We start from the raw sequence: 45,222 nt of genomic DNA, 5'->3' as shown, positions 1-45,222 counted from the left end.
GGCCCGCCCCGTACCCCGCCGCCGCGCTCCCGGCCGGTCCCGCGGGGCCGGGCGGTCCAGGCCAGGGGCCGATGGTGTCGTTGCCGCTGCCGCCCGCACCGGCCCCGGCGCCCGACCCCGCCGCGAGCCGCCGGACCCTGCTGACCATCGCGGCGGCGGCCGTCGGCGGGCTGATCGTGGGCGGCGGTTCGGTCGCCGCGCTCGGGTCCGGCGACACCGCCCGGGCGACGGACGACAAGCCCGCGCCCGAGCCCCGCCGTACGCTCCCCGGCCAGGCACCCGAACCGCGCTGGATCTACGCGCACCCGGCCTCCGAGTCGTCCCCGCTCACCACCGCGCTCTGGCAGGACAAGCTGCTCGTGGTGACCAGCGAGAGCCAGGCCAGCGCCGTGGACCTGCGCACCGGCAAGCGACTGTGGCAGCGTGCGGACGGGGCGAAGGGGCAGGCCGCGCTGGCGGCGGGCGCCGATCTGGTCTTCGTGGCGAGCCCGACGGAGTTCCTGTGGCTGTCGCCGAAGAACGGCAAGGTCGTGCACCGCGTGCGCTACACCGAGGCCTTCGACGACCTGCCGGGCCTCACCGTCGGGCGGCTGGCCGGGAGTTCCGGGCCGGTCATCTGGTTCACCGGGTCGCACACGGTCACCGTGAAGGCCCCGAAGCCGAAGAAGGGCAAGAAGAAGGGCAAGGACAAGGAAGTCGTCGAGGCCTACTTCTTCGCGTACGACATCGTGCAGCGCAAGGAGCTGTGGCGCACCCCCGTGCCCGCGGGCCGAGCCCCCGGCACCCCCGCCTACCGGGTGGTCGCGGAGCGCTCCGCCGACGTCCTCGTACGGCAGGACGCGGCCAGTCTGACGGCGGCCGAGGTCAAGAAGGCCAAGGGGAAGGGGTCGGTCCGCTCGTTCGACCAGAAGACCGGCAAGCTGCTGTGGACCAGGCAGTACGGCGCGGCCTCCCTGGAGGCCGCCACCTCCGGCGACGAGGACGGAACGCTGTACGCGGCGGTCGGCCAGGACCTCCAGGCCTTCGAGGCGGACACGACGAAGCCGCTGTGGCGCGTCGAGGGCAGTGCCGGTTCGTGGTTCGGCACCCCGCTGATCGCCGGGCCCCTGATCCATACCACCGAACGCAGTCGGCTGGTCGGCGCGGTGGAGCGGGAGAGCGGCCGGCTCGTGTGGCGCCGCTCCACCGAGGTGCCGGGCACCGGCCCCGCCCCCTCGCTCACGCTGAGCGGCAGCGAGAAGACCCTGATCGCCTCCGACGCCGTCCAGGTCACGGCGTTCTCGGCGGCCGACGGCGAGCGGCTGTGGAAGTTCCAGGACATCGGGTCGGCCGACCCGAAGGGCGAGACCGTCCGCGCCTCGTATCGGACGCTCGCCTTCGGCAAGACCGTCGTCGTCCAGCGGGACCGGTCCTTCTACGCCTTCCCGGTGGCCTGAGGCAGACCGACACCCTTACGTCATCACCGCCGCCGTCCGGGGGATGCCCCGTGCGGCGCGCCGCACGGTGCTTGCATCACCCGTCATCGAGTGACCGGATTAATAGGATTCGCTCACTTATGGACGGGCCCGTTGCCGGGCCGCGTCTCCGTCACGGAGGTGATGTCGTGTCAGGCAGGCTCCTGCGCGCGGTCTGCGCGACCGTGCTGACGACGGCGCTCACGGTCTCGCCGGCCACCGTCGCATCGGCCGAGCCCGGCCCCGTACCGTCCGAGGAAGCCGACGCGACGGACACCACGGACACGGACACGACGGACGAGAACGCGGCCGAGGTCGACGCCGAGACCGCCCTCGCCGCCCCCGAGGCACCCAGAAGCGTCGCCGCCCTGCTGCGCGAGCTCCAGACCCGCTACCGGGCGGCGGAGGAGGCGAGCGAGACCTACAACGCCACCGCCGAGAAGCTGAAGCAGCGCACCGCCCGGCTGAAGAAGGTGAACGCGGACCTGGCGAAGGCGCGGGCCGCACTGGAGATGAGCCGCGGGGACGCCGGGCGGCTGGCCCGGGAGCAGTACCAGGGGCGTACGGAGTTCTCCGCGTACCTCCGGCTGCTCCTGGCGCACGACCCCCAGCGGGCCCTGGACCAGAGCCACGTCGTGGGGCGGCTGGCGGCGAACCGTGCGGCGACGGTGGACCGGCTCACCGACTCCGCCCGGCGCGCCGACCGGTTGGCCGCCGCCTCCCGCAAGGCGCTGGACCAGCAGAAGAAGCTCGCCGCGCGACAGAAGAAGCAGCGCGACGCCGTGAACGGCAAACTCAGGGAGGTCGAGGGGCTGCTCGCCACGCTCTCCGAGGAACAGATCACCCAGCTCGCCGGTCTCGAACAGCAGGGCGTGGACAAGGCTCAGCGCGAGCTGGTGGCCTCCGGGGCGCTCAGCTCCACCCGGCCGCCCACCCGGCAGGGCGGCGACGCGGTGGCGTACGCGGTCCGGCAGATCGGCAAGCCGTACGTGTGGGGCGCCGAGGGACCCGACTCCTTCGACTGCTCCGGGCTCACGTCCCGGGCCTGGTCGGCGGCGGGGCGGACGATCCCGCGCACCTCGCAGGAGCAGTGGAAGCAGCTCCCGAGGGTGCCGGTGTCCGCGCTGCGCCCCGGGGACCTGGTGATCTACTTCCCGAAGGCGACCCATGTGGCGCTGTACATCGGCGACGGCCTGGTGGTGCAGGCGCCCCGCCCCGGGGCGAAGGTCAAGGTCTCACCGCTGGCGTCGAACCCGCTGCTGGGGGCCGTACGCCCCGACCCCGGCGGCGCCCCGCTGTCCACGTACACCCGCCCGGAGCTGCCCGAGGGCGCGCGCGACGGTTCGGACACGGGGTACGGCACGGACGCGGCGCCGAACAGCCCTTAGGACGGACCTCGGCGGCCGGACCGGCGGTGCGGGTCCGGCCGCCGAAGCGGGTGTGTTTCTCAAGCCCCGGTGACCGAGGCCAGGTACGCGTTCGTCTTCTCGGGCTCGAAGAAGAAGTTGTCGAAGTCCGCCGGGTCGTTGAACCCGTTGGCGAAGCGGTCCGCGACCGGCTGGAGCTGACCGGCGGCGCCGATCAGGTTCAGCACGTGCTCCGGCGGGACGCCCAGCATCGCGTTGGTCCACTTGGTGACGTGCTGCGCGGTCTCCCAGTAACGGTCGAACGTGGACTGCATCCACGCCGCGTCGAACTCCTTCTCGCCGTGCTCGATGATCGAGTCCAGGTAGGCGTTCGCGCACTTGGACGCCGAGTTGGAGCCCTGGCCGGTGATCGGGTCGTTGGCCACGACGACGTCCGCGACGCCGAGGACCAGGCCGCCGCCGGGCAGCCGCCCGATCGGCTTGCGGACCGTGGGGGCGTAGCGGCCGGCGAGGGTGCCGTTGGCGTCGGTCAGCTCGACCTTGGTGGCGCGGGCGTACTCCCACGGCGTGAACTTCTCCATCAGCTCCAGGGTCTTCGCCAGGTGCTCGGAGGGGTCCTTGATGCCCTGGAAGGCGTCGAGCGGCCCGCCCGGGATGCCCTCCCAGAACAGAATGTCGGCGCGGCCGGAGGTGGTGAGCGTCGGCATGACGAACAGCTCGCCGACGCCCGGCACCAGGTTGCAGCGGACCGCGTCGAACTCCGGGTGCTCCGGGCGCGGGCCCATGCCGTGGACGTAGGCGACGGCCAGCGCGCGCTGCGGGGCGTCGAACGGCGAACGGGCCGCGTCCCGGCCGAACATGGAGACCAGCTCGCCCTTGCCCGCCGAGACCATGACCAGGTCGTAGGTGCGGGAGAAGTAGTCCAGGTCGGAGACGGCCGCCCCGTGGATGACGAGCTGTCCGCCGCGCTGGGCGAAGGTCTCCATCCAGCCGGCCATCTTCACGCGCTGGTCGACGGACTGGGCGTACCCGTCCAGCTTGCCGACCCAGTCGATGGCGCGGGAGGAGTCGGGGGCGGCGACGGAGACGCCGAGTCCCTCGATCTTCGGGGCCTGGGACTCCCAGAAGTTCAGCTGGTAGTCCCGCTCGTGCTGGAGCGCGATCTCGTCGGCGGTCCGGTTGGACATCAGGGTGACTTCGTAGCCTCTGGACTGCAACCCCAGGGCCAGCTGGAGCCCGGACTGGCCGGCTCCGACTATGAGTATCTTCCGCATCGCGGCTCTCCGTGCTCCGTCGTTTCTGATTCGAGGCGTCAGGCGGGTGTGACGTCGAGAGCATGGCCCACGAGGGCCAGCAGTGACTCGACGACGGTGATCCTGTTACGCGCGTCCATGATCACTATCGGCACCTGCGGCGGTACGGTCAGGGCCTCCCTGACGTCCTCCGCCTCGTAACCGGGGGTCCCCTCGAAGTGGTTGACCGCCACGATGTAGGGCAGGCCGCAGCTCTCGAAGTAGTCGAGCGCCGGGAAGCAGTCCTCCAGACGCCGGGTGTCGGCGAGGACGACCGCGCCGATCGCCCCGCGCACCAGGTCGTCCCACATGAACCAGAAGCGCTGCTGGCCCGGGGTGCCGAAGACGTACAGGACGAGGTCGTCGTCGAGGGTGAGACGGCCGAAGTCCATGGCCACCGTCGTGGTGGTCTTCTCCGGCGTCGCGGAGAGGTCGTCGGTCTCCTCGCTGGCCTGGGTCATCAGCGCTTCGGTCTGGAGCGGGGTGATCTCGGAGACCGAGCCGACGAACGTCGTCTTGCCGACGCCGAATCCGCCCGCCACCACGATCTTGGTGGCAGTGGGGGCGCGGGTGTGGTCGAGCTGCCAGGCCTGGAGGGCTTCCTCCGGCTGGTCCTGGGGCCGGGCCGGCCGGTCGTCCCGGGAGTCCGGCTGACGCGGGGCGAAGAGCGGCGCCTCAGAGACGGCGGAGTCCATTGAGCACCCTTTCGAGCAGTGCGCGGTCGGGCTGGCCGGTGCCGTGACCGGTTCCGTACACGCGGATCTTTCCTTGGTCGGCCAGGTCGCTGAGCAGCACCCGGACGACTCCGAGCGGCATCTTCAACAGGGCCGAGATCTCCGCGACCGTACGCATGCGGCGGCAGAGTTCGACGATGGCCTGGAGCTCCGGCATGACCCGCGAGGCGAGGTTGCCGTTGGTGAGTTCGCGGCGCTCCTCGGGTGCTTCGAGGGCGGCGACGAACGTCTCGACCAGCAGGACGTGCCCGAACCGGGTGCGGCCGCCGGTGAGGGAGTACGGGCGGACCCGGGCGGGGCGCTTGTCGGCCCCGCGGACGGGGAGCCGGGGGGCGGGTTCCGCTGCGGCGGTGGTCACAGGGCGCTCTCCATCGATTTGCGCAGCTCACTGCGGAGTTCGGGGGTGAGGACGTGTCCGGCCCGGCCGACGAAGAGGGCCATGTGGTACGCGACGACGCTCATGTCGCAGTCCGGGGTGGCGTGGACGCCGAGGAGGGAGCCGTCGCTGATCGACATGACGAAGACGCTGCCCTCGTCCATGGCGACCATCGTCTGTTTCACGCCGCCGCCGTCCATCAGCTTCGCGGCTCCGACGGTCAGCGAACCGATGCCGGAGACGATCGTGGCCAGGTCGGCGCTGGATCCCTTGGGGCCGTCCGACGGTCCGGCGGCCTTCGCCTCGTGATGGCCGGGGTCGGAGGAGAGCAGCATCAGGCCGTCGGACGAGACGACGGTGACCGAGTGGACCCCTGGCACCTCCTCCACGAGATTGCTCAGCAACCAGTGAAGGTTCCGGGCCTCGGTACTCAGCCCGAATGTGCTGGGCGCAGTCAACTGCGTGCCTCCTCGACTGTGTCCCCCGTCTCTTCGTTCCGTGTGTCCTGTGCGGCGCCCGTGGTGTGCGCGGTGGTGCTCTCGTGCCCCGTGCGCCCCGTGGGTACGCCCCCGGGCTCGGCGGCGGCGATGCCGCCGGTCTCGGCGATCTCGGCCTCGACGTCGCGCCGGCCTTCCTTCGCCGCCTGGTGGAAGCTGCCGAGCCGGCGGCGCAGGGCGTCCCGGTCGAGGCTGCCGGTGCGGCCGGGGACGGGGGTCGCGTCGGGCCTGGTCACCTTGGGGGTGCGCTTCGGCAGCCCCTTGTCGGTGACACGGCCGGCCTCCGGGCGGCGGGGACCGGGGACGGTCTCGGCGGGGGCGTCGGCCCTTCCGGTCACCTCGGCTGCTCCGGCCGCCTCGGCCGCCTCGGCGCGGGGCGCGGGGCGGGACGCGGGCCCGTCCGGGTCCTGGTCGCCGGGGCCGGTCTCGGCCGGGCGCTCGTGGCGGTCGGGGCCGATGGCGTAGGGGTCGGCCGGCGCGGGGGCTGCCGGGGCGGCCGGGTCCGCGGGCGGCTTCGGCAACCGGACCTGCAGCGTGATCTCGGACTCCGACTCGGCGCCGGTGTCCGTGTCGGCGGCCGCGTCGGTCTCGGCTTCCGCGACCGGCTGCTGGGCGTCCTGTGCCTGGTCCGGCAGCGGTACGGCGGTGGCTTCCGGGCTCTCGTCGGCGTTCTCGGCCGGAGCGCTCCCGGCGTCGGCGCTCGCGGAGGCGTCGGCGTTCTCGCGGATCGTCCGCTCGGCGGCGGCGATCATCGGGTCGGCGTCGGCCGGGCCGGGCTCGACGGCCGTCTCGGGGGCGTTCCGTGCGTCGGCGACCGGCTCGGGCAGCGCGGCCGGCTGCGGTGAACGGCTGGGCAGGGCGTTGGAGTTGGCCTCCGCCACCGAGCCCGGGAGGTTGAGCGTGGGTGCGTCGCCGGGCAGTTGCACGGCGGGCGGGTTGGCGGCGGGCAGCGTCTTGGGCAGCAGGGCCTGCGGCAGGACGACGACGGCCGTCACTCCACTCCCCTTCTGCTCGCGCAGCTGGACCCGCACCCCGTGCCGGGCGGCCAGCAGCGACGTCACCTGGAGACCGAGTCCGGCGCCGTCGGCATTCTGCTCACCGACCTCGAACGAGGCCGGGTCGGCCAGCCTGGCATTGAGCTCTTCCATCCGGACCGTCGACATGCCGATGCCCTCGTCCGACACGGAGAGCATCACCTCGCCGCTCTCCAGCAGCCAGCCGGACAGCTCGACATGGGAGTCCGGCGGGGAGAAGGAGGTGGCGTTCTCCAGGAGTTCGGCCAGCAGATGGCTGAGGTCGTCGGCGGCGAACCCGGCGATCTGGGCGTGCGGCGGCAGGGACTGGATGGTGACCCGCTCGTACCGCTCGATCTCGCTGACGGCGGCGCGCGCCACGTCGACCAGCGGGATCGGCCCGGCGTGGCTGTGGCCGTGCTCGGCGCCCGCTAGGACGAGCATGTTCTCGCTGTGGCGGCGCATGACCGTGGCCATGTGGTCGAGCTTGAAGAGGGTGGCCAGGCGCTCCGGGTCCTGCTCGCGCTCCTCCAGGCCCTCGATGACGCCGAGCTGCCGCTCGACGAGGCCGAGGGTGCGCAGCGAGAGGTTGACGAAGGTGTGGTGAACCGTGTTCTTGAGCTGTCCGAGCTGGGTGGTCAGCTCGGCTGTCCGCTCCTGGAGTTCGGTCCGCTGCTGCGCCAGGGATTCGCGGCTCTTGATCAGGCCGGAGCGTTCGGCGGTGAGGCTCTCGACGCGTCCGCCGAGGTCCTGGTGGAGGTCGGTGAGCTTGCCGTGGAGGGCGTTCATCGACCGGACGACCTGGGCGAACTCGTCGTTGCGGCCGGTGTAGCGGACCGGTTCGGCGTTCTCGGGGTCCTCGACCAGGCGCGCGGCGCCGATGCGCAGGACGGCGAGCGGCTGGGTGAGGGTGCGGGCGACGGCGGTGGAGACGCCGACGGCGAGGAGGAAACAGCCGCCGAGCAGGGCGATGGCCAGTTCGAGGGCGGTGACGTCGTCGTCGCGCAGCCCCTCCAGGTCCTGGACCTGGCCGGTGGTCAGGGCGGACTCGACGCTGCGCATCCGGTCGACGCGGGCGGAGAGCGCGGCCTCCAGCTTCCGGGGGCTGACCTTGCGGTCCCCTTCCGACAGCTCGGGGCGGTCGGTGAGGCGGGTGAGGTACTTCTCGGCGTCGTTGACCTCGGAGCCGGTGACGGTGGCGGAGAGCTTGTCGCGGGCCTCCGGGTCCGCCGCCTGGTCGAAGTCGGCGAGCGCGGCCAGCTCCCGCACCCGGGCCTGCTGGGCGGCGGAGCTCAGCTCGTCGCGTTCCCGGTCGGCCCGGGTGGCGCCCTCGTCCTGGGTCTGCACGGGCAGCCCGGTGAAGGGGTCGGTCTGCGGGCCCGTCGGCTCGGGGCTCGGCACGGCGAGCGCGGCGAGGAGGAGGCCGCGGGTGGCGGAGGCCTGTTCGGAGGCGCCGCCGAGGGTGAGCGGGGCCCGGGTGGCGTCGGCGGCGCGCGGCGGGGTCTTCTCCGCGAGTTCGGCGGCGATGCCGTGCAGCTTGGCGATGAGGTCGGAGTACGCCTGGTGCGCCTCCAGGGCCGAGCCCTTGCCGGTCAGGGCGGAGCGGCGCAGGGAGGGGACCGTCGAGAGGTCACGGCGCAGGGCCGCGGAGGCCGCTTCGTGGATCTCGTCGATCTGCTGGTCGACACGGGTGGTGCGGGCGGTGCGGTTCTTCGCGCTGACGCCGTCGTCGCCTTCCTCGGCCCGGCCGGCGGCGATGTACGCGGTGACGGCGTCACGCTCGTCGGCGAGGGAGTGCCCGAGGGTGACCGCCTGCTGGTTCAGCTCGGCGAGGGTGACCAGCCGCTGGGACTCGGTGAGATCGGCGGAGGCTCCGAGCACGGCGGGGGTGCCCGCCGCGACGACGATGACGCCGACGACCGCGACCCCGGCGACCAGTCGGCTGCGCACCCGCACGGTCCGCTTGTCCGCACCGGGTGCCGGAGGCATCGCCCCTGAACCGTCGCGCGTCGTGCCCTTGCTCCGCGGCCGCTTCTTCTGCACCGGTGCTCGCAATCTTGACTCGTCCACCCTTGAAGCAGAGGTGACGCACGGTCACATGGAAGGGCGCCCCGCTCCTGGTACGGCTTCCGACCATTCCAGCGCTTATGAGAGGGGGGCGCGCATCAACCGCTCCGCCACTCGAAGGAGTGAACATCACTCTGGAGTTGACGAACAAGTCTCCCCCGCCGGACCCCTGACCATGCGTGGACCACGGGGTGGAAGTTCCGCTCCGCCTTTGGCAGGATGCCCGCCCGCACGCTCCCCGGAGCCCTTCCCTCCGCCTCGTGCGCCCGCGTTGACCTGCTGGTACAGGCCATCTTCGGCCGCGTGCGGGGATGGTGAAGGGCTCGTGCAGACTGGCGGTATGCGCATCGAACTCGCCACCGCTCCCGGCAGTCCCGAACGCCCCAACGAGGACTGGGTCTCCGGGACTCTTCCCGCGTCCGGCCAGGGTGGTGTGCTGGTGCTGCTCGACGGGGTGACCCCGCCGCGTGGGGACGACGGTTGTGTGCACTCGGTCCCGTGGTTCACCGCGCGACTGGGCGGCGCGCTGGTGGAACTGTCCGGTTCCCGCCCTGATCTGACCCTGACCGAGATCCTGGCCGCGGCCATCTCCCGTACAGCCGAAGCCCATCGGGCCACCTGTGACCTTTCTCACGTACGTACGCCTCAGGCGACTGTGGCCCTGGCGCGGTGGGGCGAACGCGCGATCGAGTACCTGGTGCTGTCCGACTCGGTCCTGCTCCTGGAGTCGCCCGACGGTGCGGTCCGGGCGATTCTGGACGACCGGCTGACGCGGCTGCCGCCGGGTTCGCTCGCCTCGAACGAGATCGCCGACGCCACGGTGCGGAACAAGGAGAGCGGCTTCTTCACGGCGGCCGCCGATCCGGCGGTCGCCTCGCGCGCGGTGACGGGCAGCGTCCCGGCGGCGGACGTCCGGGCGCTGGCCGCACTCACGGACGGCGCGGCCCGCTGGACGGAGGTGTTCGGCGAGGGCGACTGGGCGGACACGCTGGGGCTGCTGCGGAAGGAGGGGCCGCAGGGGCTGATCGACCGGGTGCGGGAGCTGGAGGAGGCCGACGCGGCGGCCGGGCGCGTACGGCTGCGGCGCGGCAAGACGCACGACGACGCGACCGCGCTCCTGGTGGAGCCGGCCTGACCCGACACGCCCGGGACGGAGCTGGTCCGACCTGACGCCCCCTTGGCGGAGTTGAGCCCGACCGATGGCCGGCAGCCTGCGCGGTAGGCCGGTCAGCTCTCCGCGCGGGCGTTCAGCTGGTGCAGGAGCCGGGCGAGCTCGGCGACTTCGGCCCGGTCCCAGTCGGCCAGTTTGCGCACGTAGCGCCCGCGGCGGGCGTCCCGGACGCTGCGGAAGCGGGCCAGGCCGTCGTCGGTGAGATGGACGAGCCAGGCGCGCCCGTCGGCCGGATCGGGTTCACGGGCCACCAGCCCGAGGTTCTCCAGCGAGTGGAGCTGGCGGCTCATGGTGGCCTTGCCGACGCCGAAGTAGGCGGCCAGTTCGGTGGCCCGCTGCCGCCCCGCCGCTTCCAGACGGACGAGCAGACCATAGGCGGCGGGCTCCAGTTCGGGGTGGACTTCCCGGGCCATCTCGCCCGAGCTGGCGCGCGCCCGGCGCAGGAACACGGCCAGCTCACGCTCCAGCGCCAGGAACTCATGGTCCACGCCGCTCACGCCGGGTGCGCCCGGCCCCTCGGGCGCACCAGGTTCCGGCCCGCTGTCGTCTCCGCGCACGTCTGTACCCCTCGTACGGTTCCCTGCCGATAAAAGCTGCCGCCTGCCGCCGCGACCGGTCATCGCCGCAGCTCGGCCAGTATTTCGCAGGAGTGGACCGACCACGCCGACCCGGCCCCGGTCCGGGGCCTGCCACCGCCCCTCACCCCACTATGAACTCGATGTATACACGCCATGTACAGTCATCGTCGTGCCGCACACCTGTGCGGGATTTCCCGCACAGAGGAGTGATGTGTCGTGCCCGGAAAGATGCCGTTGCCCCGGATCGGGTTGACCGCGGCGATGGTGACGGCGCTCACACTGACGTTGAGCGGCTGCTCGATGGAGACGACCGCGCCCGGTTCGGCACGCGGGGAGGCGGCGTCCGACGCCAAGGGCGAGTTCGGGCCGGTCGACTGCCGCAAGGCCAAGTGCATCGCCCTGACCTTCGACGCGGGCCCGGGCGAGGACACGCCGAGGCTGCTGGACATCCTCAAGGAGAAGAAGGTGCACGCCACCTTCTTCCTGCTGGGCAAGCACCACGTCGTCAAGCACCCCGACGTGGTGCAGCGCATCGAGGACGAGGGCCACGAGGTCGCCAACCACACCTGGACGCACCAGGTGCTGACCGACCGGAAGCCGGACGAGATACGGGCCGAGCTGGAGAAGACCCAGGTGGCCATCGAGAAGATCACCGGCAAGAAGCCCCGGCTGATGCGTCCGCCGCAGGGCCGCACCGATGACACGGTCTCGGACATCAGCAAGGACCTCGGGCTCTCCCAGGTGCTGTGGAGCGCCACCGCCAAGGACTACTCGACGAACGACTCCGCGCTGATCAAGAAGCGGATCCTGGACCAGGCGAGCAAGGACGGCGTCATCCTGCTGCACGACATCTACAAGGGCACCGTCCCCGCCGTCCCCGGGATCATCGACGCTCTCCAGAAGGACGGCTACACCTTCGTGACCGTCCCCGAGCTGATGGCCCCCGCCGAGCCGCAGCCGGGCACGATCTACCGCCCTTGAGCCATGCCCCGGAACGACGTCCCTGGCACGCGGAACGGCCCGCCCCCGCCGCAGCGGGAAGCGGGCCGTTCGAGCCGGGCCGGCGTACGGCGGTCAGGCCGCGGCCGGGATCCGCTCCCCGGCCCTGGCCGTGGCCGGGGCGAGGGCGATCTCCAGCACCTGGCGGACGTCGGTGACCGGGCGGACGTCCAGCTTCTCCAGCACCTCGGCCGGGACGTCGTCCAGGTCGGCCTCGTTGCGCTGGGGGATCACCACGGTCGTGATGCCCGCCCGGTGCGCGGCCAGCAGCTTCTGCTTGACGCCGCCGATCGGCAGCACCCGCCCGGTCAGCGACACCTCACCGGTCATCGCCACATCCGTACGGACGAGGCGTCCGGAGAGCAGCGAGGCCAGCGCGGTCGTCAGCGTGACGCCGGCGCTCGGGCCGTCCTTGGGGACCGCGCCCGCCGGGAAGTGGACGTGCACGCCCCGGTCCTTGAGGTCCGCTACCGGCAGCTCCAGCTCCGCGCCGTGCGACCGCAGGAAGCTCAGCGCGATCTGCGCCGACTCCTTCATGACGTCCCCGAGCTGACCGGTCAGGGTCAGTCCGGACGCCCCGGTCTCCGGGTCGGCGAGCGACGCCTCGACGAAGAGGACGTCACCGCCCGCCCCGGTCACCGCGAGCCCGGTGGCCACGCCCGGCACCGCGGTGCGGCGCTCGGCCGGGTCCTGCGCGGACTCGGGCACGTGGTGCGGGCGCCCGATCAGGCCGCGCAGATCCGCGTCCGTCACCGTGAACGGCAGCTCCCGGTCACCCAGTTCGTGCTGGGCCGCGACCTTGCGGAGCAGCCGGGCGACCGCCCGCTCCAGATTCCGTACGCCCGCCTCACGGGTGTACTCGCCGGCCAGCTTGCGCAGCGCCGACTCCTCCAGGGCGACCTCGTCCTTCTCCAGACCGGCCCGCTCCAGCTGGCGCGGGAGCAGGTGGTCCCGGGCGATGACGACCTTCTCGTCCTCGGTGTAGCCGTCGAGGCGGACCAGCTCCATACGGTCGAGCAGGGCCTCCGGGATGGCTTCGAGCACGTTGGCCGTGGCCAGGAAGACCACGTCGCTGAGGTCGAGCTCGACCTCCAGGTAGTGGTCGCGGAAGGTGTGGTTCTGCGCGGGGTCGAGGACTTCGAGCAGGGCGGCGGCCGGGTCGCCCCGGAAGTCGGAGCCGACCTTGTCGATCTCGTCGAGCAGGACGACCGGGTTCATCGAACCGGCCTCCTTGATGGCCCGCACGATCCGGCCGGGGAGCGCGCCGACGTACGTACGACGGTGGCCGCGGATCTCCGCCTCGTCCCGGACACCGCCGAGCGCGACGCGGACGAACTTGCGGCCCATGGCGTGCGCGACGGACTCGCCGAGCGAGGTCTTGCCGACGCCGGGCGGGCCGACGAGGGCGAGGACCGCGCCGCCGCGCCGCCCGCCGACGACGCCGAGGCCCCGGTCGGCACGGCGCTTGCGCACCGCGAGGTACTCGGTGATGCGCTCCTTCACGTCGGCCAGGCCGGCGTGCTCTGCGTCCAGGACCTCCTGGGCGCCGCGGATGTCGTAGGCGTCCTCGGTCCGCTCGGTCCAGGGCAGTTCGAGGACGGTGTCCAGCCAGGTGCGGATCCAGGAGCCCTCGGGGGACTGGTCGCTGGACCGCTCCAGCTTCTCGACCTCCTTGAGCGCGGCCTCGCGGACGTGCTCGGGCAGGTCGGCGGCCTCGACGCGGGCCCGGTAGTCGTCGGACTCGTCCTCCGGATCGCCGTTGAGCTCGGCGAGCTCCTTGCGTACGGCGTCGAGCTGGCGGCGCAGCAGGAACTCCCGCTGCTGCTTGTCGACGCCGTCCTGGACGTCCTTGGCGATGGACTCGGCCACGTCCTGCTCGGCGAGGTGCTCGCTCAGCCACTGGATGGCGAGCTTCAGCCGGGCGATCGGGTCCACGGTCTCCAGGAGCTGGACCTTCTGGGCGGTGGAGAGGAAAGGCGAGTATCCGGAGTTGTCGGCGAGCGCGGAGACGTCGTCGATCTGCTGGACCCGGTCCACGACCTGCCAGGCGCCGCGCTTCTTCAGCCAGCTGGTGGCGAGCGCCTTGTACTCCTTGACCAGCTCGGCGGCGGATCCGGGCAGCGGGTCGGGGGCGGCCGTCTCCAGCACGGTCCCCTCCACCCAGAGCGCCCGGCCGGGGCCGCTGGTCCCGGCTCCGATGCGGACCCGGTCACGGGCCCGGATGAGGGCGCCGGGGTCGCCGTCCGACAGGCGTCCGACCTGCTCGACGGTGCCGAGGACACCGGTCCCCGTGTACGTGCCGTCGATCCGCGGGACCAGCAGCACCTGGGGCTTGCCGCCGCCGGGACGGGCTGCGGCCTGCGCGGCCTCGACGGCGGCGCGCACCTCGGTGTCGGACAGGTCCAGCGGCACCACCATGCCGGGCAGGACGACCTCGTCGTCGAGCGGCAGCACGGGCAGGTCGATCGGTGTGAACGCCTGGGACTCGTTAGTCATGATCTCCCCTTCGGCAGGCAAGTTGAGCTATGTGGACTCAATGCTTGTGAGTCGCCGAATGTTCCCCGAACGGTGTTCGCTCTGAGCGATCAGGTCGCCCGCTGTACGCCGCGCCCCTTCGCTCCCGGGCGCCCCTCCCCGTACGGGAGCGCTCGACGGCGTGCAGTTGTTCCCCTCCCCGGAGCCGGAAAGGCGCTGGCCTTCGCCCCGCGCCGGGGGCCAGGATGGGCGGGCATCGACCGCCACGCCCGGATACCGGAGAGCCGCATCATGTCCGCGACGACCGCCCCCGAACCGATGGACTCGCTGCCTGTGCGCTCCACCGACACCCCCGTCGTCCTCGACCGCCGGGAGGGGCCCTTCGGCGAGGTCGTCCTGCGCGAGCGCGGGGAGCACTTCGAGATCATCGCCAACGGCTGCTTCCTGATGGACACCTCCGACGGGCGCTCCGAGCGGCTGCTGATCGACGTCGCACTGGCCTCGCTGCCCGCCGGCCGGACGGCCCCGTCCGTGCTCATCGGCGGCCTGGGCGTCGGGTTCTCCCTCGTGCGGGCCGCCGAGGAGGAGCGCTGGGGGCGGATCGTCGTCGTGGAGCGGGAGCAGGCGATCGTGGACTGGCACCGGGAGGGGCCGCTGGACCGGATCTCCGGAGCGGCGCTGGCCGACCCCCGGACCGGGATCCTGCCCACGGACCTGGTCGCCCACCTCCGTACCACCACGGAGCGTTACGACGCGCTCTGCCTGGACATCGACAACGGGCCCGACTGGACGGTCACGGAGGGCAACGAAAGCCTCTACTCCCCCGCCGGTCTGGCGCACTGCCACGACCGCCTGAACCCGGGCGGCGTGCTCGCCGTATGGTCCGCGCAGCCGTCGCCCGCCTTCGAACAGGCATTGCGGAATGCCGGGTTCAGCGGGGTTCGGACGGAAGAAGTGGCCGTTGCCCGAGGTGTGCCCGACGTGGTCCATCTCGCACTCCGGGCCGGCTGAACCCCCCTCCCGGTATGTGCGGCCCGGCGGCGGCACGGGTCAACCGGCACAAGGCAGACGATCCGGCCGCCCGCCCGGCCCGAACTCGTGACCTCGGGGCAACACCCTGCGTAGCCGGGAGGCCTCCGCTGCCTTTACGCTGCTGACCGGCACACGGGATCACCCACGAAAACCACGAGCGAAGACCGTGCCTCCGGGGGAATGGCTCCCGCGAGAACGGGCAGGGGCGGGGCGATGGAACAGACACACACCACCCACAACGGCGTCGCGGCCACCCCGGGGGCTCAGCGCCGGGTGCTGGTGGTCGAGGACGACGCCACGATCGTCGACGCCATTTCCGCCCGGCTGCGGGCGGAGGGCTTCCTGGTGCAGACCGCGCTGGACGGCCCCGCGGCCGTGGACGCGGCCGAGGCCTGGCAGCCCGACCTGATGGTGCTCGACATCATGCTTCCGGGCTTCGACGGCCTGGAGGTCTGCCGCCGGGTGCAGGCGGCGCGTCCGGTGCCGGTGCTGATGCTCACCGCACGCGACGACGAGACCGACATGCTGGTCGGGCTCGGGGTCGGCGCCGACGACTACATGACCAAGCCGTTCTCCATGCGGGAGCTGGCCGCCCGGGTCCACGTGCTGCTGCGCCGGGTGGAGCGGGCGGCGCTCGCCGCCGTCACCCCGCGCAGCGGGATACTGCGTCTGGGTGAGCTGGAGATCGACCACGCGCAGCGCCGGGTCCGGGTGCGCGCCGAGGACGTCCACCTCACGCCGACCGAGTTCGACCTGCTGGTGTGCCTGGCCAACACCCCGCGCGCCGTGCTCTCCCGGGAGCAACTGCTGGCCGAGGTGTGGGACTGGGCGGACGCCTCGGGCACCCGTACGGTCGACAGCCACATCAAGGCGCTGCGCCGGAAGATCGGTGCGGAGCGGATCCGTACCGTGCACGGTGTGGGCTACGCCCTGGAGACTCCCGCGCCATGAGCCGGCCAGGGTCCGGACTGCGGCCCTTCTCGATCAAGGCCAAGCTCGGCACGCTCGTCGTGGTCTCGGTGTTCATCACCACGGGGCTGCTGATCGTCGCGCTGCGGACCCGTACGGAGTTCCGCTTCATCACGGTTTTCTCGGTGATCGCCACGCTGCTGATCACCCAGTTCGTGGCGCACGGTCTGACCGCGCCGCTGGACGAGATGAGAGCGGTGGCCCGGTCGATCTCGCACGGCGACTACACGCGCCGGGTGAGCGGCGCCGGGCGGCGGGACGAGCTGGGCGACCTGGCGCAGACGATCAACCGCATGGCGGACGATCTGGAGGCGGAGGACCGGCATCGAAAAGAGCTGGTCGCCAATGTCAGCCATGAGCTGCGTACGCCCATCGCGGCGCTCAGAGCCGTGCTGGAGAACGTGGTGGACGGGGTGTCCGCCGCCGATCCGGAAACGATGCGCACGGCGCTGAAACAGACGGAGCGGCTCGGCCGACTGGTCGAGACGCTGCTGGACCTGTCGCGCCTGGACAACGGGGTCGTCGCCCTCAAGGCACGCCGTTTCGAGGTGTGGCCGTATCTGTCGGGCGTACTGAAGGAGGCGAATCTCGCCGCCTCCCAGCGACGCCTGTCGTCGGGTTCGGGCAATCACTCCCGTACGGACGTCCATCTGCATCTGGACGTCTCGCCGCCGGAGCTCACCGCGCACGCGGACGCCGAGCGGCTGCACCAGGTGGTCGCGAACCTGATCGACAACGCGGTCAAGCACAGCCCGCCGCACGGCCGGGTGACGGTGCTGGCGCGGCGCGGGGCCTACCCCGAGTCACTGGAGCTGGAAGTCATCGATGAGGGGCCCGGCATCCCGGAGGCGGAGCGCCACCGGGTCTTCGAGCGGTTCAACCGGGGCCAGGCGCCCTCCCCGCAGGGTCCGGGCAGCGACGGCGGTACGGGCCTCGGTCTCGCCATCGCCCGGTGGGCGGTCGATCTGCACGGCGGCCGGATCGGTGTGGCCGAATCCGTAAGGGGCTGCCGGATCCAGGTCACCCTCCCGGGGATCCCAGAGCAGCGCGGTTGACGTTCTTGTTGGCATAGGGTCGAACCGGAAGGGCACGTTCATACGTGCCCTGCCAGCAAGGGGCCTCAAGGGGATGCGGTCGCAGGGCCGTGTCCACGGTCCTGCGTACCCGAAGTGCAGTGGAACCTCGCTTGTTTCCCGCCATTTCCTGCGCCGAAACCCGCCCTTCGATGTGATGTGCACGACGAAGCACCGGCCCGGCCTGCAAGGAACGGTTCGGGGGGCGTAGCCTTGATTTCCGCTGTCCATCACCTTGTGAAGCGGAAGAGGGCGGTTGCCGCCGTGTCGTCTCAGTCCCCCAGTAACTCAAGCGTCTCGACCGACCAAGCCAGCCCGGGCACCAACCCGGCCGCGGCTTTCGGCGCCAATGAATGGCTCGTCGACGAGATCTACCAGCAGTACCTCCAGGACCCCAGTTCGGTCGATCGTGCCTGGTGGGACTTCTTCGCCGACTACAAGCCGGGTGCCGCCGGCACGGCGGACAAGCCCGCTCCCGGGGCCTCGGGGGCCCCGGTGACCGAGGCCGCCGCCCCGGCCGCGCCCGCTCCGGCAGCCGCTCCGGCTCCGGCGAAGGCCGCGCCCGCCGCCGCTCCGGCCACCCCCGCGCAGCCGGCCCCGGCCAAGGCCGCTCCGGCTCCGGCGAAGACCGCGCCCGCCCCGGCGAAGCCCGCGGCCGCGAAGCCCGCTGCCGCGCCCGCCAAGCCCAAGGCGGACGAGTCCACCGAGGCCCCGGCAGGTCCGGAGTACGTGACGCTGCGCGGCCCCTCGGCCGCCGTCGCGAAGAACATGAACGCCTCGCTGGAGCTGCCGACGGCCACGTCCGTCCGCGCGGTCCCGGTGAAGCTGCTCTTCGACAACCGCATCGTCATCAACAACCACCTCAAGCGCGCCCGCGGCGGGAAGATCTCCTTCACGCACCTCATCGGGTACGCGATGGTGCAGGCCCTCAAGGCCATGCCGTCGATGAACTACTCCTTCGCGGAGAAGGACGGCAAGCCGACCCTGGTCAAGCCGGAGCACGTCAACCTGGGTCTGGCCATCGACCTGGTGAAGCCGAACGGCGACCGCCAGCTGGTCGTCGCGGCCATCAAGAAGGCCGAGACGCTCAACTTCTTCGAGTTCTGGCAGGCGTACGAGGACATCGTCCGGCGCGCCCGCATCGGCAAGCTCGGCATGGACGACTTCACCGGCGTCACCGCCTCGCTGACCAACCCCGGCGGCATCGGCACCGTCCACTCGGTGCCCCGCCTGATGCCCGGTCAGGGCCTCATCATGGGCGTCGGCGCGATGGACTACCCGGCGGAGTTCCAGGGCACCTCGCAGGACACCCTCAACAAGCTCGGCATCTCGAAGGTCATGACGCTCACGTCGACCTACGACCACCGGGTCATCCAGGGCGCCGCCTCCGGCGAGTTCCTGCGCGTCCTCTCCCAGCTGCTGCTCGGCGAGAACGAGTTCTACGACGAGATCTTCAAGGCGCTGCGCATCCCCTACGAGCCGGTCCGCTGGCTCAAGGACATCGACGCCTCGCACGACGACGACGTCACCAAGGCCGCGCGGGTCTTCGAGCTGATCCACTCCTACCGGGTCCGCGGCCACGTCATGGCCGACACCGACCCGCTGGAGTACCACCAGCGCAAGCACCCCGACCTGGACATCACCGAGCACGGCCTCACCCTGTGGGACCTGGAGCGGGACTTCGCGGTCGGCGGGTTCGCCGGCAAGACGATGATGAAGCTCCGCGACATCCTCGGTGTGCTCCGTGAGTCGTACTGCCGCACCACCGGCATCGAGTTCATGCACATCCAGGACCCGAAGCAGCGCAAGTGGCTCCAGGACCGGGTCGAGCGCCCGCGCCCGAAGCCCGAGCGCGAGGAGCAGCTGCGCATCCTGCGCAGGCTGAACGCCGCGGAGGCGTTCGAGACCTTCCTGCAGACGAAGTACGTCGGCCAGAAGCGGTTCTCGCTGGAGGGCGGCGAGTCCGTCATCCCGCTGCTCGACGCGGTCATCGACTCCGCCGCCGAGGCCCGCCTCGACGAGGTCGTCATCGGCATGGCGCACCGCGGCCGCCTGAACGTCCTGGCGAACATCGTCGGCAAGTCGTACGCGCAGATCTTCCGCGAGTTCGAGGGCAACCTCGACCCGCGCTCGATGCACGGCTCCGGCGACGTCAAGTACCACCTGGGCGCCGAGGGCACCTTCACCGGTCTGGACGGCGAGCAGATCAAGGTCTCGCTGGCCGCCAACCCCTCGCACCTGGAGGCGGTCGACCCGGTCCTGGAGGGCATCGCCCGCGCCAAGCAGGACATCATCAACAAGGGCGGCACGGACTTCACGGTCCTGCCGATCGCGCTCCACGGCGACGCGGCCTTCGCGGGCCAGGGCGTCGTCGCCGAGACGCTCAACATGTCGCAGCTGCGCGGCTACCGCACCGGCGGCACCGTGCACGTGGTGATCAACAACCAGGTCGGCTTCACCGCCGCCCCGGAGTCCTCGCGCTCCTCGATGTACGCCACCGACGTGGCGCGCATGATCGAGGCGCCGATCATCCACGTCAACGGCGACGACCCGGAGGCCGTGGTCCGCGTCGCGCGGCTCGCCTTCGAGTTCCGGCAGGCGTTCAACAAGGACGTCGTGATCGACCTCATCTGCTACCGCCGCCGCGGTCACAACGAGGGCGACAACCCGGAGTTCACCAACCCGCAGATGTACACCCTGATCGACAAGAAGCGCTCGGTGCGCAAGCTCTACACCGAGTCCCTCATCGGTCGCGGCGACATCACGCTGGAAGAGGCGGAGCAGGCGCTCCAGGACTTCCAGGGTCAGCTGGAGAAGGTGTTCGCGGAGGTCCGCGAGGCCACCTCGCAGCCGGCATCGCCGCACGTCCCGGAGCCGCAGGCCGCGTTCCCGGTGGCCGTCGAGACGGCGGTCTCCGCCGAGGTCGTCAAGCGGATCGCCGAGTCCCAGGTCAACATCCCCGAGTCGATCACCGTGCACCCGCGTCTGCTGCCGCAGATGCAGCGCCGTGCCGCCTCGGTGGAGAACGCCACGATCGACTGGGGCATGGGCGAGACCCTGGCCATCGGTTCGCTGCTGATGGAGGGCACCCCGGTCCGGCTCGCCGGTCAGGACAGCCGCCGCGGCACGTTCGGCCAGCGTCACGCGGTCCTGGTCGACCAGGTCACCGGCGAGGACTACACCCCGCTGCTGTACCTGGCGGACGACCAGGCCCGGTACAACGTCTACGACTCGCTGCTCAGCGAGTACGCGGCGATGGGCTTCGAGTACGGCTACTCGCTGGCCCGTCCGGAGTCGCTGGTCATCTGGGAGGCCCAGTTCGGTGACTTCGTCAACGGCGCACAGACCGTCGTGGACGAGTTCATCTCCTCGGCCGAGCAGAAGTGGGGCCAGACCTCCGGCGTCACGCTGCTCCTGCCGCACGGCTACGAGGGCCAGGGCCCGGACCACTCGTCCGCCCGCCCGGAGCGCTTCCTCCAGATGTGCGCGCAGGACAACATGACGGTCGCGATGCCGACCCTGCCGTCGAACTACTTCCACCTGCTGCGCTGGCAGGTGCACAACCCGCACCACAAGCCGCTCATCGTCTTCACCCCGAAGTCGATGCTGCGTCTGAAGGCGGCGGCCTCGTCCATCGAGGAGTTCACCTCCGGCGGCTTCCGCCCGGTGATCGGCGACGCGTCGGTCAAGGCCGAGGACGTCCGCAAGGTCGTCTTCGTCTCGGGCAAGCTGTACTACGACCTGGACGCCGAGCGGGAGAAGCGGGGCGACACGGAGACCGCGATCATCCGGCTGGAGCGGCTGTACCCGCTGCCGGGTGCGGAGATCCAGGCCGAGATCGCGAAGTACCCGAACGCCGAGAAGTACCTGTGGGCGCAGGAGGAGCCGGCGAACCAGGGTGCGTGGCCGTTCATCGCGCTCAACCTGATCGACCACCTGGACCTCGCGGTCGGCGCGGACGTGCCGCACGGCGAGCGCCTGCGCCGCATCTCGCGGCCGCACGGCTCGTCCCCGGCGGTCGGCTCGGCCAAGCGTCACCAGGCGGAGCAGACGCAGCTGGTCAACGAGGTCTTCGAGGCCTGAGGACCGCGCAACTGAACCATCCGGGGACCCGGTTCCGCGCTTGTCGCGGGGCCGGGTCCCCGGCGTTTCCCCGCTGGATATCCTTCTCCCATGTACTTCACCGACCGTGGCATCGAGGAACTGGAGAAGCGGCGCGGCGAGGAGGAGGTCACCTTCGAGTGGCTCGCCGAGCAGCTGCGGACGTTCGTCGATCTCAACCCCGACTTCGAGGTGCCCGTCGAGCGCCTGGCGACCTGGCTGGCCCGGCTGGACGACGAGGACGACGAGGACGAGTGACCTTTGAGGCCTGATCCTCGGGGCCTGATCGTCGGTCCCTAGGAAGTGCCCGCCCTGGCCCGCTCGTAGAGGAGCCCCAGCGCGCCCTGCGCCAGCAGCACCGCCCCGGCCGCCGCCCAGCCGCCGCTGCGGCGTCGCGCGCCCCAGAGCAGGAGCGGAAGCCCGGCCGCGAGCTGGACGGCGGCGACGGCCCGGGCACGGGGGCCGCGTACCCACGGGCCGACCCGGCTGCTCTCGACCGCCTCCAGTTCGACCCGTACGGCATCGCGCCAGCCGGCCCACTCGACACGGTCCACCTGGCGCTGCACCGCCGCGACGCTGCGCAGCCGGTCGGCGCTCTCGCCCGGGGAGAGTCCGGCGGGCAGGACCAGTCCGGTGCCGGTGAGGACGGCGAGCAGTCCACGCAACCGGGCTTCCGCGTCCGCCTCCGGATCGGGGCGGGTCAGCTGCTCCAGCGCCTGGACGTCCAGCACCGGGTCGAGGCCGAGCCGGGCGGCGAAGGTGCGCATGGCCTCGTCCTCGCCCACCGGGGTGCCGTCGGTCAGCCAGACGTAGCCCACGGGCCGGCGGAATCCCGCGGCGAGGGTGTATCCGGCCCGGTCGGCGTCCCACCACAGGGCGAGCACCGGCCAGGTGGAGCCGACGGCGAGTGCGGTGGCCCAGCCGCCGAGGACCCGGTCGACCGGCTCGGCGTCCTGCTCCGCTCCCCCGGCCCGCCAGGGCTTGCCCTCCGGGACGAGCACACTCCACTCCTCGCCCGCGCGGATCAGCAGCATCTGCTCGCGCAGCAGGTGGGCGAGCGGCCGTACGGTCTCGGGGTCGGCCCGGCAGAGCAGGAGAGCCCCGGTGGATGTCGCGTTCATGGCTCATACGCTAGGGCAATATGCCCACATTTGATCGCGTTGCAGGCATGGCGCTGACCGCCGTCGGGCCGCACCTCCCCCGACCTCCCCCTCGGCTCCATCCCTTGACTTCCCCTATCCGCGATATATCGTGTTCTTCACGAGACGCGATATGTTGCGTTGCCACGCTTCCCGGGAGGTCACATCCATGCCTGTGTCGACATGGACCATCGATGAGCCGCGGAAGCTCTCCTTCGACGATCCGGTGACGGCGCTCCAGGTCCGTATCGTCGACGGCACGGTCAACGTGGTCGGGACCGGTGAGCCGGGCGCCCGGCTGGAGGTCTCCGCGATCGAGGGGCCGCCGCTGATCGTGACCCAGGAGGACGGCCGGCTCACCGTGGCGTACGAGGATCTTCCCTGGCAGGACCTCCTGCGCTGGCTCGACCCCAAGGGCCGCCGCCGCAGCGCCGTCGTCTCGCTCGTCGTGCCCACCACGGCCTCGGTCGAGGTCGGCGTGATCGGCGCGGGGGCCGTCGTCTCCGGCATCGCCGGCCGCACCGAGGTCCGAGGTATCACGGGGGACTCCACGCTCGTCGGACTGGCGGGCGCGGTGCGCGGGGAGTCGGTGTCGGGCAGCCTGGAGGCCCAGGGCGTCACGGGGGACCTGCGCTTCCAGTCCGTGGCCGGTGATCTGACGGTGATCGACGGCGCGGGGTCCTCGGTCCGGGCCGAGTCGGTCAGCGGTGACATGGTGCTGGACGTCGACCCGTCCGGGAGGCCCACGGACATCCGGCTGACCACGGTGTCCGGTGAGATCGCGATCCGGCTTCCGCACCCGGCGGACGCCAGGGTCGAGGCGAACACCGCGAGCGGGACCGTCTCCAACGCCTTCGAGGACCTGCGGGTCGGCGGGCAGTGGGGCGCGAAGAAGATCACCGGCACGCTGGGCGCCGGGACGGGGACCCTGCGGGCGACGACCGTGTCCGGTTCGATCGCCCTCCTGCGCAGGCCGCCCGCCGAGGACGACGCGTACGCCGCCGAGCCGACCGGAAAGGTTCTCTGACATGCCCCCCGTATTCGCCCACGGCCGCCTGCGCCTGTATCTCCTCAAGCTCCTGGACGAGGCCCCGCGCCACGGCTACGAGATCATCCGCCTGCTGGAGGAGCGCTTCCAGGGCCTCTACGCCCCGTCCGCCGGCACGGTCTACCCCCGGCTGGCCAAGCTGGAGGCCGAGGGCCTGGTCACCCATGCCACCGAGGGCGGCCGCAAGGTCTACTCGATCACCGACGCCGGCCGCGAGGAGCTGGCGGGCCGCAGCGGCGAGCTGGCCGACCTGGAGCTGGAGATCCGCGATTCGCTCTCCGAGCTGGCCGCCGAGATACGCGACGACGTCCGGGGCGCGGCGGGCCGGCTCCGCAGCGATATGCGGGCGGCGGCGTCGGAGTCCCGGCACGGCACGAAGGCGGGGCCCGGGACCGGGACCGGAAAGGCGAAGGGCGAGCCCTCCTCCCCCTTCGGTGACTTCGGCGACTTCGGCAATCTGGGCGACTTCGGCGACAGCGAGGCGTGGCGCACGGCGAAGGAGGAGCTGCGCCGGGCCAAGCAGGAGTGGAAGGAGCAGGCCCGCCGGGCGAAGGACGAGTCCCGGCGCGCCCGCGAGGACGCCCAGCAGGCCCGCCGCCAGGCCAAGGAGGCCCAGGAGAAGGCGCGGGAGCAGATGCAGACCGCCGCCCGCCAGGTGCAGGAGCACTTCGCCCGGGGCGACTGGCCCTCCGGCGTACGGGAAGGTCTCGCGGAGATCACCGGCCAGCTCGGCGGCTTCGCCCGATCCGGCGCCTGGCCTCCGTTCGGCAAGCCCGAGCCGGAGACCGCCCCGCCCGTCCAGGATCCGGCCCCCGGCGCGGACTGGGGGCAGGACGTGCCGACGACCGGCGACCCGGTGCGCGATCTGGACCGTCTGCTGGACCGGTTCCGCGACGGCATCCGGGACACGGCGCGCGATCACGGGGTGACGGAGGCACGGCTCGCGGAGGCCCGCCGCCATCTGGGCGAGGCGGCGGCGCGGATCGAGGCGCTGCTGACGAAGGAGGACGGCAAGCAGGCCTGAGCGTGGGGGCAGGAGCCCCACCCCACTCTCACCCCGCCTGGGCGTGCCCCTGGCCCGCGTCGTCTCCCCCGCCGTCCCCGTCGGCGACGGAGCCGTAGAGCGCGCGCTGCACGGCCGTGCAGGTCGCACCGTGCTCGGCGAGGACGTCGGCGACGACTCCGGGCTTCGCGGTGAGGGCCAGGAGCAGGTGCTCCTCGCCGATGAACCGGTCGCCTCGGCCGAGGGCCACCCGGAGCGAGTTCTCCAGCACGGCCTTCGCCCCCGGGGTGAAGGGGCGGTGCCCGGACCACCACCACCGGCGGCCGCGGCGGTCGGCGTCCAGGGCCCCTTCGCCGTGGGCCCCCTCGACGCGGGAGACGATCGCGCCGAGGTCGATCCCGATGCCGGCGAGGGCGTCGGTGTCGGCCCTGGTCAGGCCACCGCGGCGGCGGGCCTCGGCGAAGGCGGCGTACAGGGAGGCGCGGCGGTCGTGGAGGCCGAGGGCGGTGACGGCGAACGCGGCCCGGCCGCCCTCCTGTTCCAGCAGCGCGAGCAGCAGGTGTTCCTCGGTGACCGAGCCGGCCCCGGCCCGCTCGGCCTGGGCCACGGCGCCCTTCACGGTGGCGCGGGCCCCTCGGGTGAATCGCTCGAACATCAACGCCTCCCGTACTTCTTGTGCACGGCCTGCCGGCTGACGCCCAGCTCGGCGGCGATCTCCTGCCACGACCAGCCCTGAGCCCGGGCGCTGGTGACTTGTACGGCTTCGAGCTGCTCCAGCAGCCGCCGCAGCGCGGCCACCGCCCGCAGCCCGACGCGCGGGTCACGGTCACCGGCGCGCGCGGCCAGATCCGTTGCTTCGGTCATGATGTCAACCTACATTGACACCCCAGCCCCGTCAATCAACGTTGACATCATCGTCGGCGAGGCGCGCGTGCCGCTCGACGTCGTACCGGACCCGGCCGTACCGCAGCTTGGCCCGCTCGATGCCCTCGGGCGCGAAGCCGGACCGGGTCGCGACCCGGCAGGAGGCGACGTTGTCGGTGCGGTGGCCCAGCTCCAGCCGGTACAGCCCGAGCTCGTCGAAGGCCCAGCGCGCGAGGGCCCGCACGCCGGCCGGGGCGACGCCCCGGCCGCGGGCGGATTCGGTGGTCCAGTAGGAGACCCAGCCGCTGTCGTGCGTCCGGTTGACGACGTTGAGCGCCACGCAGCCGAGGGCCTCGCCCTCCTCCCCCACGACGGCCCAGGAGTAGCCGGTGCGCGCCCCTCGTTCGCGCGCGCGTTCCGCGATCCAGGCCAGCGCCCCGGACCGGTCGTCCACGGGCCGGTCCGTCTGGCGGTCCATCTCGGCCGGGGCGAAGGCGCGGAGCACCGCCGAGGCGTCGTCGGGCAGCCAGGGGCGCAGCAGGAACCCTTCAGGGGTGGTCAGTTCGTCCATGCGGCCCAGCTTCCCGCACGGTCACGACCACTTCACTCCCGGGCCACGCGAGAACGACCGGCCGGCCGCCGCGCGACGAGGAGCCGAGGACGTGAGCACGTCCGGTGACGGTGACACGCCAGCCCCTGGGCGCGGGCGGCAGGGACAGCTCCGTCACCCCGGGCCGGGCGGCGGACCGGTAGGCGAGACGGTAGGTGCGGGTGCCCGCGTCGTACGTGTCGGAGCGGACGGTCCCCGCGACGGCCGGGGCGTACGGGGTGGCGGTCTGCTCCTTGTTCGTACGGAAGCGGCCGCGCTCGTCGACGGCGCAGTAGCCGCCGCCGTAGCACCAGACGTACCCCGCCCAGCCGGAGCTGTAGCGGTCCAGGGAGGCGACGGCCTCGCGGTAGAAGCGGCCCATGTTGGGAAGGGAGTTGTTGAGCGGCCCCCACTCCCCCACGACCACGGGCATCCGGTGGCGGGCCGGGTAGGCGGTGACGGCGGCCTCGTACGCCTCGATCCAGCCCGCGTCCGGGTCGTAGTCGGCGCCCGCCTCCATGGCGGTGTTGTAGAAGTGCGGGGCGTACACGGTCCGGCTGTCCTTGATCCGGCCCAGCCCGGTGGGCACGCCCTCGCCGACGATGGGGGTCGGCTCGACAAAGATCCAGGTGTCGCGGTCCTTCGCCCGGACTGCGCGGGCGAGCCGGTTGTACATGGGCGTGAGGTGCTCGGCCTCGATGCGGCGGGCGGCGGTCGGCAGGTCCTCGCCCTCCCTCAGCTCCCCCATGGGCTCGTTGATCAGGTCGTAGCCGATGACGGCGGGGTGCCGGCCGAAACGGTCGGCGAGGACCTGCCACATCGCGGCCTGGGCACGTTGCAGGTCGGGATCCTCGTAGAGGTGGGTGAAGGCCCGCTGCACGGCGGGCTGGAAGTACTCCGAGAACCAGTCGTCGGGGTTCGGGGTGAACGGCAGCCCGTCGGTTCTGGTGGCCCATGCCGGAATGCCGCGGTGGCCGAACGCGGGCCCGAAGACGTCCTGGTGGGCGTCGATGAGGACGTGGACGCGGTGCTTGTGGGCCCAGTCCAGGATGCGTTCGATCTTGTGGAGGTAACGCGCGCTGTACTGGCCGCGCCGGGGCTCCAGGTCGTCCCAGAAGACCAGGAGCCGGGCGAAGTTGAAGCCGTTCGCCCGCAGGTCGCGGAAGTGCCGTTCGCTGATGGCGGTGAGGGCGTCCTCGCCGCGGTTCGCCTTGTCCTCGACGTTCCAGCCGCGCAGGGTGAGGGTGCGTCCGCGGTCGTCGGTGAGGGGCGGAATGGCGCGTTCGTACGAGGACGGGGAGACGGGTGCGGGGCGCGCCGAGGCGGCGGGGGCGAGGGCCCCCGCCGCGAGCACGGACGCGACGACAACTGCCATGAGTGCTCTGCCCATTCGCATGGGCGGCATCCCATCAGTAAAGCTGAGACTTGTTCAAGTATGCGGAGGGGGCGGGTTCTTGTCGGTCCTAGGAGGTCGGCGTGAGCACGATCTTCCCGAACAGGTCGCCGGACTCCAGTCGTCGGAACCCTTCACGGGCCCGGTCGAGCGGCAGCACCTCGTCGATGACCGGGCGCACACCGGTGGTGGCGCAGAACGCGAGCAGGTCCTCCAGCTCGTCCTTGGACCCCATGGTGGAGCCGACGACCTTCAGCTCCAGGAAGAAGATCCGGGTCAGCTCGGCGTGCGTGGGCCGGTCGCCGCTGGTGGCCCCGGAGATGACGAGGGTGCCGCCGGGGCGCAGCGACTTCACGGAGTGGGACCAGGTGGCGGCCCCCACGGTCTCGATGACGGCGTCCACGCGCTGCGGAAGCCGGGCGCCGGGCTCGTACGCCTCCAGCGCGCCGAGTTCGACCGCCCGCTCGCGCTTGGCCTTGTCCCGGCTGGTCGCGAAGACCCGGAGCCCGGCGGCCTTCCCGAGCACGATCGCTGCGGTGGCGACCCCGCCGCCGGCGCCCTGGACGAGCACGGAGTCCCCGGGCCGCACCCCGGCGTTGGTGAACAGCATCCGGTACGCGGTGAGCCAGGCGGTCGGCAGACAGGCGGCCTCGGCAAAGCTGAGCTCCTTCGGCTTGGGCAGGACGTTCCAGGTGGGGACGGTGACCTGCTCGGCGAAGGTGCCCTGGTAGCGCTCGGTGAGGATGGAGCGCGGCTCGTCGGGCCCGACGCCGTGCCCGGACTGCCCGATGACGGAGTGCAGGACGACCTCGTTGCCGTCCAGGTCGACGCCGGCCGCGTCGCAGCCGAGGATCATCGGCAGCCGGTCCTGCGACAGGCCGACGCCGCGCAGGGACCAGAGGTCGTGGTGGTTGAGGGAGGCGGCCCGGACGGTGACGGTGCTCCACCCGGGACGCGCCTCGGGGGCCGGGCGATCACCCAGCTCCAGGCCGGTGAGGGGCTGGTCGGGGTCGATGCGGGCTGCGTAGGCGGCGAACATGGCTCGACGATAGGCGGGGCGGGGCGCCCACGTAACCGCCTCCCCGTGTGACGCACACCAACTGGGGTGGGCCCGCACCATTGAGCCCCTGCGGCGATTGAGGAGCGGGGGCCTGGGGGCGGAGCCCCCGGGGCGCTGCCCCGGACCCCGCTCCCCAATCGCCCGAGAGGCTCAGTGGTGCAGGCCTCAATCGCCGCAGGGGCTTGGGGTGATCGCTGCACGGGGGAAACGCAAAGGCGGGGCCCGTACCGCTGCAGGCCCCGCCCATCACGCACCGCTCGGCAACAGCCTCAGCGCCGAGCCACACCCTCCGCCCGCGCGGCGGCGGCCACCGCAGCGGTAACCGCCGGCGCGACCCGCTCGTCGAACGGCGACGGGATCACGTAATCCGCCGCCAGCTCATCGCCGACCACGTCGGCCAGCGCGTTCGCCGCGGCGATCTTCATGCCCTCCGTGATCCGCGAGGCCCGCACCTGCAGCGCACCCGCGAAGATCCCCGGGAACGCCAGCACGTTGTTGATCTGGTTCGGGAAGTCGGACCGCCCGGTCGCCACGACGGCCGCGTACTTGTGCGCGACCTCCGGGTGGACCTCCGGATTCGGGTTGGCCATCGCGAAGACGTAAGCGCCGGGCGCCATCGAGGCCACCGCCGCCTCCGGGACCGTACCGCCGGAGACGCCGATGAAGACGTCCGCACCGGCGAGCGCCTGCTCCAGCGAACCGGACAGGCCCGCCCGGTTCGTCAGCTCCGCCAGCTCGCGCTTGACCTCGGTGAGGTCGTCGCGGTCGCGGCTGACGATGCCCTTGCGGTCGGCCACCGCGATGTCGCCGATCCCCGCCTCCAGCAGGAACTTGGCGATGGCCACGCCCGCCGCGCCCGCGCCGGAGATGACACCGCGCAGATCGCCGAGCGTCCGCCCGGAGAGCTTCGCGGCGTTGCGCAGGGCGGCCAGCGTGACGACCGCGGTGCCGTGCTGGTCGTCGTGGAAGACCGGGATGTCCAGCCGCTCCTGGAGCTTGCGCTCGATCTCGAAGCAGCGGGGCGCCGAGATGTCCTCCAGGTTGACCCCGCCGAAGGAGGGGGCGAGCCGGACGACGGTGTCGACGATCTCGTCGGCGTCGGTGGTCGCGAGCGCGATCGGCACCGCGTCGACGCCGCCGAACTGCTTGAAGAGGATGGCCTTGCCCTCCATCACGGGGAGGGACGCCTCGGGCCCGATGTCGCCGAGGCCGAGCACGGCGGTGCCGTCCGTCACGACGGCCACGACCTGCGACTTCCAGGTGTAGTCGTGGACGAGCTCGGGGTTGTCGGCGATGGCGCTGCACACTTTCGCCACTCCGGGCGTGTACGCCAGGGAGAGGTCGTCCTTGTCCCGGATCGGGACGGTGGCCTGCACGGCCATCTTCCCGCCCCGGTGGAGGGCGAAGGCCGGATCGAAGGGCTCGTCGGCCCCGGTGTCCGCCGCGCTCGTGCGCTCGATGCCACGGTCGGTGGCGCTGTCGATGGTGCTGTCGCTGCGAGGATTGACGATCTCCGCTGCCATGGTGTTGACCCCTTAAGTCTTCATCGTTTGAGGGTGGCCACTCCTGGTTGAGGAGGGGTGGGCGGGCACCGCGTACGTGCCCCGCACCGAGCGGTTGGCCCGCCCTGGCAGGGAGAGGTACGTACGCGCGGGCGCGCCGCACACGCGCCCTGAGCCCCGGATGAGGGGTGTAAACGTCTTTCTTACCGGACGAACGGTGTTACGGACGAGTCCATATCGACGCGGTGACGTGACTCATAGTCGAATATCTGGACAAGTCGGCAAACCGGTATAAATGCCGTCCACCAGTCGAGACGTGCCGAAGATTCTCCGGCGTGAGGAATGAATCCCCACAGAAGGTCCGGTCCCGAGGTATCGGCCGTTGATGTTCGGGGGTCGCCCGTTATCCGATTTTGACATGGCAGGACCCCTGAATGGGCCAGTCCGAATGGCAGGATGCCGTCATCACACAAGGTGGCGACACTCGAAGGTGCGTGCCAAGCCGCCCACCAGCGCCTCACCCTCACCTGCCGGAGGATCCCGACATGACCGCAAGCATCACGCGTCGTACGACCGCGAAGTCCCGGATTGCGGCGATCGGCGCCATCGCGGTCGCCGGCTCCCTGCTGCTCACCGCCTGTGGCGACCAGACCGACAGCGCGTCCCAGGAGAGCGGCAGCGGCAAGGAGACCAAGAGCGGCGCCCCGCTCTTCTCGAAGCTGCCGGAGAAGTACCAGAAGTCCGGTGTGATCAAGGTCGGCACGAATGCCGAATACGCCCCGATGGAGTCCGTGGAGAACGGCAAGATCGTGGGTGTCGACCCCGATCTGGCCGACGCGCTCGGCAAGCAGCTCGGCGTGAAGTTCGAGTTCACCTCGGGTTCCTTCGACGGCCTCATCACCGCCCTGAACTCCGGCCGCCACGACATCGCGATGTCGTCGATCACGGACAACAAGCAGCGCCAGGAGGGTCTGGACGACTCCGGCAAGAAGCTGGGCGAGGGCGTCGACTTCGTCGACTACTTCCTCGCCGGTACGGCCGTGTACACCAAGAAGGGCAACCCGCAGAACATCAAGTCCATCGAGGACCTGTGCGGCAAGCCCGCGGCGGTGCAGCGCGGCACCACGTACGAGGAGGCCCTCAAGAAGCAGTCGAAGGCCTGCACGGACGGCGGCGAGAAGGCCATCAAGATCGAGTCCTTCGAGAACGACACCGAGGCCCAGACCCGCGTGAAGTCCGGCGGCGCGGTCGCCGGTGTCAACGACTACCCGGTCGCGGTCGACCTGGCCCGCAAGGCCGACGGCGGCAACGCGTTCGAGGTCGTGGGCGAGCAGGTCGACGCCGGCCCGTTCGGCATCGCCGTCAAGAAGTCCAACACCGGCCTGCGCGACGCCCTGAAGGAGGCCGTCGACGCGATCATCGCCGACGGTTCGTACCAGAAGGTGCTCGACAAGTGGGGCGCCGGCACGGGAGCGATCGACAAGGCCGCCATCAACGGCGGCAAGTGACCGGACGCTTCACCGAAGGGCAGTCACGATGACTGACAAGTTCGACAAGACACCCGCCGCCTCACCGGCCGGCCAGGTGTCCGTCTCCAAGGCCGCCACCACGGCCCCGGAGAACATCAAGGCCATTCCCGTCCGCCATGTCGGCCGTTGGATCAGCGGCGCCGTGGTCATCGGCCTCCTCGTCGCCCTCGGGTACGCCTTCTCACAGGGCAACATCCAGTGGCAGGCCGTCGGCGACAAGCTGTTCGACGAGAACGTCGTCGCCGGTGCGGGCCGCACCCTGCTGATCAGCGTCCTCGCGATGGTGCTCGGCGTGATCCTCGGCGTCGTGCTCGCCGTGATGCGGCTGTCGAAGAACCCGGTCACCAGCTGGGTGGCCTGGCTGTACATCTGGTTCTTCCGGGGCACCCCGGTCTACGTACAGCTGCTGCTCTGGTTCAACCTGGCGCTGATCTTCCCTGTCCTGAACATCCCGTTCATCTACAAGGACGAGATGACGGACGTCATGACCCCGTTCATGTGCGCCCTGCTGGGGCTCGCCCTGAACGAGGCCGCCTACATGGCGGAGATCTGCCGCGCGGGCATCCAGTCGGTCGACGAGGGCCAGACCGAGGCCTCGCACGCGCTGGGCATGACCCAGGCGAAGACCATGCGCCGCGTGGTCCTCCCGCAGGCGCTGCGGGTGATCATCCCGCCGACCGGCAACGAGTTCATCAACATGCTGAAGACCTCGTCGCTCGTCTACGCGGTCACGTACAACGAACTGCTCCGCTCCACCTCGCAGATCGGCTCCACGTCGTACGCGGTGATGGAGATGCTGTTCGTCGCGTCCATCTGGTACATCGTGATGACCAGCGTGTTCAGCGTCGGCCAGTACTACCTGGAGCGCCGTTACGCCCGCGGCTCGCTGCGTTCGCTGCCGCTCACCCCGTGGCAGCGCGTCAAGGTCAACCTCGCCGCGTTCAGCAACCGGCCCTCCGGAGGTGTCTCCGCATGACCACCCCCATGGTGAAGGCCGAGGGCGTCCACAAGTCCTTCGGCGCCGCCCACATCCTCAAGGGCATCGACCTGGAGGTCGCCCCGCGTGAGGTGTTCTGCCTGATCGGCCCGTCCGGCTCCGGCAAGTCGACCTTCCTGCGGTGCATCAACCACCTGGAGAAGATCAACGCCGGCCGGCTCTCGGTCGACGGCGAGCTGGTCGGCTACCGGCAGAAGGGCGACAGGCTCTACGAGCTGAAGGACAGCGAGGTCGCCCTCCAGCGCCGTGACATCGGCATGGTCTTCCAGCGCTTCAACCTGTTCCCGCACATGACGGCGCTGGAGAACGTCATGGAGGCGCCGATCCAGGTCAAGGGCGAGGCCAAGGCCGTGGCCCGGGCCCGCGCCGAGAAGCTGCTGGACCGGGTGGGTCTCGGCGACAAGGCGAAGAACTACCCCTCGCAGCTCTCCGGCGGCCAGCAGCAGCGCGTGGCCATCGCCCGCGCGCTGGCGATGGAGCCGAAGCTGATGCTCTTCGACGAGCCGACCTCCGCGCTCGACCCGGAGCTGGTCGGCGACGTCCTGGACGTCATGCGGGGCCTCGCCGAGGACGGCATGACGATGATCGTCGTCACCCACGAGATGGGCTTCGCCCGCGAGGTGGGCGACGCGCTGGTCTTCATGGACGACGGCGTGGTGGTCGAGTCGGGCCACCCGCGCGAGGTGCTGACCAACCCGCAGCACGACCGGACGAAGTCGTTCCTGTCGAAGGTGCTGTAGCGGCGGGCTGAGGACCGATACGGGAGAGGGCGGTACGGACACGGGTCCGTACCGCCCTCGCTTTTCCCTCCCGCGCCCTACTTCACCGCGAGGACCAGGCTGTCCGAGGGGGACGCCCAGACCGCGCGGGCCTCACCGAAACCGGAGGCCAGCAGCGTGCGGGCGTGCCAGTCGGCGGAGGGCATGTCGCCGTCCGCGTGCTCGCCGTAGATCGCGAACCGCTCGGCGGTGGGCCCGGCGAGGACGGGGTCCTTCGCGGCGACGGCCCACCACTCGGCCCAGTCCAGGGCGCCCGCGGCCTTGGCGCGGTCCATCGCGGCGTGCCGGTGGGCGCGCTCGGCGGCGTTGATGCGCGGGGTGGCCGGGTCGATGGTGCGGTCGGCGTTCATGAAGACGCCGCCGTCCCGGACCAGCCCGCCGAGCTGCCCGTACAGGACGGCCAGCGGCTCGCTGTGCAGCCAGTGCAGGGCGGTGGCAGTGAGGACGGCATCGTACGAGGTGTGGGGCAGCCGGGTGGTCCAGTCCGGGTCCTTGAGGTCGGCGGTGACGAAGCTGACCCGGTCGTCGCCGTCGAAGGTGCCGCGGGCGATGGCCAGGAGCGCGGGGTCGAGATCGACGCCGGTACTCGTGGCGTTCGGGAACCGCTTGAGGAGCCGGTCCGTAATACTTCCCGTACCGCACGCGAGGTCGAGGACCCGCGGTTCCGGTCCGACGACCGCCTCGACCATGTCCAGCATCACCCGGAACCGCTCCTCGCGGTCGGGCATGTACCACTCCTGCTGCCGGTCCCAGCTCTCCTGCCAGGACTGCCAGTCGGTGCCTGTAGCCGTCTCCGTCACGTCAACCTCCACATCAAGCTTGCCGTAATGCCCATCAACCCACCTCGACCATTACACTGGTCGATGCCCCGACTCTAGACCGACGCCGTAAGGACTACAAGTGGAACTGGCCTCTTACTCGGACTACGCCGTGCGCCTGGTCAACACCGAGGAGCCGGCCCGTAACAAGGACACGCTCACCTCCGTCGAGGCGGTCCGGGAGCTGTTCGGCGGCAGCCAGCAGGCGGCGCGGCGGGCGACGGAGGCGGACGTGACCCGGTTCCGTTCCGTACGGGCACGGCTGCGCGCGGTCTTCGAAGCGGCGGACGACGGCGACGAGACGCTCGCGGTCGATCTGCTGAACTCGCTGCTGCTGGAGTTCCCGGTGAGCCCGCAGATCTCGGGGCACGACTTCCGGGACGAGGACGGCAGGCCGGACTGGCACATGCACCTGGCCGACCACCCGTCGAACGCGACCGCGGGCTACGCGGCCATCGCGGCGATGGGCCTGGCCTTCCATCTCACCGGGCACGGCGTGGACCGGCTCGGCCTGTGCGAGGCGGCCCCCTGCCGCAACGCGTACCTGGACACCTCCACCAACCGGTCCCGGCGCTACTGCTCGGACCGCTGCGCGACACGCGCGAACGTGGCCGCCTACCGGGCCCGCAAGCGCGAGGAGGCCGACCGCACCGGCCGCAGCGCGGAGACCGCCCAGCCGAGCACCGCCGTCACCGACCGCTGACCCTTCGCCAGGGGCCGGTAGCGGGCCCGCACCCGGGCCAGGACGAGCTCCTCGGGCACAACTCCGTAGTCCGTGCTGTCTCCGCCCGCGAACGTGTTGTCGCCGCGCACCCACCAGCCGCCGGGCCGCCGTTCGACGGCCCGTTTGACCACCAGCAGGTCCTGCTGGAAGGGGTGCCGCAGAATGACCACGTCACCGGGGCGGACGGGCACGCCGTACTGCACGAGCAGCAGATCGCCGTGGTAGAGCGTGGGCACCATCGAAGGGCCCGTCACCTCCACCACCCGCAACGGACGCCGCGTCACCCGCCCGCCCCCGGACACCTGTCGCCGCTCCGGCATCTGCGCCACCGCTCGCTCCTCCTCCTTCACCGTCCCGTAGGACACCCTTCCGCGGACCGCCCCGTACATTCGGCCGACGGCCCGATTCTCACACCGGACTTTTGACCTAAGCCCCTGGGGCAGCCACGGAAAGCGGCGCTCCACGGAGTAATGTCCCACCTGAGAAGACGATCACGAGGAGGACAGCTCCATGCTTTCCCGCCTGTTTGCCCCCAAGGTGAAGGTCAGCGCCCACTGCGACCTGCCCTGCGGCGTGTACGACCCGGCCCAGGCCCGCATCGAGGCCGAGTCGGTCAAGGCCGTCCAGGAGAAGTACCAGGCCAACGAGGACGCGGACTTCCGCACCCGCGCCATCCTGATCAAGGAGCAGCGCGCCGAGCTCGCGAAGCACCACATCTCGGTGCTCTGGAGCGACTACTTCAAGCCCCCGCACTTCGAGAAGTACCCGGAGCTGCACCAGCTGGTCAACGACACCCTGAAGGCGCTCTCCGCGGCCAAGGGCTCGAACGACCCGAAGACGGGCCAGAAGGCGCTGGACCTGATCGCCGAGGTCGACCGGATCTTCTGGGAGACCAAGAAGGCCTGATCTCTGGTTGGGCCTTCTGACCTGCGGTTTCGCTGGTCATGTCGCCTACCGGTCCGCACCCGGTCCGCAGGTCGCCGAGCATGGCGTCCATGGCGGGCCGGGTGCGGTGGTTTCCGGCTCTGTTGACGGGACAGCCGCTCACCCGAGGACGGCCGAGCCGTCGCGCCCGTGGCTCTCGAGGAGCGCGCGCAGCCACGGGCTGCGCACGGCCGGCAGCCGGACCAAGGTGTGCTCGAACGTTCGCCGGTCGGCCCGGAACGGCCAGTAGGGAAGCAGAGGGAGTGGGTCGTCGCGCAGTACGTCTCGCGGCATGCGGCCGGACGCCGGAACCGGCAGGTACGGCGGGGGCGAGACCAGCGTCAGCCACACTCCCAGCGGCAGGGGCACCAGGTAGGCCGAGGCGGCCGGTCCCTCAGGGGCCCAGGTCCGGCCCGTCCGGGGGTGGATCGGTACGAGGAGGATGTCGGCTTCCGCCTCGGGGGCAGGCAGTTCCGGTCCGGCCAGGGCGGCACGCCGCTTCGGGGCGCCTGCGGGCAACAGAGCGTCGAGCGCTCGTTGGAACACGTCCGTTGCCACCCCGTCGGGGACCCTCACCGCCTGCCCCTCGGAGGCCACCAGCAGGTGGGCGAGCGCATGTCCGGCCGCCGCCTCCCACGGCGGGTTCCACGACCAGTAGTGGTTCGCCCCCGACCGCCCGCCCCACGTGGCGATCGGGTCGAACAGGGGCGTCGCCTCCCACGTCTCCGCCAGCTCGGCCCACGAGAGGGGTGCGGGGCGGGCTCCGTCGACGGGGACGCGGTGCACGGCGTCAGGGCCGAGCCGTACCGCCTGCCAGAGCGAGCAGTCGTCGACGCGGGTCGCCACGGGGGAATCGCATGTCTCGCAGGCCATGTTGGGCCCGTCGGCTCCGTCGAGGCCGCAGCAGGAACCACCGCGCTTCTCGGGGATCAGCCGGGTTCCCCGGGCATCACCGGGCGCGATGACGACGGCCCCGGGCGGGCCGTCGGACAGGGCGGGGACCGGTGCGTGGATCCCGCGCGCCTCCGCCTCGTCCGGTTCGACCTCGTCCCACATCCGCCACGGCCCGCCCCAGGGCTCCGGGTCCACGGCGAACGTCCCGGCCCGCACGAGCACCGGAAGCTGGACCCCGTTCCCGTACCTCTGACGGGCGTGGACGGGCAGTGCGACCTGGGACACCGGGGCGGTCACCTCGGCGCCGCATCCCGCACACACGAAAACGAACAAACGCCCTCCGTCCGAGAAACAGACGCATCTTCCCACGTGAGGCGCCCGAGCAGCGGAGGACCCCGGCGGCTGGGCCCGGGCCCCTCAAGCCGACTTCAGTGACCGGCGGCCAGTTCGCCGCTGAGCTTGCCGTGCAGGTGGGCGCTCGATGTGTTGAGCCCGGTGATCTCCACGGTCTTGCCACGCCGGGCGTACTTGGTCTCGATCGCGTCGAGGGCGGCGACGGAAGAGGCGTCCCAGATGTGTGCCGAACTCAAGTCGATGATCACCTTGTCCGGGTCGGTGGCGTAGTCGAACAGGCCCACCAGGTCGTTGGAGGAGGCGAAGAACAGCTCGCCGGTCACCCGGTAGACCACCGTCCTGCCGTCGGGATCGACGACGGCGGTGACCTCGGCGAGGCGGGCGACCCGCCTGGCGAAGATGACCATGGCGGTGACGGAGCCCAGGACGACGCCGACGGCGAGGTTGTGGGTGGCGACGACTGCGGCGACGGTGATCACCATGACGGCGATCTCCCCGGCGGGCATCCGCCGGAGGGTCCCCGGGGCGATGGAGTGCCAGTCGAAGGTCGCGAACGACACCATGACCATGACCGCGACCAGGGCGGCCATGGGGATGTCGGAGACGACCGGGCCGAAGGCGATGCACAGCACCATCAGGAACGCACCGGCGAGGAAGGTGGAGAGGCGGGTGCGGGCGCCGGACACCTTCACGTTGATCATCGTCTGGCCGATCATGGCGCAGCCGCCCATGCCGCCGAAGAAGCCGGTGACGATGTTGGCGATGCCCTGACCGATGGACTCGCGCGTCTTGTTCGAGTGGGTGTCGGTGATGTCGTCGACCAGCTTGGCCGTCATCAGCGACTCCATCAGGCCGACCAGCGCCATCGCGAACGCGTACGGGGCGATCGTCGTCAGCGTGTCCAGTGTGAACGGAACGTCCGGCAGGCCCGGCACGGGCAGGGAGGCCGGCAGTTCCCCCTTGTCACCCACGGTCGGCACAGCGATGGCCGCGCCGACGGTGATCACGGTGAGGATGACGATGGAGACCAGCGGCGCCGGGATCACTGTGGTGAGTTTCGGGAAGAGGACCATGAGCGCCAGACCGCCGGCGATCAGCGGGTAGACGGCCCACGGGACGTCGCGCATCTCCGGGATCTGGGCCATGAAGATCAGGATGGCAAGGGAGTTGACGAAACCGACCATCACCGAGCGCGGGATGAACCTCATCAGTTTCGCCACGCCCAGCGCGCCCAGAACGACCTGGAAGACACCGGCGAGGACAACGGCGGCGACGAGGTAGCCGAAGCCGTGCTCCCGGTTCAGAGGCGCGATCACCAGGGCGACGGCACCGGTCGCGGCGGAGATCATCGCCCGACGGCCACCGACGACCGAGATGACGACGGCCATGGTGAAGGAGGCGAACAGGCCGATCGCCGGATCCACGCCCGCGATGATCGAGAACGAGATGGCCTCGGGAATCAGCGCGAGGGCGACGACCAGGCCGGCCAGGACCTCCGTCCGCCAGACCTTCGGGTCGGAGATCCAGTCGGGCTTCAGGCCACGCAGGCGCGCGGCCGGGGACACAGCAGTGGCGGCAGAAGACAAGGGAGCGGAACCTGTCGTGCTCGGGCACGCCCGTTCGGCAGGCCGGGACGTGCGGGAGGGCGCGGAGGAGCCAGGCCGGAACCCCGCGGGCGGCGCCGCGGCATACGGCGCCGGAAGGCGAATGGGGGACGGTGCCGGGAACGGCCGCCGACGCGGCCAGGGTCACGTCCGAAGGCGAAGCGTCACGGCGGGCAGGCGGCGGCGCCATGCGTCATGGACTCGCGCACGCTTCTCTCCTGCAAGAATCGGTACTTCGCCGGGGGCGTCATCGACCCCGGGCACGGCAAGGGCGGGGCTGCGGAACGCCGCCGTCGCCACCAACAACTCTACCCTAACGTTAGGGTAGAGATCGGCGGCGTAGCCCACCGGGGCCGAGGCCGCCGACGAAGGAGAAGGGCCAGGGGATCACGGGCGTGGACGGGAAGCACATGCAGATCGGCGAGGTCGCCGCACGGACCGAACTCTCCCTGCGGACCATCCGCCACTACGAGGAGACCGGCCTCGTCGTCCCCTCCGCCCGCTCCCGGGGCGGCTTCCGCCTCTACACCGAGACCGACGTCGCCCGCCTCATGGTCATCCGCCGGATGAAGCCGCTCGGCTTCACCCTGGACCAGATGCGCGACCTGCTCGACGCCACCGATCGCCTCGACGCCGACACCCCCCTCCGTGCCGACGAGCGCGAAGCCCTCCTGGAACGCGTCCGCGCCTACCAGCAGGAAGCCGCCGAGCAGGTCGAGAAGCTCCGCGTCCAGCTGTCCCGCGCCGAGGACTTCGAAGGCACCCTGCGCGCCCGCCTGGAACGGGACGCTCACGCCGACCGAGCCTGACGACGGTTCCCGCAGAGGCCGGTGGGGCCGCGCAGCGAGAACGGCGGCCGGCCGGGAAGACCGATCGACAGGCGGCTCCACGAGGCATGTGATGGATCCGACCGCCCGCCGCACGGAGCGGACCCGCTGACGGAGTTGCCCGTGGCGTCAGGAAGAACCCCGGACCACCGCCCCTCGATCGATGCCGCGCCGGCCGGGCGGCTGGTCGATACGCAGTTCCCGCGGTGGGCCGGGCCACCTCTCGAACTGCTCGCCCCGGCCGGTTCGGACCAGGTGATCCACCGGTTGGGCGAGGACCTGTCGGGTCAGGCTGCCCCCGTGCCGCATACCCCGTGTCATACCTGAGAGCCACCCCGCAGGTGCACTCCTCAGCGGGACGCGGGCTACCGCCCCCCGTTCATAACTTCTGTACCGGAAGCACGCGTTGCCCCTGGTACGGAAGGACCTCACCCCATGGCGGACCGCCCGCGCAGACCCCGTCTGCGCCGCACCCTGCTCGCCGCCCTCGTCACCTTCGCGGTGGCCGTGCCGGTGTCCGGAGCGGCCCGGCCCGAGGCCGTGCCCGCCCCCGCGCCGACCGTGCTCGGGCCGTTGCGGGACGCGAGCCCGGCGGCGCTGGAGGAGCGGTACGCGATCAGCCGGCGGGACATCCGGGCGGCCGGGCGGGCGGCGGACGCGCACGGAGACCTGAAGCGGGCGGCCTCGCTGCGGGCGATGGCCGCGGCGGGGCGGCAGTTCCTGTCCTTCGACGGGCGGGACGGCGGCCGGAGCGTGGAGGTCGTGGGCGACCTGTCCTCGGCCCGGCGGATCGCGGTCCTGGTGCCGGGAGCCGGTGTCGGCCTGGACGCGTACTGGCGGCTCCGGCGCGACGCGACCGCCCTGCGCGAGGAGTTGGGCGAGGGCACGGCCGTCCTCGCCTGGCTGGGCTATCGCTCGCCCGCCACCGTCAGCCCGGCCGCCCTGACGGCCGGGCGCGCCGACGAGGCCGCACCGGGGCTGCGGGCGCTGGTGGACGAGGTACGCGCGGTGCGGCCCGCCGCCCGGATCAGCCTGCTCTGCCACTCGTACGGTTCGGTGATCTGCGCCCGGTCCGCGCCCGGGACCCCGGCCGACGCTCTCGTCCTCTACGGCAGCCCCGGGGTCGGAGCCGAGAGCGTGGCCGCGCTGCGCACCGGTGCGCGGGTCTGGGCGGGCCGGGGCGGTGACGACTGGATCGCCCGGGTGCCCCATGTCCGGGTGCGGGTGCCGTTCGGCGCCACGGTGGGGTTCGGGACCGATCCGGTGGCGGCGGAGTTCGGGGCCGAGGTGTTCGACGCGGGCGACGGCGGCCACAGCGACTATCTGCTGCGCGGTTCGCGTTCGCTGACGAACCTCGCCCGGATCGTGGCCGGTGCCGCACCGCTGGGGGCCTCCCGATGACCGGGCTCGTCGCGCGGATCGAGGCCGCCACCCCGCCCGGCCGCGACCGGGCCGTCGACGCCCTTCGGGCCCTGGCGATCCTGGGCGTGGTGGGCGGACACTGGCTGGTCACCTCGCTGGTCGCCGACAGCGGCACGGTGCGCGGGGCGAGCCCGCTGACCGCCATGCCGCACCTCACCCCCGTCTCCTGGGTCTTCCAGACGCTCGCGGTGTTCTTCCTGGTGGGCGGGGTGGTGGCGGCGGGGAGTTGGGCCTCGGCGCGGAAGCGGGGTGTGACGTACGGGCGGTGGGTGGGCGGCCGGCTGGCGCGGCTGTTCCGGCCGGTGGCGGCGGTGCTGGTGGTGTGGACGCTCGCGGCTGCGGCGATGCTGGCGGCCGGGGTGGGCGAGCCGACCGTCCGGGCGCTGGGCAAGCTGGTCTGGTCCCCGCTGTGGTTCCTGCTGGTCTTCGCCGCGCTGACCGCGCTGACTCCGCTGGTGGCGCGGCTGCATCCGCTGTGGCCGCTCGTGGTGGTGCTGCACGTCGACCTCGTACGCCTGGGTCTTGGCGGACCGCGCGAGCTGGGGTGGGTCAACGTGGTCGCGGGGTGGCTGGTGCCCTACTGCCTGGGGGCTCTGGTCGCCCGGGGCGGGCTGCGCGGCCGGGCGGGCCGCTGGGCGCTGCTGCTCGGCGGGGCGACGGTGACCGTCGCCCTCGTGCTGTGGGGTGGCTATCCGGCCTCCATGGTCGGCGTTCCGGGCGGCCGGATGTCCAATCTGGACCCGCCCTCGCTGGCCGCCGTGGCCTTCGGCCTGGCCCAGTGCGGGGCGGCGCTGCTGCTGCTCGGGCGGCTGCGCCGGGTGCTGCGCAGGCCCGCCGCGTGGGCGGTGGTGGCGGTGGTGAACCTGGCGGCGATGACCGTGTTTCTCTGGCACCAGACCGCGATGATCGTCGTGACGGCGAGTGCGCTGCTGCTCGCGGACGGCCCGCTGCCGGGGCTGCACACCGTGCCCGACGACGCCGGCTGGGTGGTGGCCCGGCTGCTCTGGCTGCCGCTGTTCGCCCTGGCGCTGCTGGGGTGCTGGGCGGTGTTCCGGAGTTACGAGCAGGGCGGGCGGCGCGGCGGCGAGGGCTCCCTCGTCGTCCGGGAGTCCGCCCCCGAGCGGAAGGGGTGGGCGCGTCGTGCCTAATCTGTGGACGAACGGAGCCGAGGGGGCGGTGGGGCCGTGACGTCATCGAGAGCGGTGCGCCTGCGGGCGGCGGTACGCCGTGCGCCGCGTGCGCTGTACGAGGAGCTGTGGGCGGCGCCCGCCGACCGGGTGCCGCGCATGGGCGAGCCGGATGCGCCGGCGTGGCGGCCGGTGTTCCTCGTCGCGCTGGTGATCATCGCGGTCGGCTTCACCGCGGTCCGTACCGTCGAACTCACTCCGCACGGGGCCGAGGTCAGCGGCCTGGCGGTGCTCGTGGCCGTCGCACAGTCCGCGGCGCTGGTGGCCGGGATGATCCGCCCGGTGGGCGCCTGGTGGGCGGCGACGGCGCTGGCGGTCGTGGCGATCCTGGTCACCGTGGCCGCCGCTCCTCAGGACCACCCGTCCCCGTGGGTCAACGGCCTGCCGATGAGCCCCGAGGTCCTGTATCCCAACCCCTTCGGAGGAGTGGCACTGCAGGGCGGCGCCCTGTTCCTGCTGGCGCTGCGGGTCCGGCGCCGCCGTGCGGTGGCCACACTGGCGCTCTCGATGGCGCCCGCGCTGTTCCTGGCCCTGCGCACACCGGCACTGCCTCATGCCGGCCTCGCCGTGACCGTGCTCGTCTTCGCCACCGCGACCGTGCTCGGCAGCGCACTGCGCAGCCTGCGCCTCGCCCGTAAGGACCTCGTCGTGCAGGCCGAGTTGACCGCCGAGGAGCGGGACCGGCGCACCCTGCTGGAGGAGCGCAACCGGATAGCGCGCGAGCTGCACGACGTGGTCGCCCACCACATGTCGGTGATCTCCATCCAGGCCCAGGTCGCCCCGCATCTGGTGGAGAACCCCACCGACGAGCTGCGGGAGAATCTGACCGGCATCCGCGAGAACGCGCTCGAAGCCCTCGCCGAGCTGCGCCGGGTGCTGGGCGTCCTGCGCTCGGAGGACGCCCCCGCGCGGGGCGACGACACCCGGCACGCCCCGCAGCCCGGCCTCGACGGGCTCGACGGCCTCGTCGCCACCGTGCGCTCGACCGGTCTCGCCGTCGCCCTCCGCACCACCGGCGAACCCCGCCCCCTCCCGCCGGGCGTCGAGCTGTCCGCTTACCGCATCGTGCAGGAGTCCCTGAGCAACGTGATGCGCCACGCGCCCGGGGCGAGCGCCGAGGTGGTGATCGGCCACCGGCCCACCGGACTGACCGTCCAGGTCGTCAACTCCCCGCCGGAGCACCCGTCCGCCCCCTCCCTCGGCGTACGCCACGGCCTGCTCGGGATGCGCGAACGTGCGGCGATGCTCGGCGGCGAGCTGGCCACCGGACCGACTCCCGACGGCGGCTGGGAAGTCACCGCGATCCTCCCCACCAGCACGCAGACAACCCGGACGACCGAGGAAGCCCGATGACTCCACCCATTCGCGCCGTGATCGCCGACGACCAGATGATGGTCCGCCAGGGCTTCTCCGTCCTGCTCAACGCCGAGCCGGACATCGAGGTCGTCGGCCAGGCCGTCAACGGGCTCGACGCGATCGACAAGGTCGCCGAACACGCCCCGGACGTCGTCCTGATGGACATCCGGATGCCCGAGCTGGGCGGGATCGAGGCGACCCGGCGGATCACCTCCCCCGAGGGCTCGACGGTGAAGGTGCTCGTGCTGACCACCTTCGACCTCGACGAGTACGTGTACGAGGCCCTGCGCGCCGGCGCCTCCGGCTTTCTGCTCAAGGACGCCTCCGCCGACGAACTCGCCCATGCCGTAAGGGTGGTGGCGGCCGGGGACGCACTGCTCTCCCCGAACATCACCAAGCGGCTGATCGTGGAGTTCTCCCGGACGGCCGGGGCGCCCCGCGCTCCGCTCAAGGAGCGGGTCGGGGATCTGACCGAACGCGAGACGGAGGTGCTGACGCTGATCGCGGGCGGCCTGTCGAACGCCGAGATCGCCCGGCAGCTGATCGTCGCCGAGCAGACGGTGAAGACCCATGTGGGACGGATCCTGGTCAAGTTGGGCCTCCGCGACCGGACCCAGGCGGCGGTGTTCGCGTACGAGTCGGGGCTGGTGCGCCCGGCGGGTCTCTGACCGCCCGGGGCGGGCGCTGGGCCCGTTTCGTAGGATCGGCTCCGTGACAACGGGGAACAGGGCAGGAACAGAGAGCGTAGGTACGGTGCCGCCCACGGAGATCGAGCGCGCGCTGTCCGCGGCGGTCGCGGGCGGGAGCGCCGACGCAGTGGTGGAGCTGCTCGCGCGGACCCGGCTGTACGTGCTCGTCGCCCGGCTGCACGCGGACATCCCCGGCTGGACGGCCCCGCTGCCCACCATTCGCGACGAGGCCACCCGGCGGACCTGCGTCCCGGTCCTGACCCAGGGAATGCTGCCGCCCTGGCACCCCGAGTGGGTCTTCCGCGAGGTGGGCCTCGGCGAGCTGGCCCGGACCTGGCCGTACGACGTGCGCCGGCTGGCGGTGAACCACGGCACCCCGTACGCGGCGATGGTGGACGCCCGCCCGGGCCGCCTCAAGGCCTGGCTGAAGGCCGCCGAACGCCTCGGCGGGCCCGAGCAGGGGATGCTGCTCACCGACGGCGGCGGGCCCCTGCACGGCCCGCTCGCCCACGGGCTGGCGCTCGGTGCCCATCTGGCCGTCACCAACGGCCTGATCTGGAACCGGCTCGGCGCCGTCTACGAGGACTACGCGACGGACCGCGCCCGGCTGCGCCGTCCGTGGGGCATCCAGCACCGCGCCGAGTACCGCGACCGCCTCGCATCGCTGATGAAGAACCAGCTGGTCGGGCGCATCCAGGAGGCCGTCCTGCGCACCCGCCACACCCTGGCCACCCGGACGGGGCGGACGCCGACGGGCGAGGAGTGGGCCGAGGCAGTGGGCCGGGCGTTCACCGCGCGGGACGCCGACGACCGGGCGCTGGCGGAACGGTCGTTGCGCCACATCGCCCTGTTCGAGGACCGGCTCCGGGCCGACGGCGCACTCGCACCGGACGGCCGCGTCGACACCCTGGCCGCCTTCGACCTCGGCCGGGCGGTCAACGTCGTACGGCTCGCGCTCGGCGCCCGGTACACCGATCCCTACGAGGCCGAGCAGGACGTCCTGCACCTCCGCGAACTCGCCCGGAGCGCCTACTCCTCCTGGCCGGACTTCTCCCTCGGCTACCTCATGGCCCGGCTGGTCCACCGCGCGGAGGACGACGGCCCGGAGGCGGCGGAGGCCACGTACCAACAGTCGCTCGCCGAGCACCGCACCCTGACCCAGGACCCTGCCGGCCCCTACCGGAACCTCCCCTGGTCATGAACCTCATGAACCCGACCCCGGACCCGCACGCCGCTCCCCCGGCCCCCGGCACACCCGCCGCCGCACCCTGGGCCCCCGCCCCCTGGGTCCCGCCGTCCGAGACCGAGCAGCCCCTCCACGA

At 71.7% G+C, this 45,222-nt stretch carries 40 protein-coding genes; 22 read left to right on the top strand and 18 right to left on the bottom strand.

Going from position 1 to position 45,222, the window contains the following annotated elements:
• A partial coding sequence (locus D3105_RS07120) for a PQQ-binding-like beta-propeller repeat protein (protein WP_240646827.1) occupies positions 1–1,436 on the top strand: 1,436 nt, incomplete at its 5' end.
• A gap of 167 nt (positions 1,437–1,603) precedes the next feature.
• Positions 1,604–2,842 carry a C40 family peptidase gene (locus tag D3105_RS07115; RefSeq protein ID WP_118901079.1) on the top strand — a complete coding sequence of 413 codons (1,239 nt, stop codon included), beginning with the start codon at positions 1,604–1,606 and terminating at the stop codon, positions 2,840–2,842.
• Between the two features lie 59 nt (positions 2,843–2,901).
• On the opposite strand, the gene D3105_RS07110 is transcribed toward D3105_RS07115, so the two are convergent.
• From D3105_RS07110 to D3105_RS07090, 5 genes are read right to left on the bottom strand one after another with little or no spacing between them, the layout of a single operon-like run.
• On the bottom strand, positions 2,902–4,095 hold the full coding sequence (locus D3105_RS07110; protein ID WP_118901077.1) for a styrene monooxygenase/indole monooxygenase family protein: 1,194 nt from the start codon (positions 4,093–4,095) through the stop codon (positions 2,902–2,904).
• Positions 4,096–4,133: 38 nt separating this feature from the next.
• Entirely contained in the window at positions 4,134–4,808 is a 675-nt protein-coding gene (locus D3105_RS07105) for a GTP-binding protein (RefSeq protein ID WP_118901075.1), read from the bottom strand.
• Positions 4,789–5,205: a DUF742 domain-containing protein gene (locus tag D3105_RS07100; RefSeq protein ID WP_006127542.1), complete on the bottom strand. Its 417-nt coding sequence runs from the start codon at positions 5,203–5,205 to the stop codon at positions 4,789–4,791. Before D3105_RS07100 ends, D3105_RS07105 begins: the two co-directional genes overlap by 20 nt.
• Positions 5,202–5,681, bottom strand: coding sequence for a roadblock/LC7 domain-containing protein (locus D3105_RS07095; protein WP_030579655.1), 480 nt, complete (start codon positions 5,679–5,681; stop codon positions 5,202–5,204). Before D3105_RS07095 ends, D3105_RS07100 begins: the two co-directional genes overlap by 4 nt.
• Positions 5,678–8,776: a sensor histidine kinase gene (locus D3105_RS07090; protein ID WP_118901073.1), complete on the bottom strand. Its 3,099-nt coding sequence runs from the start codon at positions 8,774–8,776 to the stop codon at positions 5,678–5,680. The genes D3105_RS07095 and D3105_RS07090 overlap by 4 nt, the downstream gene beginning before the upstream one ends.
• Positions 8,777–9,140: 364 nt before the next feature.
• Here D3105_RS07090 and D3105_RS07085 point away from each other — a divergent pair, with 364 nt between their 5' ends.
• A complete protein-coding gene (locus D3105_RS07085; RefSeq protein ID WP_118901071.1) occupies positions 9,141–9,935 on the top strand; it encodes a protein phosphatase 2C domain-containing protein in 795 nt (264 codons plus the stop codon).
• Between the two features lie 92 nt (positions 9,936–10,027).
• Here D3105_RS07085 and D3105_RS07080 read toward each other — a convergent pair whose 3' ends face one another.
• A complete protein-coding gene (locus tag D3105_RS07080; RefSeq protein ID WP_225051525.1) occupies positions 10,028–10,528 on the bottom strand; it encodes a MarR family winged helix-turn-helix transcriptional regulator in 501 nt (166 codons plus the stop codon).
• Between the two features lie 249 nt (positions 10,529–10,777).
• Here D3105_RS07080 and D3105_RS07075 point away from each other — a divergent pair, with 249 nt between their 5' ends.
• A complete protein-coding gene (locus tag D3105_RS07075) occupies positions 10,778–11,530 on the top strand; it encodes a polysaccharide deacetylase family protein (protein WP_206272674.1) in 753 nt (250 codons plus the stop codon).
• Between the two features lie 93 nt (positions 11,531–11,623).
• Here D3105_RS07075 and lon read toward each other — a convergent pair whose 3' ends face one another.
• Positions 11,624–14,044 carry an endopeptidase La gene (gene lon, locus D3105_RS07070; protein WP_118901068.1) on the bottom strand — a complete coding sequence of 807 codons (2,421 nt, stop codon included), beginning with the start codon at positions 14,042–14,044 and terminating at the stop codon, positions 11,624–11,626.
• A gap of 270 nt (positions 14,045–14,314) precedes the next feature.
• Between lon and D3105_RS07065 the strand changes: the two genes are divergently transcribed.
• From D3105_RS07065 to D3105_RS07045, 5 genes are all read left to right on the top strand, one after another.
• Positions 14,315–15,034, top strand: a complete 720-nt coding sequence (locus tag D3105_RS07065) for a spermidine synthase (protein WP_118901065.1) — start codon at positions 14,315–14,317, stop codon at positions 15,032–15,034.
• Positions 15,035–15,268: 234 nt separating this feature from the next.
• The gene (locus tag D3105_RS07060) at positions 15,269–16,006 is read left to right on the top strand and encodes a response regulator transcription factor (RefSeq protein WP_006127534.1); all 738 of its coding nucleotides are present in this window, start codon (positions 15,269–15,271) and stop codon (positions 16,004–16,006) included.
• Positions 16,003–17,079 (top strand): HAMP domain-containing sensor histidine kinase, encoded by a 1,077-nt coding sequence (locus D3105_RS07055; protein WP_118901063.1) that lies wholly within the window; start codon positions 16,003–16,005, stop codon positions 17,077–17,079. Before D3105_RS07060 ends, D3105_RS07055 begins: the two co-directional genes overlap by 4 nt.
• A gap of 282 nt (positions 17,080–17,361) precedes the next feature.
• Positions 17,362–21,180, top strand: a complete 3,819-nt coding sequence (locus D3105_RS07050) for a multifunctional oxoglutarate decarboxylase/oxoglutarate dehydrogenase thiamine pyrophosphate-binding subunit/dihydrolipoyllysine-residue succinyltransferase subunit (RefSeq protein WP_165890975.1) — start codon at positions 17,362–17,364, stop codon at positions 21,178–21,180.
• Positions 21,181–21,270: 90 nt separating this feature from the next.
• Positions 21,271–21,456 (top strand): DUF6104 family protein, encoded by a 186-nt coding sequence (locus tag D3105_RS07045; RefSeq protein ID WP_010061466.1) that lies wholly within the window; start codon positions 21,271–21,273, stop codon positions 21,454–21,456.
• Positions 21,457–21,494: 38 nt separating this feature from the next.
• Here D3105_RS07045 and D3105_RS07040 read toward each other — a convergent pair whose 3' ends face one another.
• The gene (locus tag D3105_RS07040; RefSeq protein WP_118901059.1) at positions 21,495–22,319 is read right to left on the bottom strand and encodes a hypothetical protein; all 825 of its coding nucleotides are present in this window, start codon (positions 22,317–22,319) and stop codon (positions 21,495–21,497) included.
• A gap of 187 nt (positions 22,320–22,506) precedes the next feature.
• On the opposite strand from D3105_RS07040, the gene D3105_RS07035 reads away from it, so the two are divergent.
• Together D3105_RS07035 and D3105_RS07030 are read left to right on the top strand one after the other, a co-directional pair.
• Positions 22,507–23,364: a DUF4097 family beta strand repeat-containing protein gene (locus D3105_RS07035; protein WP_165890974.1), complete on the top strand. Its 858-nt coding sequence runs from the start codon at positions 22,507–22,509 to the stop codon at positions 23,362–23,364.
• Between the two features lies 1 nt (position 23,365).
• Complete coding sequence (locus D3105_RS07030; protein WP_118901053.1) at positions 23,366–24,409, top strand: PadR family transcriptional regulator; 1,044 nt, start codon at positions 23,366–23,368, stop codon at positions 24,407–24,409.
• A 28-nt stretch (positions 24,410–24,437) separates the two neighbouring features.
• Here D3105_RS07030 and D3105_RS07025 read toward each other — a convergent pair whose 3' ends face one another.
• From D3105_RS07025 to D3105_RS07000, 6 genes are all read right to left on the bottom strand, one after another.
• Positions 24,438–25,043 (bottom strand): Clp protease N-terminal domain-containing protein, encoded by a 606-nt coding sequence (locus D3105_RS07025; RefSeq protein WP_118901051.1) that lies wholly within the window; start codon positions 25,041–25,043, stop codon positions 24,438–24,440.
• On the bottom strand, positions 25,043–25,252 hold the full coding sequence (locus D3105_RS07020; protein WP_030579617.1) for a helix-turn-helix domain-containing protein: 210 nt from the start codon (positions 25,250–25,252) through the stop codon (positions 25,043–25,045). The genes D3105_RS07025 and D3105_RS07020 overlap by 1 nt, the downstream gene beginning before the upstream one ends.
• A 31-nt stretch (positions 25,253–25,283) precedes the next feature.
• Positions 25,284–25,823, bottom strand: a complete 540-nt coding sequence (locus D3105_RS07015; protein WP_118901049.1) for a GNAT family N-acetyltransferase — start codon at positions 25,821–25,823, stop codon at positions 25,284–25,286.
• Entirely contained in the window at positions 25,801–27,216 is a 1,416-nt protein-coding gene (locus D3105_RS07010) for a cellulase family glycosylhydrolase (protein ID WP_118901047.1), read from the bottom strand. The genes D3105_RS07015 and D3105_RS07010 overlap by 23 nt, the downstream gene beginning before the upstream one ends.
• Before the next feature lie 88 nt (positions 27,217–27,304).
• Positions 27,305–28,273 (bottom strand): zinc-binding dehydrogenase, encoded by a 969-nt coding sequence (locus tag D3105_RS07005; protein WP_118901045.1) that lies wholly within the window; start codon positions 28,271–28,273, stop codon positions 27,305–27,307.
• 290 nt (positions 28,274–28,563) lie between these two features.
• Positions 28,564–29,817: an NAD(P)-dependent malic enzyme gene (locus tag D3105_RS07000; RefSeq protein WP_118901043.1), complete on the bottom strand. Its 1,254-nt coding sequence runs from the start codon at positions 29,815–29,817 to the stop codon at positions 28,564–28,566.
• A 524-nt stretch (positions 29,818–30,341) separates the two neighbouring features.
• Here D3105_RS07000 and D3105_RS06995 point away from each other — a divergent pair.
• The 3 genes from D3105_RS06995 to D3105_RS06985 are packed head-to-tail and all read left to right on the top strand — an operon-like array spanning position 30,342 to position 33,062.
• Entirely contained in the window at positions 30,342–31,304 is a 963-nt protein-coding gene (locus tag D3105_RS06995; RefSeq protein ID WP_118901041.1) for an ABC transporter substrate-binding protein, read from the top strand.
• A gap of 28 nt (positions 31,305–31,332) precedes the next feature.
• Positions 31,333–32,301: an amino acid ABC transporter permease gene (locus D3105_RS06990; RefSeq protein ID WP_118901039.1), complete on the top strand. Its 969-nt coding sequence runs from the start codon at positions 31,333–31,335 to the stop codon at positions 32,299–32,301.
• The gene (locus tag D3105_RS06985) at positions 32,298–33,062 is read left to right on the top strand and encodes an amino acid ABC transporter ATP-binding protein (protein ID WP_118901037.1); all 765 of its coding nucleotides are present in this window, start codon (positions 32,298–32,300) and stop codon (positions 33,060–33,062) included. The genes D3105_RS06990 and D3105_RS06985 overlap by 4 nt, the downstream gene beginning before the upstream one ends.
• Before the next feature lie 77 nt (positions 33,063–33,139).
• Here D3105_RS06985 and D3105_RS06980 read toward each other — a convergent pair whose 3' ends face one another.
• On the bottom strand, positions 33,140–33,901 hold the full coding sequence (locus D3105_RS06980; RefSeq protein ID WP_118901035.1) for a class I SAM-dependent methyltransferase: 762 nt from the start codon (positions 33,899–33,901) through the stop codon (positions 33,140–33,142).
• Between the two features lie 100 nt (positions 33,902–34,001).
• Here D3105_RS06980 and D3105_RS06975 point away from each other — a divergent pair, with 100 nt between their 5' ends.
• Positions 34,002–34,622, top strand: a complete 621-nt coding sequence (locus D3105_RS06975; protein ID WP_118901033.1) for a CGNR zinc finger domain-containing protein — start codon at positions 34,002–34,004, stop codon at positions 34,620–34,622.
• On the opposite strand, the gene sodX is transcribed toward D3105_RS06975, so the two are convergent.
• Positions 34,535–35,032 (bottom strand): nickel-type superoxide dismutase maturation protease, encoded by a 498-nt coding sequence (sodX, locus tag D3105_RS06970; RefSeq protein WP_118901031.1) that lies wholly within the window; start codon positions 35,030–35,032, stop codon positions 34,535–34,537. The genes D3105_RS06975 and sodX overlap by 88 nt on opposite strands.
• A 121-nt stretch (positions 35,033–35,153) precedes the next feature.
• On the opposite strand from sodX, the gene sodN reads away from it, so the two are divergent.
• The gene (sodN, locus tag D3105_RS06965) at positions 35,154–35,549 is read left to right on the top strand and encodes a superoxide dismutase, Ni (RefSeq protein WP_030579593.1); all 396 of its coding nucleotides are present in this window, start codon (positions 35,154–35,156) and stop codon (positions 35,547–35,549) included.
• Positions 35,550–35,687: 138 nt separating this feature from the next.
• Here the strand turns inward: sodN and D3105_RS06960 are convergent, their stop codons facing one another.
• Together D3105_RS06960 and D3105_RS06955 are read right to left on the bottom strand one after the other, a co-directional pair.
• The gene (locus D3105_RS06960) at positions 35,688–36,794 is read right to left on the bottom strand and encodes a hypothetical protein (protein WP_118901029.1); all 1,107 of its coding nucleotides are present in this window, start codon (positions 36,792–36,794) and stop codon (positions 35,688–35,690) included.
• Between the two features lie 95 nt (positions 36,795–36,889).
• Entirely contained in the window at positions 36,890–38,380 is a 1,491-nt protein-coding gene (locus D3105_RS06955) for a SulP family inorganic anion transporter (protein WP_118901027.1), read from the bottom strand.
• A gap of 434 nt (positions 38,381–38,814) precedes the next feature.
• Between D3105_RS06955 and D3105_RS06950 the strand changes: the two genes are divergently transcribed.
• From D3105_RS06950 to D3105_RS06920, 6 genes are all read left to right on the top strand, one after another.
• A complete protein-coding gene (locus tag D3105_RS06950) occupies positions 38,815–39,228 on the top strand; it encodes a MerR family transcriptional regulator (protein WP_118901025.1) in 414 nt (137 codons plus the stop codon).
• 453 nt (positions 39,229–39,681) lie between these two features.
• Positions 39,682–40,647, top strand: a complete 966-nt coding sequence (locus tag D3105_RS06940; protein WP_118901023.1) for an alpha/beta hydrolase — start codon at positions 39,682–39,684, stop codon at positions 40,645–40,647.
• On the top strand, positions 40,644–41,816 hold the full coding sequence (locus D3105_RS06935) for an acyltransferase family protein (RefSeq protein ID WP_118901022.1): 1,173 nt from the start codon (positions 40,644–40,646) through the stop codon (positions 41,814–41,816). Before D3105_RS06940 ends, D3105_RS06935 begins: the two co-directional genes overlap by 4 nt.
• Positions 41,817–41,852: 36 nt before the next feature.
• Positions 41,853–43,208, top strand: coding sequence for a sensor histidine kinase (locus D3105_RS06930; protein WP_118901020.1), 1,356 nt, complete (start codon positions 41,853–41,855; stop codon positions 43,206–43,208).
• A complete protein-coding gene (locus D3105_RS06925; RefSeq protein WP_118901018.1) occupies positions 43,205–43,879 on the top strand; it encodes a response regulator in 675 nt (224 codons plus the stop codon). The genes D3105_RS06930 and D3105_RS06925 overlap by 4 nt, the downstream gene beginning before the upstream one ends.
• A gap of 43 nt (positions 43,880–43,922) precedes the next feature.
• Positions 43,923–45,101: a DUF1266 domain-containing protein gene (locus tag D3105_RS06920; protein ID WP_118901016.1), complete on the top strand. Its 1,179-nt coding sequence runs from the start codon at positions 43,923–43,925 to the stop codon at positions 45,099–45,101.
• The last annotated feature ends 121 nt before the right edge of the window (positions 45,102–45,222 follow it).

The sequence above is a fragment of the Streptomyces globisporus genome (assembly GCF_003501885.1).
In the GTDB taxonomy this organism is placed as follows: domain Bacteria; phylum Actinomycetota; class Actinomycetes; order Streptomycetales; family Streptomycetaceae; genus Streptomyces; species Streptomyces globisporus_D.
The sequence above is the reverse complement of the archived record's forward strand: the minus strand, read 5'-3'. Positions and strand labels throughout refer to the sequence as shown.

Coding starts and splice junctions, on each gene's coding strand:
- D3105_RS07110 (WP_118901077.1), bottom strand. CDS start 4,095: ATGCGGAAGATACTCATAGTCGGAGCCGGCCAGTCCGGGCTCCAGCTG.
- D3105_RS07105 (WP_118901075.1), bottom strand. CDS start 4,808: ATGGACTCCGCCGTCTCTGAGGCGCCGCTCTTCGCCCCGCGTCAGCCG.
- D3105_RS07085 (WP_118901071.1), top strand. CDS start 9,141: ATGCGCATCGAACTCGCCACCGCTCCCGGCAGTCCCGAACGCCCCAAC.
- D3105_RS07075 (WP_206272674.1), top strand. CDS start 10,778: ATGCCGTTGCCCCGGATCGGGTTGACCGCGGCGATGGTGACGGCGCTC.
- lon (WP_118901068.1), bottom strand. CDS start 14,044: ATGACTAACGAGTCCCAGGCGTTCACACCGATCGACCTGCCCGTGCTG.
- D3105_RS07065 (WP_118901065.1), top strand. CDS start 14,315: ATGTCCGCGACGACCGCCCCCGAACCGATGGACTCGCTGCCTGTGCGC.
- D3105_RS07060 (WP_006127534.1), top strand. CDS start 15,269: ATGGAACAGACACACACCACCCACAACGGCGTCGCGGCCACCCCGGGG.
- D3105_RS07055 (WP_118901063.1), top strand. CDS start 16,003: ATGAGCCGGCCAGGGTCCGGACTGCGGCCCTTCTCGATCAAGGCCAAG.
- D3105_RS07045 (WP_010061466.1), top strand. CDS start 21,271: ATGTACTTCACCGACCGTGGCATCGAGGAACTGGAGAAGCGGCGCGGC.
- D3105_RS07040 (WP_118901059.1), bottom strand. CDS start 22,319: ATGAACGCGACATCCACCGGGGCTCTCCTGCTCTGCCGGGCCGACCCC.
- D3105_RS07035 (WP_165890974.1), top strand. CDS start 22,507: ATGCCTGTGTCGACATGGACCATCGATGAGCCGCGGAAGCTCTCCTTC.
- D3105_RS07030 (WP_118901053.1), top strand. CDS start 23,366: ATGCCCCCCGTATTCGCCCACGGCCGCCTGCGCCTGTATCTCCTCAAG.
- D3105_RS07025 (WP_118901051.1), bottom strand. CDS start 25,043: ATGTTCGAGCGATTCACCCGAGGGGCCCGCGCCACCGTGAAGGGCGCC.
- D3105_RS07020 (WP_030579617.1), bottom strand. CDS start 25,252: ATGACCGAAGCAACGGATCTGGCCGCGCGCGCCGGTGACCGTGACCCG.
- D3105_RS07015 (WP_118901049.1), bottom strand. CDS start 25,823: ATGGACGAACTGACCACCCCTGAAGGGTTCCTGCTGCGCCCCTGGCTG.
- D3105_RS07010 (WP_118901047.1), bottom strand. CDS start 27,216: ATGGCAGTTGTCGTCGCGTCCGTGCTCGCGGCGGGGGCCCTCGCCCCC.
- D3105_RS07005 (WP_118901045.1), bottom strand. CDS start 28,273: ATGTTCGCCGCCTACGCAGCCCGCATCGACCCCGACCAGCCCCTCACC.
- D3105_RS07000 (WP_118901043.1), bottom strand. CDS start 29,817: ATGGCAGCGGAGATCGTCAATCCTCGCAGCGACAGCACCATCGACAGC.
- D3105_RS06995 (WP_118901041.1), top strand. CDS start 30,342: ATGACCGCAAGCATCACGCGTCGTACGACCGCGAAGTCCCGGATTGCG.
- D3105_RS06990 (WP_118901039.1), top strand. CDS start 31,333: ATGACTGACAAGTTCGACAAGACACCCGCCGCCTCACCGGCCGGCCAG.
- D3105_RS06985 (WP_118901037.1), top strand. CDS start 32,298: ATGACCACCCCCATGGTGAAGGCCGAGGGCGTCCACAAGTCCTTCGGC.
- sodX (WP_118901031.1), bottom strand. CDS start 35,032: ATGTACGGGGCGGTCCGCGGAAGGGTGTCCTACGGGACGGTGAAGGAG.
- sodN (WP_030579593.1), top strand. CDS start 35,154: ATGCTTTCCCGCCTGTTTGCCCCCAAGGTGAAGGTCAGCGCCCACTGC.
- D3105_RS06940 (WP_118901023.1), top strand. CDS start 39,682: ATGGCGGACCGCCCGCGCAGACCCCGTCTGCGCCGCACCCTGCTCGCC.
- D3105_RS06935 (WP_118901022.1), top strand. CDS start 40,644: ATGACCGGGCTCGTCGCGCGGATCGAGGCCGCCACCCCGCCCGGCCGC.
- D3105_RS06925 (WP_118901018.1), top strand. CDS start 43,205: ATGACTCCACCCATTCGCGCCGTGATCGCCGACGACCAGATGATGGTC.